The sequence below is a fragment of the Bradyrhizobium xenonodulans genome (assembly GCF_027594865.1).
GTDB classification, from domain to species: Bacteria; Pseudomonadota; Alphaproteobacteria; order Rhizobiales; family Xanthobacteraceae; genus Bradyrhizobium; species Bradyrhizobium xenonodulans.
On the sequence record NZ_CP089391.1, the window covers coordinates 6595914 to 6651160 of the forward strand.

Annotated in this window: 57 protein-coding genes (1 of these 57 only partly in view); 26 read left to right on the top strand and 31 right to left on the bottom strand. The window is 64.8% G+C overall.

Features of this window, described 5'->3' with window-relative positions; genetic code table 11:
• Positions 1-202: the 3' end of an AraC family transcriptional regulator gene (locus I3J27_RS31390; protein WP_270162731.1), read on the top strand. 836 nt of this gene lie to the left of the window's left edge; 202 of the gene's 1038 nt are visible here — the last part of the coding sequence; the start codon falls outside the window, past its left edge; its stop codon occupies positions 200-202.
• Positions 203-205: 3 nt separating this feature from the next.
• On the opposite strand, the gene I3J27_RS31395 is transcribed toward I3J27_RS31390, so the two are convergent.
• Positions 206-1417 carry an NnrS family protein gene (locus I3J27_RS31395; protein WP_270162732.1) on the bottom strand — a complete coding sequence of 404 codons (1212 nt, stop codon included), beginning with the start codon at positions 1415-1417 and terminating at the stop codon, positions 206-208.
• 141 nt (positions 1418-1558) lie between these two features.
• Here I3J27_RS31395 and I3J27_RS31400 point away from each other — a divergent pair, with 141 nt between their 5' ends.
• Positions 1559-2269, top strand: coding sequence for a Crp/Fnr family transcriptional regulator (locus tag I3J27_RS31400; protein WP_270162733.1), 711 nt, complete (start codon positions 1559-1561; stop codon positions 2267-2269).
• Positions 2270-2357: 88 nt separating this feature from the next.
• On the opposite strand, the gene I3J27_RS31405 is transcribed toward I3J27_RS31400, so the two are convergent.
• Positions 2358-2555 (bottom strand): DUF1858 domain-containing protein, encoded by a 198-nt coding sequence (locus I3J27_RS31405; RefSeq protein ID WP_270162734.1) that lies wholly within the window; start codon positions 2553-2555, stop codon positions 2358-2360.
• 291 nt (positions 2556-2846) lie between these two features.
• The gene (gene hemN / locus I3J27_RS31410) at positions 2847-4199 is read right to left on the bottom strand and encodes an oxygen-independent coproporphyrinogen III oxidase (RefSeq protein ID WP_270162735.1); all 1353 of its coding nucleotides are present in this window, start codon (positions 4197-4199) and stop codon (positions 2847-2849) included.
• Positions 4200-4359: 160 nt separating this feature from the next.
• Between hemN and I3J27_RS31415 the strand changes: the two genes are divergently transcribed.
• The gene (locus I3J27_RS31415; protein ID WP_270162736.1) at positions 4360-4566 is read left to right on the top strand and encodes a hypothetical protein; all 207 of its coding nucleotides are present in this window, start codon (positions 4360-4362) and stop codon (positions 4564-4566) included.
• Here the strand turns inward: I3J27_RS31415 and I3J27_RS31420 are convergent.
• Positions 4563-4739 carry a hypothetical protein gene (locus I3J27_RS31420; RefSeq protein WP_270162737.1) on the bottom strand — a complete coding sequence of 59 codons (177 nt, stop codon included), beginning with the start codon at positions 4737-4739 and terminating at the stop codon, positions 4563-4565. The genes I3J27_RS31415 and I3J27_RS31420 overlap by 4 nt on opposite strands.
• 64 nt (positions 4740-4803) lie before the next feature.
• On the opposite strand from I3J27_RS31420, the gene nirK reads away from it, so the two are divergent.
• Together nirK and I3J27_RS31430 are read left to right on the top strand one after the other, a co-directional pair.
• Positions 4804-5901 (top strand): copper-containing nitrite reductase, encoded by a 1098-nt coding sequence (nirK, locus tag I3J27_RS31425; RefSeq protein WP_270162738.1) that lies wholly within the window; start codon positions 4804-4806, stop codon positions 5899-5901.
• 53 nt (positions 5902-5954) lie between these two features.
• Positions 5955-6830: an SUMF1/EgtB/PvdO family nonheme iron enzyme gene (locus I3J27_RS31430; protein WP_270162739.1), complete on the top strand. Its 876-nt coding sequence runs from the start codon at positions 5955-5957 to the stop codon at positions 6828-6830.
• 33 nt (positions 6831-6863) lie between these two features.
• Here I3J27_RS31430 and I3J27_RS31435 read toward each other — a convergent pair whose 3' ends face one another.
• The 3 genes from I3J27_RS31435 to I3J27_RS31445 all read right to left on the bottom strand — a co-directional run bounded on the left by I3J27_RS31435 (position 6864) and on the right by I3J27_RS31445 (position 9708).
• Positions 6864-8042 (bottom strand): IS481 family transposase, encoded by a 1179-nt coding sequence (locus I3J27_RS31435; protein WP_270162740.1) that lies wholly within the window; start codon positions 8040-8042, stop codon positions 6864-6866.
• 292 nt (positions 8043-8334) lie between these two features.
• A complete protein-coding gene (locus I3J27_RS31440) occupies positions 8335-8985 on the bottom strand; it encodes a CoA transferase subunit B (RefSeq protein ID WP_129275247.1) in 651 nt (216 codons plus the stop codon).
• A 15-nt stretch (positions 8986-9000) separates the two neighbouring features.
• Positions 9001-9708 carry a CoA transferase subunit A gene (locus I3J27_RS31445; protein ID WP_270162741.1) on the bottom strand — a complete coding sequence of 236 codons (708 nt, stop codon included), beginning with the start codon at positions 9706-9708 and terminating at the stop codon, positions 9001-9003.
• Positions 9709-9996: 288 nt separating this feature from the next.
• Between I3J27_RS31445 and I3J27_RS31450 the strand changes: the two genes are divergently transcribed.
• The gene (locus I3J27_RS31450; RefSeq protein WP_270172923.1) at positions 9997-11925 is read left to right on the top strand and encodes an AsmA family protein; all 1929 of its coding nucleotides are present in this window, start codon (positions 9997-9999) and stop codon (positions 11923-11925) included.
• A 76-nt stretch (positions 11926-12001) separates the two neighbouring features.
• Here the strand turns inward: I3J27_RS31450 and dctA are convergent, their stop codons facing one another.
• Together dctA and I3J27_RS31460 are read right to left on the bottom strand one after the other, a co-directional pair.
• On the bottom strand, positions 12002-13387 hold the full coding sequence (gene dctA / locus I3J27_RS31455) for a C4-dicarboxylate transporter DctA (RefSeq protein ID WP_270162742.1): 1386 nt from the start codon (positions 13385-13387) through the stop codon (positions 12002-12004).
• A gap of 55 nt (positions 13388-13442) precedes the next feature.
• Positions 13443-14516 (bottom strand): 4-oxalomesaconate tautomerase, encoded by a 1074-nt coding sequence (locus I3J27_RS31460; RefSeq protein ID WP_270162743.1) that lies wholly within the window; start codon positions 14514-14516, stop codon positions 13443-13445.
• Between the two features lie 119 nt (positions 14517-14635).
• Between I3J27_RS31460 and I3J27_RS31465 the strand changes: the two genes are divergently transcribed.
• The 5 genes from I3J27_RS31465 (at position 14636) to I3J27_RS31485 (ending at position 20330) form a co-directional block, all read left to right on the top strand.
• The gene (locus I3J27_RS31465; RefSeq protein ID WP_270162744.1) at positions 14636-15616 is read left to right on the top strand and encodes a LysR family transcriptional regulator; all 981 of its coding nucleotides are present in this window, start codon (positions 14636-14638) and stop codon (positions 15614-15616) included.
• A 393-nt stretch (positions 15617-16009) separates the two neighbouring features.
• The gene (locus I3J27_RS31470) at positions 16010-17395 is read left to right on the top strand and encodes an ABC transporter substrate-binding protein (RefSeq protein WP_270162745.1); all 1386 of its coding nucleotides are present in this window, start codon (positions 16010-16012) and stop codon (positions 17393-17395) included.
• 97 nt (positions 17396-17492) lie between these two features.
• Complete coding sequence (locus I3J27_RS31475; protein ID WP_270162746.1) at positions 17493-18365, top strand: carbohydrate ABC transporter permease; 873 nt, start codon at positions 17493-17495, stop codon at positions 18363-18365.
• On the top strand, positions 18362-19228 hold the full coding sequence (locus I3J27_RS31480) for a carbohydrate ABC transporter permease (RefSeq protein ID WP_270162747.1): 867 nt from the start codon (positions 18362-18364) through the stop codon (positions 19226-19228). The genes I3J27_RS31475 and I3J27_RS31480 overlap by 4 nt, the downstream gene beginning before the upstream one ends.
• A 112-nt stretch (positions 19229-19340) precedes the next feature.
• The gene (locus I3J27_RS31485) at positions 19341-20330 is read left to right on the top strand and encodes a hypothetical protein (protein ID WP_270162748.1); all 990 of its coding nucleotides are present in this window, start codon (positions 19341-19343) and stop codon (positions 20328-20330) included.
• Here the strand turns inward: I3J27_RS31485 and I3J27_RS31490 are convergent, their stop codons facing one another.
• Genes I3J27_RS31490 through I3J27_RS31515 form a run of 6 tightly spaced genes read right to left on the bottom strand, consistent with a single transcriptional unit; the run spans position 20331 to position 27994 of the window.
• Positions 20331-20828 (bottom strand): DUF6622 family protein, encoded by a 498-nt coding sequence (locus I3J27_RS31490; protein WP_270162749.1) that lies wholly within the window; start codon positions 20826-20828, stop codon positions 20331-20333.
• A 13-nt stretch (positions 20829-20841) separates the two neighbouring features.
• Entirely contained in the window at positions 20842-21654 is an 813-nt protein-coding gene (locus I3J27_RS31495; RefSeq protein WP_270162750.1) for an ABC transporter permease, read from the bottom strand.
• Between the two features lie 4 nt (positions 21655-21658).
• On the bottom strand, positions 21659-22573 hold the full coding sequence (locus I3J27_RS31500) for an ABC transporter permease (protein WP_270162751.1): 915 nt from the start codon (positions 22571-22573) through the stop codon (positions 21659-21661).
• Positions 22570-23742: an ABC transporter ATP-binding protein gene (locus I3J27_RS31505; protein ID WP_270162752.1), complete on the bottom strand. Its 1173-nt coding sequence runs from the start codon at positions 23740-23742 to the stop codon at positions 22570-22572. The genes I3J27_RS31500 and I3J27_RS31505 overlap by 4 nt, the downstream gene beginning before the upstream one ends.
• Positions 23743-23794: 52 nt before the next feature.
• Positions 23795-25273, bottom strand: a complete 1479-nt coding sequence (locus tag I3J27_RS31510) for a glycerol-3-phosphate dehydrogenase (RefSeq protein WP_270162753.1) — start codon at positions 25271-25273, stop codon at positions 23795-23797.
• A 33-nt stretch (positions 25274-25306) separates the two neighbouring features.
• Entirely contained in the window at positions 25307-27994 is a 2688-nt protein-coding gene (locus tag I3J27_RS31515; protein WP_270162754.1) for a sensor domain-containing protein, read from the bottom strand.
• 202 nt (positions 27995-28196) lie between these two features.
• Between I3J27_RS31515 and I3J27_RS31520 the strand changes: the two genes are divergently transcribed.
• Positions 28197-29312 (top strand): NAD(P)/FAD-dependent oxidoreductase, encoded by a 1116-nt coding sequence (locus I3J27_RS31520; RefSeq protein WP_270162755.1) that lies wholly within the window; start codon positions 28197-28199, stop codon positions 29310-29312.
• 97 nt (positions 29313-29409) lie between these two features.
• Here the strand turns inward: I3J27_RS31520 and I3J27_RS31525 are convergent, their stop codons facing one another.
• Positions 29410-29589, bottom strand: a complete 180-nt coding sequence (locus tag I3J27_RS31525; RefSeq protein ID WP_211382250.1) for a YdcH family protein — start codon at positions 29587-29589, stop codon at positions 29410-29412.
• Between the two features lie 329 nt (positions 29590-29918).
• Here I3J27_RS31525 and I3J27_RS31530 point away from each other — a divergent pair, with 329 nt between their 5' ends.
• The 3 genes from I3J27_RS31530 (at position 29919) to I3J27_RS31540 (ending at position 30777) form a co-directional block, all read left to right on the top strand.
• The gene (locus tag I3J27_RS31530) at positions 29919-30125 is read left to right on the top strand and encodes a YdcH family protein (RefSeq protein WP_008546179.1); all 207 of its coding nucleotides are present in this window, start codon (positions 29919-29921) and stop codon (positions 30123-30125) included.
• A gap of 128 nt (positions 30126-30253) precedes the next feature.
• A complete protein-coding gene (locus tag I3J27_RS31535; protein WP_270162756.1) occupies positions 30254-30472 on the top strand; it encodes a hypothetical protein in 219 nt (72 codons plus the stop codon).
• A gap of 53 nt (positions 30473-30525) precedes the next feature.
• Positions 30526-30777, top strand: coding sequence for a hypothetical protein (locus I3J27_RS31540; RefSeq protein WP_270162757.1), 252 nt, complete (start codon positions 30526-30528; stop codon positions 30775-30777).
• 2 nt (positions 30778-30779) lie between these two features.
• Here the strand turns inward: I3J27_RS31540 and I3J27_RS31545 are convergent, their stop codons facing one another.
• Positions 30780-31406, bottom strand: a complete 627-nt coding sequence (locus I3J27_RS31545; RefSeq protein ID WP_270172924.1) for a GGDEF domain-containing protein — start codon at positions 31404-31406, stop codon at positions 30780-30782.
• Here I3J27_RS31545 and I3J27_RS31550 point away from each other — a divergent pair.
• The 3 genes from I3J27_RS31550 to I3J27_RS31560 all read left to right on the top strand — a co-directional run bounded on the left by I3J27_RS31550 (position 31339) and on the right by I3J27_RS31560 (position 33223).
• On the top strand, positions 31339-31542 hold the full coding sequence (locus tag I3J27_RS31550) for a hypothetical protein (protein WP_270173038.1): 204 nt from the start codon (positions 31339-31341) through the stop codon (positions 31540-31542). The two genes, I3J27_RS31545 and I3J27_RS31550, sit on opposite strands and share 68 nt — an antisense overlap.
• A 92-nt stretch (positions 31543-31634) precedes the next feature.
• A complete protein-coding gene (gene purE / locus I3J27_RS31555) occupies positions 31635-32123 on the top strand; it encodes a 5-(carboxyamino)imidazole ribonucleotide mutase (protein WP_270162758.1) in 489 nt (162 codons plus the stop codon).
• Complete coding sequence (locus tag I3J27_RS31560) at positions 32120-33223, top strand: 5-(carboxyamino)imidazole ribonucleotide synthase (protein ID WP_270162759.1); 1104 nt, start codon at positions 32120-32122, stop codon at positions 33221-33223. The genes purE and I3J27_RS31560 overlap by 4 nt, the downstream gene beginning before the upstream one ends.
• A 37-nt stretch (positions 33224-33260) precedes the next feature.
• Here the strand turns inward: I3J27_RS31560 and aqpZ are convergent, their stop codons facing one another.
• Positions 33261-33983, bottom strand: coding sequence for an aquaporin Z (aqpZ, locus tag I3J27_RS31565; protein ID WP_270162760.1), 723 nt, complete (start codon positions 33981-33983; stop codon positions 33261-33263).
• A gap of 262 nt (positions 33984-34245) precedes the next feature.
• Between aqpZ and rpsU the strand changes: the two genes are divergently transcribed.
• A complete protein-coding gene (gene rpsU / locus I3J27_RS31570) occupies positions 34246-34542 on the top strand; it encodes a 30S ribosomal protein S21 (RefSeq protein WP_014492442.1) in 297 nt (98 codons plus the stop codon).
• Between the two features lie 247 nt (positions 34543-34789).
• On the top strand, positions 34790-35443 hold the full coding sequence (locus tag I3J27_RS31575; protein WP_270162761.1) for a tetratricopeptide repeat protein: 654 nt from the start codon (positions 34790-34792) through the stop codon (positions 35441-35443).
• A gap of 25 nt (positions 35444-35468) precedes the next feature.
• Here the strand turns inward: I3J27_RS31575 and I3J27_RS31580 are convergent, their stop codons facing one another.
• The 9 genes from I3J27_RS31580 to I3J27_RS31620 form a co-directional block, all read right to left on the bottom strand.
• Entirely contained in the window at positions 35469-36416 is a 948-nt protein-coding gene (locus I3J27_RS31580) for a prolipoprotein diacylglyceryl transferase (protein ID WP_270162762.1), read from the bottom strand.
• Positions 36417-36507: 91 nt separating this feature from the next.
• Entirely contained in the window at positions 36508-36792 is a 285-nt protein-coding gene (locus tag I3J27_RS31585) for a cupin domain-containing protein (RefSeq protein ID WP_038954861.1), read from the bottom strand.
• 18 nt (positions 36793-36810) lie between these two features.
• Positions 36811-37908, bottom strand: coding sequence for a calcium:cation antiporter (locus tag I3J27_RS31590; RefSeq protein ID WP_270162763.1), 1098 nt, complete (start codon positions 37906-37908; stop codon positions 36811-36813).
• Between the two features lie 60 nt (positions 37909-37968).
• Entirely contained in the window at positions 37969-38769 is an 801-nt protein-coding gene (locus tag I3J27_RS31595; protein WP_270162764.1) for an alpha/beta hydrolase, read from the bottom strand.
• A gap of 73 nt (positions 38770-38842) precedes the next feature.
• Entirely contained in the window at positions 38843-40240 is a 1398-nt protein-coding gene (locus I3J27_RS31600; protein ID WP_270162765.1) for an NAD(P)(+) transhydrogenase (Re/Si-specific) subunit beta, read from the bottom strand.
• A gap of 39 nt (positions 40241-40279) precedes the next feature.
• Complete coding sequence (locus tag I3J27_RS31605; protein ID WP_247507166.1) at positions 40280-40597, bottom strand: proton-translocating transhydrogenase family protein; 318 nt, start codon at positions 40595-40597, stop codon at positions 40280-40282.
• A 12-nt stretch (positions 40598-40609) separates the two neighbouring features.
• The gene (locus tag I3J27_RS31610) at positions 40610-41737 is read right to left on the bottom strand and encodes a Re/Si-specific NAD(P)(+) transhydrogenase subunit alpha (protein WP_270162766.1); all 1128 of its coding nucleotides are present in this window, start codon (positions 41735-41737) and stop codon (positions 40610-40612) included.
• 139 nt (positions 41738-41876) lie between these two features.
• A complete protein-coding gene (locus tag I3J27_RS31615; protein ID WP_008136857.1) occupies positions 41877-42029 on the bottom strand; it encodes an aa3-type cytochrome c oxidase subunit IV in 153 nt (50 codons plus the stop codon).
• A 131-nt stretch (positions 42030-42160) separates the two neighbouring features.
• On the bottom strand, positions 42161-42853 hold the full coding sequence (locus I3J27_RS31620) for a TetR/AcrR family transcriptional regulator (RefSeq protein WP_270162767.1): 693 nt from the start codon (positions 42851-42853) through the stop codon (positions 42161-42163).
• An 87-nt stretch (positions 42854-42940) separates the two neighbouring features.
• Between I3J27_RS31620 and I3J27_RS31625 the strand changes: the two genes are divergently transcribed.
• The gene (locus I3J27_RS31625; RefSeq protein WP_270162768.1) at positions 42941-43723 is read left to right on the top strand and encodes a sterol desaturase family protein; all 783 of its coding nucleotides are present in this window, start codon (positions 42941-42943) and stop codon (positions 43721-43723) included.
• 22 nt (positions 43724-43745) lie between these two features.
• Here I3J27_RS31625 and I3J27_RS31630 read toward each other — a convergent pair whose 3' ends face one another.
• Positions 43746-45653, bottom strand: a complete 1908-nt coding sequence (locus I3J27_RS31630; protein WP_270162769.1) for a M3 family oligoendopeptidase — start codon at positions 45651-45653, stop codon at positions 43746-43748.
• A 127-nt stretch (positions 45654-45780) separates the two neighbouring features.
• Between I3J27_RS31630 and I3J27_RS31635 the strand changes: the two genes are divergently transcribed.
• The 3 genes from I3J27_RS31635 (at position 45781) to I3J27_RS31645 (ending at position 51700) form a co-directional block, all read left to right on the top strand.
• Positions 45781-47277, top strand: a complete 1497-nt coding sequence (locus I3J27_RS31635) for a sigma-54-dependent transcriptional regulator (protein WP_270162770.1) — start codon at positions 45781-45783, stop codon at positions 47275-47277.
• A 347-nt stretch (positions 47278-47624) separates the two neighbouring features.
• Positions 47625-49817, top strand: coding sequence for a L,D-transpeptidase family protein (locus I3J27_RS31640; RefSeq protein WP_270162771.1), 2193 nt, complete (start codon positions 47625-47627; stop codon positions 49815-49817).
• A 278-nt stretch (positions 49818-50095) separates the two neighbouring features.
• The gene (locus I3J27_RS31645) at positions 50096-51700 is read left to right on the top strand and encodes a peptidoglycan L,D-endopeptidase MepK (RefSeq protein ID WP_270162772.1); all 1605 of its coding nucleotides are present in this window, start codon (positions 50096-50098) and stop codon (positions 51698-51700) included.
• A 19-nt stretch (positions 51701-51719) separates the two neighbouring features.
• On the opposite strand, the gene I3J27_RS31650 is transcribed toward I3J27_RS31645, so the two are convergent.
• From I3J27_RS31650 to I3J27_RS31660, 3 genes are all read right to left on the bottom strand, one after another.
• Positions 51720-52145, bottom strand: a complete 426-nt coding sequence (locus I3J27_RS31650) for a DUF1801 domain-containing protein (RefSeq protein WP_270162773.1) — start codon at positions 52143-52145, stop codon at positions 51720-51722.
• Positions 52146-52247: 102 nt separating this feature from the next.
• Positions 52248-52520 (bottom strand): DUF2312 domain-containing protein, encoded by a 273-nt coding sequence (locus tag I3J27_RS31655; protein ID WP_097659825.1) that lies wholly within the window; start codon positions 52518-52520, stop codon positions 52248-52250.
• A gap of 211 nt (positions 52521-52731) precedes the next feature.
• On the bottom strand, positions 52732-53037 hold the full coding sequence (locus tag I3J27_RS31660; protein WP_270162774.1) for a DUF1244 domain-containing protein: 306 nt from the start codon (positions 53035-53037) through the stop codon (positions 52732-52734).
• A gap of 172 nt (positions 53038-53209) precedes the next feature.
• On the opposite strand from I3J27_RS31660, the gene I3J27_RS31665 reads away from it, so the two are divergent.
• Both I3J27_RS31665 and pyk read left to right on the top strand, forming a co-directional pair.
• Positions 53210-53809, top strand: coding sequence for a DUF1036 domain-containing protein (locus I3J27_RS31665; protein ID WP_270162775.1), 600 nt, complete (start codon positions 53210-53212; stop codon positions 53807-53809).
• The gene (gene pyk / locus I3J27_RS31670) at positions 53806-55242 is read left to right on the top strand and encodes a pyruvate kinase (protein ID WP_270162776.1); all 1437 of its coding nucleotides are present in this window, start codon (positions 53806-53808) and stop codon (positions 55240-55242) included. Before I3J27_RS31665 ends, pyk begins: the two co-directional genes overlap by 4 nt.
• Positions 55243-55247 lie beyond the last annotated feature (5 nt).

Below are 55247 nucleotides of genomic sequence, written 5' to 3' on the forward strand. Positions count from 1 at the left end.
GCAGCGCGCCGATCTCGCGACCCAGCTGGTCGAGGATCCCGGCCGCCCGCTGGCCGACATCGCCGTCCAGCTCGGCTTCTCCGCCCAGAGCGCCATGGCGCGCTGGTTCCGCGGCCGCTTCGGCTGCACCATCACGGAATGGCGCAAGGGCGTGCGCCCGCCGGCCAAGCCGGTCGAAATCCCGTCGGCCTCGGCCGCTTGAAGTTCAGCGTGCCGGAGCGGGCACGCCCATGATGGCGAGTGCACGCCGGCGGCTTCCCGCGAGCAGCGGGCCGAACGCAATCGCAAATCCGAGGAACGCGATGATCCAGCCGCAGGCCGCGATGTGCAGCAGCACATCGCTGTGCGCAGGCACGACCACCGCAGCGACACGCGCCAGCGCCGCAACGACGATCGCGACGTAGATCCCTTGTGTCGCGAGCGAAGCCGTCAGCGCCTGCCCGGTATGGCCGAGGCTGGCGCGCGTCATCACCGCGAGCGTCATGGTTCCGGCCGCGCCGGCCATCCAGGCGTGAATGCCTGCACTCGGCGGCAGTGCGCCGAAGACGGCCAGAGCATGCAGGATGAAACCGAGCGGCACGAAGGCGTACCCGACATGCAGGATCAGCAGCAGCAGCTCGCGCGTGGTGCGATCGCCGGCCCAGCGTGCAAGCCGGACCAGGTGCAACATGCCGACGAGCGCCACCATTACACCGGTGATCGCATTCAGCGGCGCCACGATCCATGCGACGAGCGCGAGCGCGCTGCATCCGATCACCGCGCCGTCGAACCGCCCGAACGGCACCGGCAGGCGGCCGGGATTGAACTTGACCAGCCAGTTGCGGGTGAAGCTGGGGATGATGCGGCCGCCGATCAGTGAGATCATCAGCACCACCACGCCGATTCCGACACGGATGCTGACATCGGCCGCGCCCTGATAATGCGCCTCGAGATGGAAGGCGACGTTGCCGGCGAGCAGCATCAGCACGAGCGCGACCACCGGCAGATTGCGCCAATTGCCGCCGGCGATGATCTCGCGGCTTGCGGCCGCGACGACCAGTGTCAGAAAGGCAGCATCGACGACCAGCGCGAACGCCCAGCCGATGTCGGCCGACAGGGTCACCGCGACCCGCCCCGCGAGCCAGACCACCACCAGCGCGCCCAGCGAGGTCCCCTGGATCGGCAGCCGCCCGGTCCAGTTCGGGATCGCCGTGAACAGGAACCCGGTGATCACCGCGGGCAGGAAGCCGTAGAGCATCTCGTGAACGTGCCAGTCGCGCGGCGCGAAGGCGGAGCTGACCGACAATTCGCCATAGAACATCGGCAGCCAGGCCAGGATCGACAGGCCTGCCTGGATCGCGGCGAGCAGGAAAAAGGGCCGGAAGCTGTTCGCAAACAGCGGCCAGCCCTCAAAATTACGGGATCGGGTGCCAGCCATGGGGGTCAACTCCTGTGAATTCGGTCCGTTGCTTGAAAGTCACTTGGAAAAATACTGCCGTCCGGCCGGCCGGTTTTGCGCTATCGCAAACTACCGGACGATTGCAGGTGCCATCACACTCCCGAGCGCCAAGGAGGCAGAATGGCCAAGGTCGACACATCGCTGGTTGCGCATCTGCCGCTGTTCGGGGGCGTCAAGCCCGAGGACCTCGAGGAGATCGTACGTGAGGCCCGCTCGGCGCGTTATCCCAAGAACACCGCCATTTTCGAACAGGGCGCCGATGCGCAATCCTTCTTCCTGCTGCTGCACGGCCATGTCCGCGCGGCCAAGACCACACCGACCGGCGAGCAGATCGTGGTGCGCTATGTCGCGCCCGGCGAGACGTTCGGGCTCGCGATGGCGATCGGAGCTGCGCATTATCCGGCGACCGCGATGGCGGTCGACGACAGCGTGGTGCTGATCTGGCCGACCTCGGCCTGGCCGCGGCTGGTCGAGCGGTTTCCCTCGCTTGCCGCCAACACGCTCCAGACCGTCGGCACGCGGCTTCAGGAAAGCCATACACGCATTCTGGAAATGTCGACCCAGCAGGTCGAGCAGCGCGTCGCGCATGCGCTGCTGCGGCTCGCCAAGCAGTCCGGCAAGAAGCTCGACCACGGCATCGAGATCGACTTCCCGATCAGCCGCCAGGACATCGCACAGATGACCGGCACGACGCTGCACACCGTCAGCCGCATCCTGAGCGGCTGGGAGAGCCAGGGCCTCGTCGAGAGCGGCCGTCAGCGCATCATCCTGCGCGATCCGCACAAGATCGTGGTGCTGGCAGAGCGGACGGCGGACGGCAGCCCGGCTTGAAATTAAGGGTGAGGGTGCTTCCGCTTACGGCGAAAGCCCGCCCTCGCCCGGAAGTTCGCGCGCGACCCGCGCGAACTCCAAACCCGCCTCACGCCGGCACGCATTCGCACAGCGCAGCAAGGAATTTGTCGCGGTCGATGCCGTGCTCGCGGCAGGCGTCGTCCACGGTGTGAAAGGTCGCGATCGGACAGCCGACGCAGGCCATCCTGAAGGCGAGGAACACGCGGATCGTGTGCGGCGCCGTACGCATGATGTCGTCGACCAGATCGTCGGATCGGAAGGGCATGGACAACTCCGTTCCGAAGTGACGATAGCGGAGCGGACCGGAGTTTCTTTGTTGAAGCGCAAGCTGGTGGTTGCTTCTCGCTCTTGCCGTTCTTACGGCGGGGCTATCGCGTTTGACCTTGGCGAGACCTGTGCAAGCACCTCGTCCTTCGAGACGACCGCTCCGCGGTCTCCTCAGGATGAGGCTGAGCGGCAGCTTTCCCCGCCGAAATAGCTGCCGCGCACTCCCGTCCTCATCCTGAGGGCCCGCCGAAGGCGGGCGTCTCGAAGGATGCGCCACGGGAGAGGTGAACTACACCGCCCTGCTGTGCAACTGCTTCGCTGGATTGAGATGCGCGTCGAACGCAGCGGCAACGCTGCGGACCAGGAAGCGCGAGTCGCTTGCGACCGCGAGGCGGTCGCCGTCGAGCCTCACCACGCCGTCCGAAATCAGCGGCTTCAGGCGCGCAGCCGACTTCAGCATCGCCTCCGGCTCTGCGCCATGGCGCGCGCAGATGTCGCCGAGATCGGCGCTGAACTCGCACATGATGCGCTCGATGATGTCGGCGCGCAGCCGGTCGTCATCGGTGAGCCCGTAGCCCTTGGCCGTCGCGAGGCGGCCGGACGTGATGCTTTGCGCATAGGCGCCGATCTGCACCTCGTTCTGGACGTAACCCTGCGGCAGATGTCCGATGGCGCTGGCGCCGAAGCCGATCAGGACCTCGCCTCTGTCGGTGGTGTAGCCCTGGAAATTACGCCGCAGCGTCCGGTCCTCGAAGGCAACGGCCATGGCGTCGCCGGGGCGCGCGAAATGATCGAGCCCGACCTGCACGTAGCCAGCCTCTTTCAGAGCATTAGCGATCGCGCAGGCCTGGTCGTGACGCGCAAGGCCATCAGGCAGATGCTTCTCGTTGATCATGCGCTGGTGCTTCTTGAAATCGGGCACATGCGCGTAGCCGAACACCGAGAACCGGTCGGGCCCGAGCTCGAGCGAACGCCGCACGGTGTCGATGCAGGACGCGATGGTCTGGTGCGGCAGGCCGTAGATCAAATCGAAGTTGATCCCCTTGATGCCGGCGCGCTGGAGCCTGTCGACGACGGACGCCGTCTGCTCGTAGCTCTGCACGCGGTTGATCGCGCGCTGCACGACCGGATCGAAGCTCTGCACCCCCAGGCTCGCACGATTGACGCCGGAGAGTCGCATCGTCTCCACCATCTCGGCGGTCAGCGTGCGCGGGTCGATCTCGACCGCAATCTCGGCCGAAGGCAGCACGAAGAACGCGTGACGCATTGCCGCCATCAGCTCGGCAAAGGCGTCCGGCGCCATGATCGTCGGCGTGCCGCCACCGAAATGGATGTGCTCGACCTTGATGCGTCGGCCGATGGTTTCAGCGACCTGCGCAATCTCACTGAGCAGGGTCCGCTGATAGGCGGCGATCAGCCCGTCGCGGCGAACGATCTGGGTATGGCAACCGCAATACCAGCACATCTCGCGGCAGAACGGCACGTGCAGATAGAGTGACGCGCTGGAGCCCGGGGGCAGCTCGGACAGCCACCTGGCGTAGGTGTCCGCGCCGATCGTCGCCGAGAAATGCGGTGCGGTCGGATAGCTCGTGTAGCGCGGCAGACGTTCTTCGCCATAACTCGCTGCGAGATCAGCCCTCATGTCTTACCCATTCGTAAATCGATACCGCGCAGTGGGGCGGCCCGTCCCGGATGGCACTGGATTACCCGCTTTTCGGGCGGTTCACCTTGCGCTTGCTCAAAGTCCCGGCGCCGGATCGGGGCCATGGTGACGTTTAATCAGTGCTCCCTGGAGATAGGCCATGACGTCGCTTGCGCTCGATCTCGTTCTCTGGCTCACCGGCGTTCGCGGCCATATCCCGCGCTTTGACGATTTCCGTCCTGTCCCCGCCGCGTCCCCGGTCGGCGCAGGTTATCTCGTGCGCGTATTGGTGATCATGGCCGCGGTCTTCGCCGCGCTGTCGCTCGCGGTCTGGGGCACGGTCTGGATTGCGATCCAGCTTCTCTAATCGACGACCATCCATTCCCAATCGAACGCAACTGAGTCCGTGAACGATTTGCCGCTCGTGCGGCTGATGCCGCGCGACGTCGCGTCCTTCGCATCGTCGACGCGCGCTTCGGCAAACCGCTTAAGGAATTTACCGGAGGCGAATCCGGCAAAAGCTTGTCGCAGCGCAAACACTCTTGCCGCAACAAGCGCACACTGCATCCGTCATCAAAACCATTTCAGATGAAGGATGCTTCCGATGTTCACCCGCAGAGCCGCATTGATCAGCGCCGCCGCGACTGCCTTGATGCTGGCGACTCCCGCCTTTGCTGCCGACGATCTCAAGCTGCCGCGCCAGAAGGTCGAGCTGGTCGCTCCGCCCTTCGTGCATGCGCACGAGCAGGCGACCAAGCAGGGCCCCAAGATCGTGGAGTTCAAGCTCACGATCGAGGAGAAGAAGGTCGTCATCGACGAGAAGGGCACCACCTTCCAGGCCATGACCTTCAACGGCTCGATGCCGGGTCCGCTGATGGTCGTGCATGAGGGCGACTATGTCGAAACCACGCTGGTCAATCCCGCGACCAACACCATGCCGCACAACATCGACTTCCATTCCGCGACCGGCGCGCTTGGTGGCGGCGCGCTCACGCTGATCAATCCCGGCGAGCAGGTCGTGCTGCGCTGGAAGGCGACCAAGACCGGCGTGTTCGTCTATCACTGCGCCCCGGGCGGCCCGATGATCCCCTGGCACGTCGTCTCCGGCATGAACGGCGCCGTGATGGTGCTGCCGCGTGACGGCCTCAACGACGGCAAGGGCCACGCGCTGAAATACGACAAGGTCTACTATATCGGCGAGCAGGACATGTACGTGCCGCGCGACGAGAAGGGCAAATTCAAGTCCTACGACTCGCCGGGCGAAGCCTTCACCGAGACCGAAGAGGTGATGAAGAAGCTGATCCCCTCCCATGTCGTCTTCAACGGCAAGGTCGGCGCGCTCACCGGCAAGAACGCGCTCACCGCCAATGTCGGCGAGAACGTGCTGATCGTGCATTCGCAGGCCAACCGCGACAGCCGTCCGCATCTGATCGGCGGCCATGGCGACTACGTCTGGGAGACCGGCAAGTTCTCCAACGCACCGGAGACGGGGCTCGAGACCTGGTTCATCCGCGGCGGCTCGGCGGGAGCTGCGCTGTACAAGTTCATGCAGCCCGGCATCTACGCCTACGTCACGCATAACCTGATCGAGGCCGCCGACCTCGGCGCCACCGCGCACTTCAAGGTCGAAGGCAAGTGGAACGACGATCTGATGATGCAGGTGAAGGCGCCTGCGGACATCCCGGCCGCCAACACCAACTAACGCGACGAGGGGCCTGTGGATCACCGGCCCCTTCTTCCTTTTGGGGGACGACGATGCTGATCGCATTCAAATTGAAGCTGCTGCTCGCCTGCGCGGCCGGGCTGGCGGGGCCGATCGCGATGGCGCCGCTGGTCTCGGACATCACGGTCCACGGCACGGCGTCGGAGCCTGCGCTCGTCAGAGTCGCGCCGGGCGGCCTGTCCTATCGCGAGGCCGGCGATTTCACGCGTGGCGGGCAGCAGGCGGAGGCGCCGCTGCGCACGCTGCGGTTCGAGAGGCCGTTGCGCGTCATGCGCAATCAGGTCTCCTCGTCGGACTATCAGCTTTGCGTGCAGGATGGCGGCTGCCGCGCGCTCGATCGCGGCGTGGCGGTCGCCTCCGATCGTCCCGCGGTACAGGTGAGCTGGTACGACGCCGAGGCCTATGCGGCCTGGCTGTCGCGCAAGACCGGCCACCATTATCGTTTGCCGAGCGACGAGGAATGGGCCTTCGCGGCGGGCTCCAGGTTCAAGGATGATGGCGTCACGGTGGACGCAGACGACCCTTCGAAGCGCTGGATCAGCCGCTACGAGCGCGAATCCGAGCGCGATCTCTCCGACACCACAGCCTATCCGTTCGGCAAGTTCGGCGCGAACGAGCACGGCATCGAAGATCTCGCCGGCAATGTCTGGGAGTGGACCTCGACCTGCTTCGTGCGCTCGCGTGTCGACGCCGCCGGCAATGCCGGCCGCCCGACCGTGAACTGCGGTGTGCGCGTCGCCGAAGGCGCGCACCGCGCCTACGTCACCGACTTCATCCGCGACGCCCGCGCCGGCGGCTGCGCGCAAGGCGTGCCGCCCGCCAATCTCGGCTTCCGCCTGGTGCGGGAGGAGACGTCCTGGGTCGCGAGCGTGTCGGCGCGGTGGGGCAAGGTGTGGATGAGGTCGTAGCTGAGCGTCCTGCTGTCATTGCCCGCGAAGTGTTCAGACCGGGGACATAGCTGACACCTGTTCGGACACATCACTGACAGGTTGGCCATTGGTCAAGTCGATTGATGCGACCTGCCAGCTGGCGAAGAAGATTCCGTAGCGACCGTCGCGGTCGAGCTGCCTGATGGCCAACTGCTCGCCGCAGAAGGCTTGAGGGACTTTCCACATCTGCCCTTTGAAGGCGATGTAGCTCCGGGTCGAGGAGGCGGTGCGAACGATCTCCCCGGCGTCGTATTGCACCTTCGGCACACGATCGGGCATGGCGCGAGAACTCGGCCGGTAGCGATCGGCGGGGATACCCATGCCGAGGCTTTCATGTGGCCGCTCCAGATTGTAGATCGTGCGCCAGTTGTCGAGGGCGCGCTGAACTTCCGCCAGGGTGCGGAACGTGTGCAGAGCGAACACTTCCGCTTTCAAGCTGCGATGGAAGCGTTCGTTCTTGCCTCGGCCCTGAGGATGGCGTGGCCTGGCGTGGATCACCCTGACGCCGAGCTTGAGCAGCCATACCTTCAGCGAGGTCCAGCGAGCGCCGGACGTGTCGCCCCAGGGAGATCCATTGTCGAGGTAAAAGGCCTCTGGCATCCCATAGCGTCGAAAAGTGTCGGTCAGGTGTTTCTGCACGTCTGGGCGCCGCTCGTTGGCGCATGCCTTCAGACACAGGGCATAGCGCGAGTGGTCATCGACCATGGTGAGCGGATGGCAACGCCTCCCGTCGGCAAGCGGCATGTGACCCTTGAAGTCCATCTGCCAAAGCTGATTGGGCGCATCCTTCTCGAACCGGTGGTCTGAAGGGCTTGGCGAAGCCTTCTCGCTCGGCTTGATCCGCTCATTCCGGCACAGGATCTGATGGACCGTCGAAGGCACAGGCACAGCCTGGCCGTCGCGCTTCAGGCAATGGGCAATCTTGCGCGCCCCCCAGGCTGGATGCTTGTCCCGCACAGCCAGGATTTGCGCCTCCACCGCAGGCTCGCTGCGCCTGGGCATGCTCTTCGGACGACGCGGCTGATCCGCCAGATCATGGTCGCCAGCCTGCCAACGCCGCAACCATTTATAGCCCACGTCAGGGCTGATTCCGAACCGCCGGCACAACTCTCGCCGGTTCGCTCCTTCCTGTAAGGCAAGCCGCACAAACTCGCGTCGCTGATCCATTACCGACACCTCGTTCCAGGGCATGGACGGCCTCCCAAATCGACCAATCCAGCCCATTGTGATGTGTCAGCTATGTCTCCGAACACCCGTCAGTGATCTGTCCGGTCTAAACAGAAGGCGGGCAATCCAGTATTCCGAGACGGCGGTGATTGAACCGAGAAGCCGCAGCGTACTGGATGCCCCGCCTGCGCGGGGCATGACAGCGCGAAATGTGGAAAGCGCACTGCGTTGAACAACGCGCCATCGGGCCAGCGACGTCACAAACGAAAACGGCCGAGACGACGCCCGGCCGTTCGCATTCATTACAATTGCTGTCTTACGTGTTCTTCAGCGCGACGCGGAATTCGGCTTCGGTCTTGGCCTTGACCTCGTCGAGCGAGACGCCGTCGGCGAGCTCGATCAGGGCCATGCCGCCGTCGCCGTGCTTGTCGATGGTGAACACGGCCAAATCGGTGACGACCATGTCGACCACGCGCTCGCCGGTCAGCGGCAGGTTGCACTTCTTGAGCAGCTTCGAGCCGTCCTTGGCCGAATGCTCCATCACCACGACGACGCGCTTGACGCCGGCGACGAGATCCATCGCGCCGCCCATGCCCTTGACCATCTTGCCGGGGATCATCCAGTTGGCGAGATCGCCGTTCTGGGCGACCTGCATGGCGCCGAGGATCGAAAGGTCCATGTGGCCGCCGCGGATCATGCCGAAGGAATCCGCGCTCGAGAAATACGAGGTCGAGGGCAATTCGCTCACGGTCTGCTTGCCGGCATTGATGAGGTCGGCGTCTTCCTCGCCCTCATAGGGAAACGGTCCCATGCCGAGCATGCCGTTCTCGCTCTGCAGGCTGACATCCACGCCGTCGGGGATGAAGTTCGAGACCAGCGTCGGGATGCCGATGCCGAGATTGACGTAGTAGCCGTCACGCAGTTCCTTTGCGGCGCGCGCAGCCATCTGTTCACGGGTCCAGGCCATGTGGCTCTCCTGATCTTAAGCGGCGTTGCGCGGGCGGGTGTTGCGGAATTCGATGCGCTTCTTGGCCGTACCGACCTCGACGATGCGCTTCACGAAGATGCCGGGCGTGTGGATGTGGTCGGGATTGAGTTCACCGGCCGGAACCAGATGCTCGACCTCGGCCACCGTGATCTTGGCGGCGGTCGCCATCATCGGGTTAAAGTTGCGCGCGGTCTTGCGGTAGATGAGGTTGCCGGCGGTGTCGCCCTTCCAGGCGTGCACGATGGCGAGGTCGGCGAACAGGCCGCGCTCCATCAGGTATTTCTCGCCGTCGAACTCCTTCACTTCCTTGCCTTCGGCGATCAGCGTGCCGACGCCGGTCTTGGTGTAGAAGGCTGGGATACCGGCGCCGCCGGCGCGGATGCGCTCGGCCAGCGTGCCCTGCGGATTGAATTCGAGTTCCAGCTCGCCGGCGAGGAATTGCTGAGCGAACAGCTTGTTCTCGCCGACATAGGACGAGATCATCTTCTTGATCTGGCGGGTTTCCAGCAGGCGGCTGAGGCCGATGCCGTCGACGCCGGCATTGTTGGAGACGACCGTCAGGCCCTTGACGCCGGACTCGCGGATCGCGTCCGACAGCGCCTCGGCGATGCCGCAGAGGCCGAAGCCGCCCGACATGATCATCATGTTGTCTTTCAGAATGCCGTCGAGAGCCGACTTGGCGTCGGGATAGACCTTGTTCATGCAAATGACCTTCGACTGAACCTTCGGCTTGCGGGCGTCGCGCCTTATTGGCGGCGATTATTAGGCGAAATCCTCCAAAGCCGTCAATGATACGGGGTTCTCCGTTCCGTCCCTGGGTGATAGAAGCTGCCCACGCCGTGGGCAGAACCGCCCGCGGCCTTGAAAGCGACAAGAAAACCCATCAAGTTGCGGCACTTAACATCATAGGGCTTGGGCGTGGGGCGCGCAGGTTTCCCGGCCCGCCCTTCCGGCTCCAACGACCAACCCGATCAGGACACGCCATTGACCATGGCCCAAGGAATGAAGCGCCTCGGGACGCCGATCGCGGCGCTGCTCGGCGTCGTGCTGATCGCCCTGATCGCGACCTCCTGGCTCATCAACCGCGACGCGTTGCGCAGGGCGGTGGAAGCACAGATCCGTGACGTCACCGGGCTCGAACTCAATGTCGCAGGCAGCATCGACATCTCCGTGCTGCCGGCGAGCTACATCTCCTTCCATGACGTCGGCCTGAAGGGCGGCGGCACCAGCGACCCTGCGCTCCATGTCGACGTGCTGACCGCCAATCTGCGGCTGCTGCCGCTGCTGCTGCAACGGTTCGAGATCGCCGACCTGACGCTGCTGCGGCCGCGCATCCATGTCAGCCTGAAGCCGGATGGCGAGAGCAACTGGACGCCCTTCATCCAGACCATCGCCCGCACGATGAAGCCCGGCGCGGACAATCAGGTCTCGTTCTCCGAAATCCGGATCCAGGACGGCGTGCTCGACTACGAGGACGCCGCCACGCACGCCACCGAGAAGTTCGAGGACATCGACCTGTCGCTGGCCTGGCCCTCGATCTCGCGCTCCTTCGCCGCCACCGGACAGTTCGACTGGCGCGGCGAGCGCGTCGACGGCACGATCAGCTTCGCCGATTTCGTCGCCGCTCTCTCCGGCGACCGCTCGGGGTTGAAGGCACGGATCGCCAGCGCCCCGCTCAAACTCGCCTTCGACGGCAGCGTCGCCAACCGCACCAGCCCGATGATGGAAGGCACGCTCACCATCGACAGCCCGTCGCTGCGCAATGCGCTGCGCTGGGCCGGCCAGCCGCAGCCCGGCAGCGGCGGCTTCGGCCGCTTCGCGCTGAAGGCGCGCGCCAACGTCGTCGGCCCCTCGATCGCGTTGACCAACGTCAATGTCGAACTCGACGGCAATGCCGCCGAAGGCGTGATGACCTACGCCAATAACGGCCGGCAGACGCTGCAAGCGACGCTCGCCGCCGACGCGCTCGACTTCACACCTTATATCTCGACCTTCCGCCTGCTCGCCAGCGGCGCACGCGACTGGAACAGGCAGCTGTTCGATCTCAACGGGCTCTCGACCACCGACCTGGACATGCGCCTGTCGGCAGCCAAGCTGACGGTCGGGCCGACGAAGCTCGGCCGCACCGCGATCGGCGCCAATTTGCGCAACGGCACGCTGGCGCTTTCGGTCGGCGAGGCCCAGGTCTATGGCGGCATCGCCAAGGGCTCGTTCGGGATCGCGCGCTCCGACACCGTCGCCGACATCAAGGCGCAATTCCAGTTCACCGATGTCGATCTTCAGGCCTGCGCCTCCGAACTGTTCGGCCTCAACAAGCTCTCGGGGCGCGGCAACATCAACGTCTCGCTCCTCGCCTCCGGCTCGAGCCCGTTCGGCCTCGTGCAGTCGCTCGACGGCACCGCCACCGTGACCGGACATGACGGCGCGATCGCGGGCTTCAATGCCGAGCAGCTCCTGAAGCGGCTGGAGCGGCGGCCGCTGTCTGGTGGCGGCAATTTCCGCAACGGCTCGACCCCTTACAACAACCTCACCATCGCGGTGAAATTCTCCGACGGGGTCGCCACCGCCGAGGACATCCGCGTCGAAGGGCCGGCGGCGAAGATCACGCTGACCGGCACCGCCTCGGTGCCGACGCGCGAATACGACATGAAGGGCGTCGCCAGCCTCAACACCACGTCCGGCTTCGAACTGCCCTTCGTGGTGCAGGGTCCCTGGGACGATCCGCTGATCTTCCCCGATCCGGAAAGCCTGATCCGCCGCTCGCCGGCCTCGGCGCCGCTGCTCGACATGTTGAAGGACCGCAAGGGAGGCGATGCCGTGCGCTCCGCGATCGAGCGCATCACCGGCAGCGGAAAGCGCCCCGCGCCGGCAGAATCGCCGACAGCGGAGAACGCCAAGGAAGGCGCGAAGTCCAACTAGAGCGATCGACGCCCCTCTCTTGGGGGTGGCTGCCTGCGCACCACGGGCTCGACTTGCCAGACTCAATACCGCGACGTCAGGCGGCCGATTGCGTCGTCGAAATCCAACTCTTGTCCTCCCGCACCGCTGTTGCGGCCGCGATCTTCGTGCCGGTCGCGACCGCGACAGTGCCGCTCTGTCCCAGTTCACGGGCCAATACCTCACGGTCACAGGCGTCCTCCCACAGCGAAACGGTGATGGCTGCAACACAGTTGCTGATCATACTGGTCAGCGCCCGCGCCTCCGACATGAAGCGGTCGATGCCGACAAGCAGCGCCACGCCAGTCACGGGCAAATCCGGCATGACGGAGAGGGTCGCGACAAGCGCGACGAAGCCGCTGCCAGTGACACCCGCCGCCCCTTTGGACGTCAGCAGCATCAGTCCGAGCATCGCCGCGATCTGTCCCCATGACAGGTGAATGTCGCAGGCTTGCGCGATAAAGATGGACGCCAGGGTGAGGTAGATGGCGCTGCCGTCCAGATTGAAAGAGTAGCCCATCGGCAACACGAGCCCCGAAACGCCTTTCCGGCATCCAAGTTGCTCCAGTTTGCGCAGCGCGCCGGGCAGCGCCGGCTCCGACGATGACGTGCCGAGCACGATCAGCAGCTCTTCCTTGAAGTAGCGGATGGTCTTCCACAGGCTGAAGCCGTTCAGTCGCGCCAGCGCCCCAAGCACGACGACCACGAAAACGGAGCAGGCGATATAGAATGTCAGGATCAGCAGTCCGAGCGAGCCAATCGAACGGATGCCATAGCGGCCCACCGTGAACGCCATGGCGCCAAAGGCGCCGAGCGGGGCAAGCTTCATGACGAAACCGAAGGCCACAAACAGCACATGAGAGAACGAGGTGACGGCCTTGGTCACCATCACACCGTCGTCACCGGCGCGGCTCAGCCCAAAGGCGATGAGGATGGAGACCAGCAGGACCGGCAGCACTTCGCCATCGGCAAACGCGCCAAAGAAGGAATGCGGGATGATGTGCAGCATGAAGTCGGCAAATCCGCTCGCAGCTGCCTGCTTCGCGAATTTCGCGGCCACCGACGGATCGAGCGTATTGACGGACACATGCATGCCGACGCCCGGCTGGATCAGCGATACTGCAATCAGTCCAGCCAGCAGTGCGAGCACGGTCAGCAGGTAGAACAGCGCCATGGATTTCACCAGCGTGCGGCCGACTTCGCGCGAATCGCTGATGCTGTTGATGCCGCTGACGATGGTGCAGAACACGATCGGCGCGATCATCATCTTGACCAGCTTGACGAAGCCGTCACCAAAAGGCTTCAGCGCGGCGCCAAATTCAGGCCACAGATGGCCGGTGAGGACACCCAGCATGAGGCCAATCAGCACCTGGACGTAGAGAATCCGGTAAAACGGCTTTCGCACCTCACTGTTCGCGGGCTCAACCAGCGCTTGCTTGTGCATTCTCGTTTCTCCCATGGCTCTGATTTTTTCTTGATGGCTTCGAAGGCGGCGGGCTTCAGGCCGCCAGGACCGACTGAGGCACGTGCGATCGACGGGCGAAAACATGGCCCTCGAAAATCCGCCGGGCCGTCCGCTGCACCCGGGCAACCGGGCCGGGCTCCAGGCGAACCACAAGCTGGCCGGAGGGATGGGCGAGCGTGATCGACACCGGCGGCGCCAGCGGTCCGACCATCTCTGCGGCGATCGTTCCGGGCGTGACACAGGCCGTCGCGATCGCGACGGCGCCGGTCACCGCCAGCGCGCTATGGCAGTCGTGCGGCATGAAGTAGCGGGTGTTCAATGCCGCCTCGCCCGCGGGCGCAATCAGAACCGGCTTCGGGATCACCATTGCCGCAGAATTCGGAAAGCCCATCCGGCGTCCGGCCTGGATGCGCAGATGCTCGAGACGCGCGCGGAAGCCGCTGTCGGCGAAGTCCGAGGGCACCTCACGGCCGCTCCAGCCCAGATCCGCCGCGCGGACCAGCATGACCGGCATAGCCGCGTCGATGCAGGTGACGTCGATCCCTTCGATCCGGTCGACCGGTCGTCCCGTGGGCAGGAGGCGACCGGTGCGTGCGCCGGCCGCGTTGGGGAACGACAGTTCGATCGGCGCGGCCGTTCCTGGTACACCGTCGATCCGTGCCTCGCCCTCGTAGGTCACCCGCCCTCCGGGTGTGGCAACGGTCGCATCAATCAGCTTGCCGGTGTTGACATTGTGGATGCGCACATGGGTGCGATCTGCGGCAGCGGTGACCAGCCCGGCTTCGATCGCGAACGGCCCCACCGCCGCCAGCATATTTCCGCAGTTCGGCGAGGTATCGACGATGCCTTCACGGACCCGCACCTGGGCAAACAGATAGTCAACGTCGGCGCCGGGCACCGATCCCGGTCCAACGATTGCGACCTTGTTGATCACGGCATTGCCGCCGCCGATCCCATCGATTCCAAGATCGTGCCCACCTCCCATCACGGACAGCAGGACCGCATCGCGCAATCTGGCGTCGGCTGGAAGATCGCGGGCCAGGAAGAATGGTCCGCGCGAAGTGCCCCCACGCATGACCACACAGGGAATGGCAATCTGATCGTTCATGGAGTTGTTCCGTTCGGCGACATCTTCGCTCGAACCTGAGCATCCTCGGTCTGAACTCTTTTGTGAAATGCAAATATCTGAGGTATTATTCCGGATATCGATATAATGGAGCTCGCCCAATGAATGCGGAACTGCTCGACCTCAAAGCGTTCATCACCGTCGCGGAGACAGGAAGCTTCGTTCGGACGGCCAAGGCGCTGAACCTGTCCCAGCCGGCGCTCAGCCGGCGCATCCAGAAGCTGGAAGAAAGCCTCGGTGCCCCGTTGCTCGAACGGTCGACGCGCCACGTCAATCTCACCATGACGGGCCGCGACTTCCTGCCGAAAGTGCGCCGCCTGATCGACGAGTTCGAGACCTCGGTGCTCGCCATCCATGATATCGGCGCGCGAAGTTCAGGTTTGGTGTCGGTGGCTGCGGTCCCGACGGCGGTGTTCTATTTCCTGCCGCGTGCGATCGGCCGATTCGCCGAAGCGTATCCGCGCATTCGCATCCGGATACTGGACATCGGTGCCAATGAGGGTTTGGAAGCCGTCGCGCGCGGAGAAGTCGATTTCGGCATCAATTTCATCGGTGCTTCGCATGCCGAAATTGAATTCGAGAAACTGGTCGAAGATCCTTTCGTCCTGGCCTGCCGTCATGACCATCCGTTGGCATCGCGCAAACAGGTGAGTTGGTCGGAGATCGTGCCGCACCGGATCATCACCGTCGGTCGCAACAGCGGCAATCGCGCATTGATCGACAATGCGCTGGCGCGACACGGCCTGCAGTTGAACTGGTCCTATGAAGTCGCTCACCTCTCCGGTTCGCTTGGCCTGGTCGAAGCGGGGCTGGGCATCGCCGTGCTACCGAGGCTCGCAACGCCAGCCGCCGGCCATCCGATCATTCACACCGTTCGGTTGATCGAGCCGGAAGTGTCGCGGACGATCGGAATCGTGCGCAGGCGCGGGGCGACATTATCCCCTCACGCCAGCCAATTTCTCAAGATGCTGCTCGAGGCATGGCGTTCCCCTTCCCGGACGAGCGTCCAGGGCAAGCCGCGGTCCCGATCCGCTCAGGCAAGTTCGAATGCCGTTTCGATAGGCCTGAAGGCGAAACGCTGACGGCTCGCCCGCGTCGCGGTCCAAGGCCATTCCCACGTCGAACCGGAGTTCCTGGGCCAACCCGCGTCGTCAGAGACTTTTGGCTCCTGCAGCCGGAGCAGCGTTGCGGGCCGGTTGCGTTGCATTCAGTCCTCATACTGCTTACAACGACCGGATCTTTCGCGAGCGGCGAGCAGGGATGTGACGTTGCGCATGGGTCAGGCGAAGAGCGCGCAACCCGAATTGATGGCCGCGAATTGATACAGCGATTGGATCGATGCACGCATTAAGCATCTCCTCCGGCCCGAGACCCCACGACCTAGGTCTGACAAGATGCCGCTAGATCGGCTGACGGGCATGCGCTAGTGTTTTATACGACCGGTTAAAAACACCGGCCGTTTAAGGGAGAAAAACGTGAAATCCAAGGTTATTGGCGCAGTTTCACTCGCGGTCGCTGCGGCTGGGCTGTTTGCAGCCGCTGCACCCGCATTTGCGCAGCAGAAGACGATTACGGTCTGGTGGGGCAAGGGCTTCTACCGCTCCGAAGACGACGCGCTGATCGAGACGATCAAGAAGTTCGAAGCCAAGACCGGCATCAAGGTCGAATTGTCGCAATACGCGATCCAGGACATGATTCCGAAGACGGTCGCCGCGCTCGACGCCGGCACCGTGCCCGATGTCGCCTATTCCGATTCCTATGACGTGCAGGCGCAGGGCAAGTGGGCCTATGAAGGCAAGCTCGAGGACCTCACGGACGTCATGGAGCCGATCAAGGGCCGGTTCGTGCAGAACACGCTGGATGCCTCGATCCTCTATAACGACGTCAGCAAGAAGAAGGCCTATTACGGCTTCCCGCTGAAGCAGCAGAGCATGCACGTCCAGATCTGGAACGACATGCTGGAGAAGGCCGGCTTCAAGTTGAGCGACATCCCGACCGACTGGGCGGGCTACTGGACGTTCTGGTGCGACAAGGTGCAGCCGGGGATCCGCAAGGCGACCAACCAGCGCATCTATGCCGTCGGCCAGCCGATGGGCGTGGAATCCACCGACGCCTTCCAGTCGTTCTACACCTTCATGGACGCCTACCACGTCAAGCTGGTCGACGACGACGGCAAGCTCACGGTCGACGATCCCACGGTTCGCGAGAACCTGATCAAGGCGATGAAGGACTACACCGACACCTACATCAAGGGCTGCACGCCGCCGTCCTCGACGACCTGGAAGGATCCGGACAACAACGTCGCCTTCCACAACAAGACCATCGTGATGACCCACAATTTCACGATCTCGATCGCGGCGAAGTGGTACGAGGACTCGCAGAACCAGGCACTCACGCCGGAACAGCGCGAGGCCGGCAAGAAGGCCTATGAGCAGGACATCGTCACGGCGTCCTTCCCCAAGGCGCCCGATGGTTCGACCATCCGCTACCGCTCCGACGTCAAGACCGGGCTGGTCTTCACAGCGGCCAAGAACAAGGCCGAGGCCAAGCAGTTCATCAGCTTCCTGCTCCAGGAAGAGAACGTCCGCCCCTATATCGAGGGCGCGCTCGGCCGCTGGTTCCCGGTGACCAAGGAAAGCCAGGCGAGCCCGTTCTGGCAGGCTGACAAGCACCGCAAGGCCGTCTACGCCCAGTTCACCGGCGGTACCGCCGCGTTCGACTTCACCAAGAACTGGAAGTTCACGATCCTGAACAACGAGAACGTCTGGGCCAAGGCGATGAACCGGGTCGTCAGCGAGAAGGTCCCGGTCGACAAGGCCGTCGACGAGCTGATCGCCCGCATCAAGCAGGTTGCAGGCTAAGTTCGCTTTCTCCCTCTCCCCGCTGGCGCGGGGAGAGGCGAAACGCTAATACCGGCCGCCTCGTGCGGCCGGAAGTCCTTTCAAAGAGTCCCAAAGAATGGCGATCACGCTCTCTGGCGATCAGTCGATCCCCGCCCCACCCCTGTCGTCGCGGCTGACCCCGGCGCAGGTCTGGGGCATCGTGCTGCTTGCGCCCTATCTGCTCGTCTTCCTCGCCTTCGTCGTCTACCCCGTCTGCTACGGGCTGTGGCTGGCGCGGGCCCCGTCGAACTATGTCGCGCTCTACAACGATCCGATCTTCGCGCGCGCCGCGGTCAACACGCTGATCTTCCTGGTCATCGGCATCAACATCAAGATGCTGATCGCGCTGTTCCTGTCCGGCTTCTTCGCCCAGCAGCGCCCCTGGATCAAATGGCTCTCGGTGATCTTCATCCTGCCCTGGGCGGTGCCGTCGATTCCGACCATCCTGTCGGTGCGCTTCATGCTCAATCCCGAATGGGGCGTGATCAACCACATCATCTTCTCCCTCACCGGCGATGACGGCCCGAACTGGCTGAACGACCCGACCGTGGCGTTGAGCATGGCGATCGGCGTGCACATCTGGAAGTCGCTGCCGTTCTGGACCCTGATCCTGATCACCGGACGTCTTGCGATCGCGCATGATCTGTTCGAGGCCGCCGAGGTCGACGGCGCGAGCTGGTGGCAGAAATTCCGCTACATCACCTGGCCGTCGATGCAGACGCTCTACATCACCTGCACGCTGCTCTCGATGATCTGGACGCTGGGCGACTTCAACAGCGTCTATCTGCTCACCGGCGGTGGCCCGGCCGATCTCACGCATGTGCTGTCGACGCTCGGTATCCGCTATCTCCGGCTCGACCAGCTCTCGCTCGCGATGGCCTCCATCGTCTGCGCGATGCCGTTCGTCCTGCCGCTCGTGTATTTCATGATGAAACGGTTGTCGCGATGAAGCTTCCCGGCGTAAGCGAATTTTCCTGGCGCGACGTCGCGACCGAAGCGCGGCTCCTGCTGATCGGCATTCCCGTCTTCCTGTGGACGATGATTCCGATCTACCACATGTTCCTGTTCGCGATCTCCCCGAAGGAAGACGCGTTCTCGGGCAAGCTGTGGCCGGACCATCCGACGCTGCATAACTTCGAAATCGTGTTCAAGCAGCAGCATTATTTCCTGCGCGACTTCTACGTGCAGTTCTGGAATTCGCTGGTGATCGCGGCGTCCGTCGGCGTGCTGACGCTGGTCATCGCCACTGCCGCGGCGTTCTCGATCTCGCGGCTCAAGGTGCCGGGCGGACGCGTGGTGCTGAACCTCGCGCTGTTCACCTATTTCATCCCCGCGGCGTTCCTCGCCGTGCCGATGTACCGCACCATGGGCAATTACGGTCTGCTCAACAATCACTGGTCGCTGATCCTGGCGATGGTGACGATCGCCAGCCCCTACGCGATCTGGGTGCTGAAGCAGGCTTCCGACAAGCTGCCGGTCGAGCTGGACGAAGCAGCCGTCATGGACGGCGCGACGACGCTCCAGATCTTCCGCCTGGTCTATCTGCCGCTGATGATGCCCTCGCTGGTCGCGATCGGCACCTATGCGGTGCTGCTGGCGTGGAACGAATATCTCTACGCGTTCCTGCTGCTCTCGAACGACCGCGAGATCACCCTCCCCGTCGCGCTCGGCAACTTCCTCGCGGCCGATGACTCGCCGTGGGAGCTGCTGATGACCACCGGCTTCATCTACGCGCTGCCGCCGGCCGCGGTCTACTACGCCTTCCGCCGCTACATGGTGGGCGGGCTGACGGCGGGCGCGGTGAAGTCCTGACGCAACAGGACGCATCGGGTCGCCGCAAGCGGGGCGTTCGAGCGACAACCTGGACAATTGCGGGTTGTCCGCGCCTGCTCTAACCTCGCAGCCCTGTCACGGGCTCATCACCATGCGCGGCAACGACGCGATCCACCTCGGCCTGATGCTGCTGGCGCTCGCGGCGGCCTATCTGGTGCCGTTCGAGTTGTTGCTGCTGGCCTATGTCGTGCTCGGCCCGGCACACTACTTCACCGAGATCTCGTGGCTGCACGATCGCAGCTATTACCTGCCCCACCGCGGGATCGCGGCGGTCCTCGCGATCATCGCCGTGATCGCGGCATTGATCGACAACGCTTCGTGGTTCGGCTTTGCGATGTGGGGCGCACTGCTCGTCTGCGCCATGCTGGCGGCCACCACCTCCGCGATCGAAAGCATGCTGCTGTTCATGGTGGCGATCGCTCTGTCCGCGATCATGTATTCCAGCGGATCGTCGCTCGCGGTCATCGGCATTCTGATCCCGACGCTGATCCACGTCTCGCTGTTCACACTGATCTTCATGGTGCTCGGCGCATACCGATCCGGCAGCCGCGTGCAGGCTGCGCTGGTGGTCGTCTATCTGCTTGCGGTCGCCACGATCCTGTTGCTGCCGCCAACGGCCGAAATCCGGATCTCGAGCTTTGCCCGGGTCGGGCAGGACTATTTCGGCAATGTCGGTCCGGCGCTGGGCCGGCTGTTCGGAGTCCCCGGCCTCGTCCTCGACACCAGGCTGACGAGCCTGCTCGCTTTCGTCTATACCTACCATTACCTCAACTGGTTCATCAAAGCCGACGTGATCCGCTGGACTGAGGTGCCCAAGGCGCGGCTGGCGGCGATGGCCGCTGCAAGCGCCGCCTCCACCGCGCTGTACTTCTACGATTATGCGTTCGGCTTCACCTTCCTGCTGGCGCTGAGCCTGATCCACATCCTGCTCGAATTTCCGCTCAACAGCCTCGCGCTGCGGCAGCTGGGCGCCGCGATGCAAGGCGCCGTTCGCGCGCGGTACGTCGGCCCCGTCGCCTCTGCGACGCGGTCGCGTTCTACCGGCACCAAGGCCGCGAAGCGCGCAACCCGGTCACGCTGATCATCTCTCCGCGCTCTTGCGTCGATACGCGACCAGCAGGGCGATCGTCGAGCCGATGAAGTAGCCGGCGGTCGCGCCCGAGATAGCGCGGCCGACGACGATCGCCAGCGCACGGTCGCCCGCATCGATCGCCGAGATCACGCCGACCGCATATTGCGAGGCGAAGACAATCAGGTTGCGGACAAGACCAAATGGACTGCCCGGACGGATGATCTGCCCGGTCGTGTGATCGACGTCGAACGGGCGCGGCGTCAGCACGCCAAGAGGCAGCAGCACCAGCGCGGCCGCGATCCATGCGACCAGCGGCCAAACGCTGTCTTGGTGGCCGAAGCCGAGCCGCGACACCCCCCAGGCGATGAATACGACCGGCACGATCAGCGCGCGCCAGATTGGCGTCCTGCGCGGACGCATCGCCTGAACGCCCTGCCACAACAGAAAGGCGAGCAGCATCCAGACCCAGACCGGCGTATGGATCAGGATCTGCCAGGCGAATGTCATGATTGCTCCTCGCCTACAGCGGTGCCGCGCTCTCGCCCTGCGAACTCGACAGTTTCGAAGCCAGCGAAGCGATGACGATGACGACCGCGATCAGGCCGATCACCAGCGTGCAGATCGCGTTGATCTCGGGCTTCACGCCAAGCCGCACCTCCGAATAGATCCGGATCGGCAGCGTCGCCGAGCCTGGACCGGTGGTGAAGCTCGCGATCACGAGATCGTCGAGCGACAGCGTGAAGGCCAGCATCCAGCCCGCCACGATCGCGGGCGCGATCAGCGGCAGCGTCACGGCGACGAACGCACGCACCGGATTGCAGCCGAGGTCCATTGCCGCCTCCTCCAGCGAGCGGTCGAGCGAGCCGAGGCGGGACTGCACGACGACAGCGACGAAGCACATCGTCAGCGTGGTATGGGCGATCGTCACCGTCCAGAAGCCGCGCTCGGCGTTCAGCGCGACGAACAACAGCAGCAGCGACAGGCCGGTGATCACCTCGGGCATCACCAGCGGCGCATAGAGCATGCCGGAGAACAGCGTGCGGCCGTGGAACCGCTCGCCGCGCGACAGTGCGACTGCGGCGAGCGTGCCGAGCAGCGTGGCGATGGTCGCGGAGGAGACCGCAACCCGCAAGCTCATCCAGGCCGCCTCGATCATGGCGCGATCATTGAAGAACTCGTGATACCAGCGCAGCGACCAGCCACCCCATACCGTCACCAGCCGCGAGGCGTTGAAGGAATAGATGACGAGGATGAGGATCGGCAGATAGAGGAACGCCAGCCCCAGCGCGAGCGAGGCGATATTGAAGCGGGACAGGCGGGAGACCTTGCGCATGGCGTCACCGCCCCTGTTCCAGTTGCCGCTTCTGCAACCGCTCGTACAGCAGCAGCGGCACCAGCAGCACCACCAGCAGCACGATGGCTGCGGCGGAGGCGACCGGCCAGTCCTTGTTGGTGAAGAATTCGAGCCACAGGGTCTGGCCGATCATCAGCGAATTGGAGCCGGCCAGAAGGTCCGGGATCACGAACTCGCCGACGATGGGGATGAAGCACAGCAGCACGCCGGCGCCGACACCGGGCAGCGACAGCGGAAAGGTGACGAGCCAGAACACCTGCCAGGGCGGCGCGCCGAGATCGCTGGCTGCCTCCTCCAGCACCGGCTCCATTTTCGCCAGCGTGGCGTAGAGCGGCAGGATCATGAACGGCAAATAGGAATAGACGATGCCGATATACATCGCGGTGTCGGTGGAGAGCCACACTACGGGCTGGCTGACCAGATGCAGCGCCAGCAGGATCTGGTTGAGCAGGCCGTCATGCTGGAGGATGTTGATCCAGGCATAGATGCGGATCAGGAACGAGGTCCAGAACGGCACGATCACCAGCACCATCGCCGCCGCCTGCCAACGCTTCGGCAGCCGCGCCATGCCGTAAGCGACGGGATAGCCGATCAACAACAGCAGTGACGTCGCGGTGAGAGCAACGGTCAGGCTGCGCACATAGGCGAACACGTAGATGTCGTCGGAGCCGAGCAGCTTGAAATTGTCGATCGACAGCGCCGCGAAGGCTGTCTTCAGCGCCTCCCATCCCGCGGTCAGATCGAACACCGGCTCATAGGGCGGCTGCGCGATCGCGGTCTGCGACAGGCTGATCTTCAGCACGAAGGCGAACGGCACCAGGAAGAACAGCACCATCCAGACATAGGGGACGATCGCGGCCAAGTGGGCCGGGCGTGTGAAGATGCGGCGCGCGCTCATGACGGCAGCACCACGCAGTCGTCCGGCGTGAACCAGGCGACGACATGCTGGTTCAGGCTGAAGGCATCGACGTCGAGGCGCGCGCTGTTGGCAACGGACGCCTCAATGATCCCGCCCGTATCGAGCCTCACCTTGTAGGTGGTGGTGCCGCCGAGATAGCAGATGTCCTCGATCACGCCGTCCAGGACGTTGATCGCCGTTTCACGACCGGCCTCGGTTACGGGACCGCGGCGCGACAGCTTGACCTTTTCGGGGCGGATCGCGACCGCAAATTTGCCGGCGCCGACCGGCTCGCGCGGCTCGGCCACCACCAGCGCACCCGCATCACGCGTGCCGACGACCAGACGGTGACCGTCGCGTAATTTGGACTCGCCGTCGAACAGATTGACGTCGCCGACGAACTCCGCGATCCAGCGCGAGCGCGGCGCCTCGTAGAGCTCGCGCGGAGGCGCGACCTGGGCGAGCTTGCCCGCCTTCATCACGCCGATCCGGCTCGCCATCGTCATGGCTTCTTCCTGGTCGTGGGTGACGATGATGAAGGTCATGCCGAGCCGGCGCTGGAGCTCCATCAGCTCGCCTTGCGTGTTTTCGCGCAACTTCTTGTCGAGCGCTGCGAGCGGCTCGTCGAGCAGGAGAAGCTGCGGTCGGCGCGCCAATGCGCGCGCCAGTGCCACGCGCTGGCGCTGGCCGCCCGAGAGCTGGTCCGGCTTGCGCTTCTCCAGCCCTTCGAGCTTCACCAGCGCGACCATCTCAGCCACGCGGGTGGCAATCTCGGCGCGGGCCATGCCGGCACGCTTCAGGCCGAAGGCGATGTTGTCGCGCACGGAGAGATGCGGAAACAGCGCGTAGTTCTGGAACATCATGTTGATCGGGCGCTCATGCGGCAGCGCCTGCGCGATATCCTTATCCCCGAGCAGGATGCGTCCCTCGTCCGGTGCCTCGAACCCGGCAAGCATGCGCAGCAGCGTGGTCTTGCCGCAACCGGAGGGGCCGAGCAGCGCAAAGAACTCGCCGGCCTTGACGTCGAGCGACACGCCGTCGACGGCGCGGAACGTCCCGAACGTCTTGGCGACGTTCTCGATGCGCAGCAGCGGCTGCCCCGCTGCAGGAAACGCATCTCCGCCGGCCGCATCCGCCGGACCGTCTATCCTGGGCAACTCGTTCGTCATGGTCCCTGCCAACCCCGATTCCGCCGCACGCTAGCTGCCGATCGGTCTTTGCTCAACCGGTTCGGAGCGAATCGTTCACGCCCGCCATGAACGCGGCCAGCGGGTCGCGGTCGGCCGCAGGCATGGTCAGGCCGAGCTTGGAGCGGCGCCACAGAATGTCCTCGGGAAAACGCGCCCATTCGTGTGTCATGAGATAGCGCACCTCGGCGCCAGTCAGCTCGGGGCCGAAGGTTGGGCCGAGGTCCTCGCGGGTCTTCGCTTCTCCCAGCACGGCCGCCAATCGCGAACCATAGGCCGCAATCAGGCGCTGGGCCTGCGGCTCCGAGAGAAAGCGCCAGCGGTCACGGGCGAGGTCGACCTCGTGATCGAAACGATCCCAGGCAAAATCTCCGCCGGGCAGCGCGGCGCCGGCGGTCCAGGGCCGCGACATCGGATAGAACGGCGTCAGCCGCGTCACGGCCCGCTCCGCGCGCAGGCGCGAGGTGGTGACGTCGCCGCCGAACATCGTGATCAGCGGCGCCTTGCGCCGGCGCGCGTGGAACAGCGTGGTCCCGTCACGCCGCCGCGCGGACGCTGGCGTCAAATTGACGCCGGAGACCGCGCGCACCACGTCGGTCGGCGCCACGCGCTCGCGGAAATAGCGGCTGGCCGCTTCGCAGAGATAGCTGACGTCGGCCCCCGACATCGCCACGATGGCGGGATCGCCGGTGAAATCATGCGTGACCGTGCCGATCAGCGTGAATTCGTGCGCAAACGGACTTGCGAAGATCAGCCGTCCATCGCTGTTCTGAAAGACATAGACGTTATCGGAGTCGAACAGCCTGGGCACGATGATCTGGCTCATCTGCATCGCCACCAGTGCGGGCTGCGGCTGCCGCAGCACGGTCTCCGCGACGGTCGAGGTCCAGCCGCCGGTGGCATTGGCGAGCGACCGGGCCGTGATCGTGCGGCGAATGCCGCGATCGACCACCGCGAGGCGCCAGGTGTCGGTTCGATCGGCACGGACACAGCGAGCCCCGGTCCGGATCGCAGCGCCACGTTCTGCAGCATCCAGCGCCGTGAGCACCACCAGGCGGGAATCGTCGACGACGCAGTCCGCATATTCGAAGGCCGTGCCGAATGGCCGCTTCAGCGCGTTGCCGACCGGATGATGTGTGATGTCGAGGGTCGCCGCTCCAGGCAGGCCGCTCCGGCCGGTGAGGCTGTCGTAGAGAAACAGGCCGGCGCGCAGCAGCCAGGGCGGGCGCTCCTCGGAATGGGCCGGGATCACGAAACGCATCGGCCGGACCAGATGCGGCGCGATAGCAAGCCAGGTCCGGCGCTCGGCCAGCGCCCGGCGCACCCGCCGGAACCCACGGCGCTCCAGCACTGACAGATCACCATGGATCAGTCGCGGCGTCGCCGAGGAGGCGGCGCCGCCGAGATCGCTCTGCTCGAACAGGATGACACGCAGGCCGCGGCCGGCCGCATCGCGGGCGAGGCTGACACCGTTCAGGCCGCCGCCGATGATCGCAAGATCGTAATCCGCCATGAAACCGTCGAGAGAGCGAGGTGAGCCCCCTCACTAGCCGGTCTTGAGCGCAAGCTCCATGGTCTCGGCGCGGCCGATGAGGCCGGCATATTTCCCGATCGGCAGCGGCTTGCCGAGCAGGTAGCCCTGCACGCCGTCGCAGCCCTCCTTGGCAAGGAAGGCGAGCTGATCGAGGGTCTCGACGCCCTCGGCGATGATCGACATTTCGAGGCCGTGGCCGAGATCGATCACGGCGCGCACGATCGCCGCCGATTGCGGATTGCGGCCGAGATTGATGATGAAGGCGCGATCGATCTTGATCTTGTCGAACGGGAACGCCTGGAGATAGCTCAGCGAGGAATAGCCGCTACCGAAATCGTCCATCGAGATGCGCACGCCGAGCGCCTTCAGCCGACGCAGCAGCGCCAGGCCGCGATCAAAGTCCTCGATCAGCACGCCCTCGGTGATCTCGAGCTCGAGCCGGCCGGGCGCAAGGCCGGTCTCGATCAGGATGGCATGAACCAACCCGACGACGTCGCCGTGCATGAATTGCGCCGGCGACAGATTGACAGCGACCTGGAGCGGTTTCGGCCAGGACGCCGCCTCGCGGCAGGCCTCGCGCAGGATCCACTCGCCCATCTCGACGATCAGGCCGCTCTCTTCCGCGATCGGGATGAACTCGGCCGGCGAGACCTGGCCGCGCACCGGGTGCTGCCAGCGCGCCAACGCCTCGAAACCGATGATGTCGCTCTCGGCGACGCTGTGACCCGCCATGCCCTGCGGCTGGAAGGCGAGCGAGAGCTCGCCGTTCTTGATCGCCATCGAGAGGTCCTGATGCAGCACGCGGCGGTCGCGGATCTGCTGGTCCATCTCGGGCTGGTAGAGGCTGATCGTGCCACGCGACTTCTGCTTGGCGCGGAACAGCGCCGCGCCGGCATTGGCGAGCAGCGAGGCGGCATCGGTGCCATTGTGCGGGAAAACCGACATGCCGGTGGTGACGCCGGCGCGGACCGCCCGGCCGTCGATCTGGAATTCGTGCGCGACGGCCTCGCCGATCTGCTGCGCCAGCGCGAGACCCGCCTGCGGCTGCTTGCCGTCGATGATGAGGCCGAACTCGTCGCCGGACAGGCGCGCGACCACGCCGCCGCGCGCGGAGTCCTGGAGCCGCTTGGCCACCTCGATCAGGAGCTTGTCGCCGAGCGCATGACCGAAGACGTCGTTGACCTCCTTGAGGCCGTCGAGATCGATGCAGAGCACGGCGAACTCCTCGCTGGTGCCTTCGCAAGCCTCGATCATCTGGGTCAGCGCCTGAAGGAAGGCGGCGCGGTTCGGCAGGTCGGTGAGACCGTCGTGATAGGCCATGTGCGCCATGCGCGACTCGGTCTGCCGGCGGTCCGTGACGTCCTCGTGTGTCTTGATCAGATATTGCGGCTCGCCGGCATCGCTGAGCACCGTCGCGCGGCGGGTCAGGAACAGCCGCAGGCCGTCCTTGGTGGAGATCGGATGCTCCTCGGTGATCATGCCGCGTTTCTTGATCGCGGCCTCGTCGCGCGCGATGATCAGCTTGGCTTCCTTGGGATTGAAGATGTCGGACGCGGTCAGGCCCGTGGCATCCTCGCGCCGGCGGTTGAGGATCGTCTCCGCGCTGCGATTGGCGAGCAGATAGCGGCCGTCCTTGACCTGCTCCACGATCAACGCGACCGGAATGTTGTCGACCACGAGTTCGAGGAATTTCTTGGTGCTTTCCAGCTCCTTCGACAGCGAGCGGCGGTCGGTGATGTCCTCGAACACGAGCATCAGGAATTCGGGCTTGTTGCTCTCGTTGCGGACCACGATGCGGATCGAGGCCACCATGCGCCGCTCACCGGCGCGGTCGACCTCGAATTCGTTGCGGAACTGGCCGTCCGGCGAATTGAGCGCCGCCCGGTCGGTCGCCTCGATGCTGGCCGCCGAGACGGGCGCAAACAGCTCGCGCGCATTCTTGCCGACGGCGTGGTCGCGCGAGAAGCCCCAGAAGCGCTCATAGGCCGTGTTGGCGAAGATGTAGCGGCCGTCCTCGATGTTCTTCGCGGCCACGCAGGCCGGGACGTTGTCCAGCACCGTTTCCAGGAACTGCTTGGTGGAGGCGAGCTGTCGCGACAGCCTGCGCTGCTCGCTGACGTCGAGATGCGTGGCGACCGAGCCGCCGTTCGGCAGCACGAAATATTTCACCAGGATGGCCCGTCCGTCCGGCAGCTCGGTGATCAGGCCGTTGGTGCTGGCCGCCTTCTCGTAGAACTCGTCGTCGGAGACGTCGCCCAGGACCCCGCGCTTGCGTCGCAGCTCGAGGAGCTCATAGCCATTCATGTTGGCCCAGACATCCGAGCGCGTCAGGCCGTAGATCTCGAGATAGCGGTCGTTGCAGAAGATGACGCGGCGTTGCGCATCCGTCATCACCACGCCCTGGTTGAGGTTGTTCATGGCGGAGGAGACGAAGGCGTTGCGCCGCAACTGCAAACGCTTGGCGCGGCGCAGCGAGGAATGGATCCACAGCGCGATCGCAGCGAGGAACGCGCAGATGACGACGCCCGCGATCAGGGCTTCCCAGATCACGTTGGGATCAAGCTGGCCGAGATAGCTCGGCGGGGCAAGGCTGTCCGAGAGGGCAAAGGCGCGCGCGGGCGCGACCGCGCTGCCCAGGCACACGACGGCCTGCACAGCAATCGGAAGCGTGCTGCCCACGTGCCAGTTCTTCTCAGCCATCAGCCACCCGCGATTTCAACGTCGGATTGTCTGGCCTCGTGGGTTTGGATCGGGTAAACGCCTGTACGCGCAACGGAAAAATGTGACGTCAAATACGGCAATTGCCCTGACATGATAAATGCTTCCTTAACGGAAATCGGCCCCGCGCCGTCGTTCTCGGGCCTGACGCCACCGGCACTTTTAGCGGACACTTTGCACAACCATGGATAGGGTCGACTGCGTCGTCATCGGAGCCGGCGTGGTCGGGCTCGCGGTGGCTCGAAAGCTCGCCCAGGCCGGGCGCGAGGTGATCGTGCTCGAGGAAGCCGAGGCCATCGGCACCATCACCTCTTCGCGCAACAGCGAGGTGATCCATGCCGGAATCTATTACCGCGCCGGGAGCTGGATGGCGCGCATGTGCGTCGAGGGCAAGCACGCGCTGTACCACTATTGCGGCGAGCGCGGCATCCCGCACAAGAATTGCGGCAAGCTGATCGTCGCGACCAGCGCGAAAGAGACCGAGAAGCTGCAATCGATCAAGGCGCATGCCGAGGCCAACGGCGTGCTCGACATGCAGCTGCTCACGGGCGCGGCTGCGCGCGCGCTGGAGCCGGCGCTCGCCTGCGACGCCGCGCTGCTCTCGCCCTCGACCGGGATCATCGACAGCCACGCCTACATGCTCTCGCTGCGCGGCGAGGCCGAGGCCGCGGGCGCGGCCTTTGCGTTTCACACCCCGCTGATCCGCGCCAAGGCGGCGGGCGGTGTGATCGAGGTCGAGGCCGGCGGCGACGCGCCGATGACGCTGCAATGCGACCTGCTCGTCAACGCCGCGGGGCTCTCGGCAACGAAGGTGGCGCGCCACATCGACGGCATGCCGATCGACCGGATTCCGCCGGCCTATCTCGCCAAGGGAAACTATTTCAGCTGCAACGCCAGGGCGCCGTTCTCGCGCCTGATCTATCCCGTGCCCGAGCCGGGCGGGTTAGGGGTGCATCTGACGCTGGACATGGCAGGTCAGGCGCGCTTCGGCCCCGACGTCGAGTGGATCGAGACCATCAATTACGAGGTCGACCCGTCACGCGCCGAGCGCTTCTATCCGGCGATCCGCAAATACTGGCCGACGCTGCCCGACGGTGCGCTGATGCCGAGCTATTCGGGCATTCGCCCGAAGATCGTGCCGCCGGCGGTGGCCACGCAGGATTTCCTGATGCAGGGCCCGCGCGATCACGGCGTCGAAGGTCTGGTCAACCTGTTCGGCATCGAATCGCCGGGGCTGACGTCATCGCTCGCGATCGCCGATCACGTCGCAGAACTCGCAGGTCTAAGTCCCGCGCAATGATGATCGCACGGGCGCACACCTTCGAGCAGGGATGAGCGCGATAGCTCTCACCCCTGCCTGAAAGGGTACGTTCAACTCTACGCTGTTACGGGGGCTACTAGTGGAGCGTGTCGCCGTGTCGCAAACGCTCGATCTGGTCCTTGACCAGCAACTTCCGTCGCTTCAACTCAACAATTTGCAGGTCGTCTGTTGAAAGGTGCACGAGAGCCTCGTGCAATTCATTTTCGAGAAGTTTGTGCTTCCGTTCCAATTCAACCAGATGTGCCTGAATTGTCATTCGAAACCTCCTCGGTAGGGTTGAACCTTAGGATTCGATCCGGACGAGGAAGTCTACATCACCGATTCGTTCTGTCGATGGGTATCCGTCGTCGCAGCGTCATTTTTGAAAATTCATATGTAACGAAGCGTGAGTAAGGGAACCACGCAGGAAAAATCCATGATATCAATGTGCTTGCGCAACGCTGCTGCGAATCGTCGAAATATCTCGCGAGAGTTCGGTGAGCGGCGGCCCGAGATCGCTTGCGATCAGGCCGCGCAAGGACGATAATTTCCACAGGGCATCCACAGCCTTAACCTCACGCCTATCGGTTTTCGGCCACCGCAAACATGACCAATGAAGACGAGCGTGAGCTCGAAGCCGAGCTCACCCGGTTGCAGCAGGAACACCGAGATCTCGATGCCGCGATCGATGCACTGCATCAGTCGCCAGCCCCCGACCTATTGCGGTTGCAGCGGTTGAAGAAGCGCAAGCTGTTGTTGCGCGACCGTATCGCGTTCATCGAAGATCAGATCACGCCCGACATCATCGCCTGATCGGCAAAGGCGCTGTTCGCGGCGGCTCGTCGCATGTGGGAATCCGCTTGACTCCAAAAGAACAAAATAGGAACATCCGGGCACCTCATCGCCCCCAGAAATGCCCATGCAGCCCAAGGACAATGCAGATGCCGGCAACCGCCCTTCTCGACAACAGCCATTATGAACAGGCCTGCGATCAGGCGATCGCGATGTGCGACGGCAATCTGCGCAGCACCATCAAGGCGCTGATCATGGCCAACGAATATCTGGAAGCCGAACTGGAAGAATTGCAGGCGGCGATTTCAGCCGGCTGCATTCCGGAGACCTCGCGCAGCAAGATGCGGAGCAAGAGCAGCGCCGCCTGAATTCCAAAGCGCGATGAGATCGCGCTTTGTTTTTTGAGCACTGGAGCAACGCCATGTCGGATGTGACCTATTACGTTGCAATGCCCTTCCTGATCGATGCTGACGGATCGCCCGTCGCGGGCGCCGCGGAAGAATGCCAGAGCTCGACGGCCGCGTTGCGGCGCGCCGAGGCCTTGTCGCGCGGCGTGGGCCATATCGGCGCGGTCGCATTCAGCCGCAGCGGCGATCCCATGACCGGCGAATTCGGCGACGCGACGCTGCTGCGCAAGTTCGGCAACGTGCCGGAAGACCTCGCCACTCTGTAAGATCAGCTGCTGACAAGCCTGATCCGCGGCTCGTGCCGCCGGTGCGCCTTGCGCACGTACATGGCGGCGTCAGCCTCCTCCAGCGCGCGGCGTGCATCGGACTGCGCCCCGAGCAGCGCGACGCCGGCGGAAGCACCTGCGGTCACGCGCTGACCGCGAAAGGTGAACGACAGATCGTCGATCGCCTGTTCGAAGATCGCAGCTTTCGCCTTGGCATCGGTCTCGCTGAGATTCCAGAGCAGCAGCGCGAACTCGTCGCCACCGAGCCGGCCGACCACGTCGGAGGCACGGATCTGCCGCGTCAGCGCGCCGGCAATCGCCTTGAGCACCTCGTCGCCGGCGGCATGGCCGAAGGAATCGTTGATCGGTTTCAGGCGATCGACGTCGAGTACGATCAGCGCGCCGCTGGCGCGGTAGCGCTTCATGTAGGCGATGGCGCGCGCGAGCTCGCGCTCGAAGCCGCGCCGGTTCGGAATCTCGAGCAGGAAATCGGTGTCGGCCGCAGCTTCCAGTTCCGCAATCCGCCGCTCCGCCGCCTTGAGCCTGCTCCGCAAGCCGCGGATGGTCACCCTGCTGTCGCCGGCGGTCGACGCTCCGCGCGGCCGAGGCCCGGCCGGGCGCTTGGCCAACCGCTTGAGGGCGGCTTTGGATCGGCTGGCGCTGGCCTTCCGGCCCTTTTTGGCCTTCGCAGCGCTCGCCTTTTTTGGTTTCTTCATGGGCATCCTGCTCAATGAAGGCTTGCGGGGATTCACCAAGACAGGATAGTGCATTCCCTTCTCCTTGCCATCGCCTTGCGAGCCACCGGCCGGAACCGTTAATCTGGCCTATCTTTCTGTTTTCCGAGCACAATTGACGTCATGACCGCGCCGATCGCCATCATCATGGGAAGCCAGTCGGACTGGGAGACGATGCGGCACGCCGCCGATACGCTTGCCGCGCTCGGCGTTGCCGCCGATACCCGTATCGTTTCGGCCCACCGCACCCCCGACCGGCTGTTTGCCTTCGCCAAGGGCGCCAAGGCGGCCGGCCACAAGGTCATCATCGCCGGTGCCGGCGGTGCGGCCCATCTTCCCGGCATGGCGGCGGCGCTGACGGAGCTGCCGGTGTTCGGTGTTCCCGTCGAATCCAGGACCCTCAAAGGCATCGATTCGCTCTATTCGATCGTGCAGATGCCCGCGGGCATCCCGGTCGGCACCCTCGCCATCGGCAAGGCCGGCGCGATCAACGCGGCGCTGCTTGCAGCGTCCGTCTTGGCGCTGTCCGACCCGGCTTTGTCGGATCGCCTCGCCGCCTGGCGCAAGGCACAGACCGAGGCGGTTGCCGAGCGCCCGGAGGACAAGGCGTGACTGACGCAAAGCAGGTGAAGCTGAAGCCCGGCGACACCATCGGAATCCTCGGCGGCGGACAATTGGGGCGGATGCTGGCGATGGCTGCGGCGCGGCTCGGCCTGCGCTGCCAGGTGTTCTCGCCCGATCCGGATTCGCCGGCCTTCGACGTCGTGCTCAACGCGACCTGCGCCGAATACGCCGACGTCGAGGCGCTCGAGCTGTTCGCAAGCGACGTCGACGTCATCACCTACGAATTCGAGAACGTACCGTCGGCCGCCGCGATGGTGCTGGATGCGCGCCGCCCGGTGCTGCCCAACCGCAAGATCCTCGAGACGACGCAAGACCGGCTCGCCGAGAAGGATTTTGTCACAAGGCTCGGCATCGGCACGGCGGCTTACGCGGACGTCACCTCAGTGGCGTCGTTACGCGAAGCCATCGTGAGGATCGGCCTTCCGGCCGTGCTGAAGACCCGCCGCTTCGGCTATGACGGCAAGGGCCAGGCCATCATCCGCGAGGGCGACGACATCGCGAAAGTGTGGACCAGCCTCGCCACCAAATCGGCGATCCTGGAAGCCTTCATCCCCTACGAGCGCGAGATCTCCGTGATCGCCGCACGCTCGGCATCGGGCCAGGTCGAGTGCTTCGACGTCACCGAGAACGAGCACCGCGACCACATTCTCAAGATCTCACGGGCGCCCGCGCCGATCCCGGACGCACTTGCCGAAGAAGCGCGCAGCATCGCCGGCAAGATCGCCAGCGCGCTCGACTATGTTGGCGTGCTCGCGGTCGAGATGTTCGTGCTCGCCAATGGCTCGGGGCCGAAAGTGCTGGTCAACGAGATTGCCCCGCGCGTGCATAATTCCGGCCACTGGACGCTCGACGGTGCGTCGGTCTCGCAGTTCGAGCAGCACATCCGCGCCATCGCCGGCTGGCCGCTCGGCAAGCCCGTGCGTCACGGCGACATCGTCACCATGACCAACCTGATCGGCGAGGAGATCAACGATTACGAAAAGTGGCTGACCGTCCCGGGCGCGACCATTCACATTTACGGCAAGGGCGCACCGCGCCCCGGCCGCAAGATGGGCCACGTCACCGAGGTCCAGCCGAAAGGCAAGTAGCGGGACCGCGGCGCATGCTGCGATCCCGCCTTTTCGATCAAGCCGTCTTCGCGCCCGCGACGACGCCTGAGGGCTCCTCGCTGAGCCAGCGATAGACCACCCCGCCCAGTGCGCCGCCGATCAGCGGCGCGACCCAGAACAGCCAGAGCTGCGACAGAGCCCAGCCGCCGACGAACAGCGCGGGACCGGTGCTGCGCGCCGGGTTCACCGACGTGTTGGTGACGGGGATGCTGACGAGATGGATCATCACCAGCGCGAGCCCGATCGCGAGCGGCGCGAAGCCCGCCGGCGCGCGGCCGTGGGTCGCGCCCATGATGATGAACAAGAACATCATGGTCATCACCACCTCGGTGACGAAGCAGACGGCCATGCTGTACTGGCCGGGCGAATGCGCATCATAGCCGTTCGACGCAAAACCCTTGGTGACGTCGAAACCGGGCGCGCCGCTGGCAATGACATAGAGCAGCCACGCAGCAAAGATCGCCCCGCCCACCTGGGCAATCACGTAGGGCAGGATCTGTCCGGCCGGAAAGCGCCCGCCGGCAGCAAGACCGACCGTGACGGCCGGATTGAGGTGGCAGCCGGAGATGTGGCCGATCGCATAGGCCATGGTGACGACGCTTAAGCCGAACGCCAGGGACACGCCGACCAGACCGATTCCGACCTGGGGGAAGCCGGCTGCAATGACCGCGCTACCGCAGCCCGCAAATGTGAGCCAGAATGTGCCGATGGCCTCGGCAGCGTATTTTTTCATATCCATGTGTCGTCCCCTCATTTCCAGGATTCCGGAACAAAGCTCCGGCCGCGGCCCCCTCAATGGCGTCAAATCTCCCAAATCAGGGCCACATGGAGGTATTTTCGCCGCATTTAATGGCCGAACTTGGCCCGAAAACCTGCTTGGCAGGTGGACATTGCAGGTTTTGTCTGATACATCCGCGCCCTCAAGGTTAAGGGCTTGCGCGTTTCGCCATCCCCTTAGACTTACCAGAATTCAAATCCGATCCACCTGAAGAGGATGCCGCGTGCAGGTTCTCGTCCGCGATAACAATGTCGATCAAGCCCTGAAGGCGCTGAAGAAGAAGATGCAGCGCGAGGGAATTTTCCGCGAGATGAAGCTCCGCGGTCATTACGAGAAGCCCTCCGAGAAGAAGGCCCGTGAAAAGGCCGAAGCCGTGCGCCGCGCGCGCAAGCTGGCCCGCAAGAAGCTGCAGCGCGAAGGCCTGCTGCCGATGAAGCCGAAGCCGGTGTTCGGCGCCGGCCCCGGCGGTGATCGTGGCGGTCGTAGCGGCCCGGGTGCAGGTCCGCGCGGACCGCGCTGATTTGCCGGACTTGTAAGATCTCAGTTTTCGATGACGCGGGCCCCTGGCCCGCGTTATTGTTTTGTGAGCGGTGCCTTTCTGGGACGGGGCACTACCGATGCGGCCCTAAAGCGCGATGAGATTGCGTTGAAAAATCATCGCGCTTTAGTTTGTTGTTCGAGCATGATCTTTTCGGAAAACCGCTGCACACTGTTCGCTAACGCGGTCCTTCGGATCCAGATCATGCTCTAGCGCGAGCGAACCGTAGATGGCCATCCCTTTCTCCGTGCGCGGCTTGGCGCGGCTACGCCGGATCTGGCGTCAGCCGCTCGCGCTCTGCTTGATGGGCGTCGCGCTGTGCGGTTGCTCCTTCGACCTTGGCTCCCTGATGCCGGAGAAGGACAAGCCGCAGGAGGCACCCAAGGCGGCTGCCGCCACGGAAAGCGCCGTCAGCGCCGACAATGTCTCTGAGGCCCAGGTCCATACGGCCAAAGGCCAAACCCTGGCGAAGTCGGGAGAGACGGCCGGCGCGCTGGACGAGTTCAATCGTGCCATAGCGCTCGATCCCTACAACGCGCAGGCTCTGTATGGCCGCGCCCTGATCTATCAGGGCAGCAACGAGCACAACTTCGCCATCGCCGATTTCAGCGCCGCCAACGGGCTCAACCCGCAAAAGGTCGAGCCGCTGCTCGGCCGCGCCACCAGCTATCTCGCCATCGGCAAGGTCAAGGAAGCCGCGGCCGATCTCGATGAGGCCTCCGAGGCCGACCCGCACAACGCCCAGGTGTGGACCGCGCGGGGCCAGGCTTATGAGCGGCTGGGCGACAGGGCCAAGGCGGCCGCGTCCTACAACAAGGCCGTCGCGCTGCGTCCACGTGACGATGCCGCCCGCAGCGGCCTCGCCCGTGTCGGCGGCGGCTGACAGTCCTGGCAGCGCAGGCGCCGTCTTAATCGGGGGTGGAGTTCTTCGGCAGCACGGAGTGGAACATCGACTTCATGCCCGACAGCATCTCGTCGGCGACATTGGTCTTCTTCGGCCGCGGCAGGGTGGCGCCGGCATCGGCGCGCAGATCGAGCGGCGGCGCAATCATCGGGACCGGGATATCAGCCGGCGGCGTCATCCGGTTCGGATCGTCGTTGCCGACCGAGGCGGTGTAGGACGGCGACGAACCGCTATTGCCATAGGCCTCAGGTGCAGGCGTCGACACCGTGATCGGCGGCGGCAATGGGCGGACCATGGACGGCTCCGCCGAGATAACACGCGGGGCCTCCGGGCTGCGGGCGGCTTCCCGCACCGCGGGCTCCGAGGTCTTCTCGGCCGGCTTGGTCTCGCCAGACTTGAATTCGGTGGATTTGGACTCGGCGGCCTTGGCTTCGGCAGATCTGCCCTCAGGCGACTTGCGCAGGCGCTCGATGGCGGCGCGGGCAAGATCATTGGCATCAGGGGTCGCGGCAGCCGGCGCCGAATTGGCTTCAACCACCGGAGCGGTGGCTGCCGGGGTCGACTTGGCGGCCGCCTTCTCGCGCGCCGCGGGGCGCCCATGCGAAGCGGTCTCGGCCGGAGCAACATCCGCAGCCTTGGTATCCGCAGCCTTGGTCTCGGACTTGTCGGCGGGCTTCTCGGCCGCGGCCTTCTCCGTCACGCTCTTCTCGGAGACGCCCTTCTCAGAGACGCCCTTCTCAGAAACGCCCTTGGCCTTGACGCCGGGCGCGGGCAGGTTGGCGGTGTCCGTCGGCTTGGCGTCCTTGCCGGCCTCGGCAGGCGCAACGACAGCTGCGGGGGTATCCGCCGCCGGCTTGGCGTTGATGTAGTGGTTAACGATGTACGCCCCGATGATCGTCGCGAGCACCGAGGGGAAAATATCCATCGAGATTTTAGCGAGGTATTTCAGCATTTCTCGGCCACTCCCCGCGCGTCAGATGCGGGAACTTTGGGGCATTGTAAGGGATCAACTGCGACGGATCGATGGCAAACGTAACGCTGCCTTACGGCTTCAGCTCGATCTCAAGGAACACGATCTCGGTTGAGGTTTCGTTAAGTACGTCGTGTTGGACGCCGGCCTTGCGAAAGTAGGATTTTCCGGCCGCAAGCTGCGCCTTGGAACGCTCGCCACCGGGCGCCACGATGGTCATCTCGCCGGCGACGACGGGCACGATGACATAGTCCATGCCGTGGGTGTGATGCCCGGTCGCGCTGCCCGGGGCAAGCCGCCACTCGGTCACCCGGACCTGTTCGTTGTCGATCTGGACCTCGGACTTGGCGGCAAGCATCGGAACCTCTTTGGGGAATCAGGGCACGAAAACCATGAACACATAGACGGCAAATACCACCATATGGACCAGCCCGAACAGGACATTGGTCCTGCCGGTGCCGAAGGTCAGCATGCTCAGCAAGAATGTCAGGAACAGCAGCGCGGTGTTCGCCGGGTTCAGGCCCAGCACCAGCGGCTGGTCGAGCGCATAGGTGGCCAGTCCGACCGCCGGTATGGTCAGGCCGATGGTTGCGAGCGAGGAACCGAGCGCCAGGTTGATGCTCTTCTGGAGATCGTTCTTGCGAGCCGCGGCGATCGCCGAGACGCCCTCCGGCATCAGGATCAGGAGCGCGACCAGCAGGCCAGCAAAGGCCGGCGGCGCGCCGATCCTGGCGGCGACGGCATCGACCACGAGGGAGAACTTCTTGGCGAGCAGGACCACCGCCAGTAGCGAGACCAGCAGCAGCGCGATGCTGAGTGCCAGCATCCCGCCCGACAAATGCGCCTCCCCGCCCTCGCCGTCCGCCCGCTCGTGGACGAAGTAATCCTTGTGTAGGACGGTCTGGGTGTAGAGGAACACGCCGTAGAGCACGATCGTTGCGAGATCGACGAAGCCGAGCTGGATCGCCGAATAGATCGGGCCCGGCGTCGTCAGCGTGTAATTGGGCATGATCAGCGTGATCGTTGCCATTGCAGTCAGCACGCTGAGATAGACGTTGGCGCCGGAGACCTGAAAGCCCTGCTCGCGATAGCGCATGCCGCCGATGAACACGCAAAGACCGACGAGGCCGTTGCAGACGATCATCACGACCGCGAACACGGTGTCGCGCGCGAGCTCCGGCGCCGGCTTGTCGCCGAGCATGATCGTGGTGATCAGCGCCACTTCGATGATGGTCACCGCCAGCGTCAGCAGCAGCGTGCCGTAGGGCTCGCCGATGCGCTCGGCGATCACCTCGGAATGGTGAACGGCCGCGAACACGGTCCCGAACAGGATCACCAGGAGCACGATCGCGAACAGGCCGCCGCCGGCCGACAGGGTGAAGCCATAGCCGGTCGCGGTCACGATCAGGAACAGCAGCACTGCCAGAGCGGGGAAGATCCATGACGACCGCGGCATCGGTCCGTGTGCGCTCATGCAGGCGATTCCTTCAAGTGACGGACCGATTATGCGCGAGAAGATCGCGGCCGTCAGCCCTCAGGAGCCATTGATGAATTGCCGCGCCGTCTCCAGAGCCCCGAAATCATCGAGATTTTCGTGCCCGCCGCCTGCAAACCGGACCAGCTTCTTCGGCTCGCGCGCGAGGGCAAACAAGCGCTCGCCGAAAGCAACGGGGATCGCGGGGTCGCTCGTACCGTGCATGATCAGCAGCGGCACCGTGACGCCCGCGATCCGCTCGTCGGAGTGAAATCGATCCCGCATCAGCAGGCGAACCGGAACGAAGCGAAAGAGCGAGGCTGCAACGTCAACCGTCGACGTGTAGGGAGCTTCCAGGATCAATTTTCCGACCGGATGCCCGGATGCGACGGCGACGGCAACGCCGGTCCCAAGCGAGAAACCCCAGGCGACGATACGCCGTGCATCGTAGCGTTCCGTCGCAAAGGCGTAGGCCGCAGCCGCGTCCTGCAACAGGCCCTGCTCGCTGGGCGCGCCCGTCGAGCCGGCATAGCCGCGATAGGACAGCGCGACGAGGCCGGTGCCGTCGGCCGTGATGCCCTTGAAGCGGCTGACGCGCCCTGCAAGGAAGTCGCCGTTGCCTGGAAAGAACAGGACCACGGCATGACCGGGCTTTGCCGGGACATGCCAGACGATGACCTTCTCGCCATCGAATGTCGTGAGAACGTGCTCCTCAGCCTCGGGAAATCCCGCGGCGGCGGGCGCCCTGCGCTCGACCGTGGGTATCGGAAACAGCATGTCGCGCTGCTTCACATAGAGCAGGAGCAGACCGGCGAGATAACCGGACGCAAGGACGATGGCGATCCATTTCAGGACTGTCATCGCTGCGCCGCCGCTCCGGAATTCAGCCGCACGCCAACGCGTCGCCGGCGTGCCATCCGATGCGACCCTCGCGCTACATCGCCTTGACGATGTTCTCGGTGACCTTCTTGGCGTCGCCGAGCAGCATCATGGTGTTGTCGCGATAGAACAGCGGATTGTCGATGCCGGCATAGCCGGACGCGAGCGAGCGCTTGATGAACATCACCGTGCCGGCCTTCCAGACCTGGAGCACGGGCATGCCGTAGATCGGCGAGGTCTTGTCCTCTTCGGCCGCCGGGTTGGTGACGTCGTTGGCGCCGATCACGAAGGCGATGTCGGCCTGCGCGAATTCGGAGTTGATGTCCTCGAGCTCGAACACCTCGTCATAGGGCACGTTGGCTTCGGCCAGCAGCACGTTCATGTGGCCTGGCATGCGGCCGGCGACCGGGTGAATGGCGTACTTCACCTCGACGCCTTCCTTCTTGAGAATGTCGCCCATTTCGCGCAGCGCGTGCTGGGCCTGCGCCACCGCCATGCCGTAGCCGGGCACGATGATGACCTTCTGGGCATTCTTCATGATGAAGGCGGCATCGTCGGCCGAGCCGAGCTTGGCGGGCTTCTGCTCGCCCGAGCCGCCGCCGGCCGCGGCGGTCTCGCCGCCGAAGCCGCCGAGGATGACCGAGATGAAGGACCGGTTCATCGCGTGGCACATGATGTAGGACAGGATCGCGCCCGACGAGCCGACCAGTGCGCCGGTGATGATCAGCGCGGAGTTGCCGAGCGTGAAGCCGATACCGGCCGCGGCCCAGCCGGAGTAGGAGTTCAGCATCGAGATCACGACCGGCATGTCGGCGCCGCCGATCGGGATGATCATGAGCACGCCGAGCGCCAGGGCGAGGATGACGATCAGCCAGAAGTCGAGCGCGCTGCCCGTCATCACCAGCCCGACGATGAAGACGACGAGCGCGATTGCCAGCGCGATGTTGATGACATGGCGGAACGGCAGGATGATCGGCGCACCGCTCATCCGCGCGGACAGCTTCAGGAACGCGATCACCGAGCCGGTGAAGGTCAGCGCGCCGATGGCGACACCGAGCGACATCTCGACCAGGCTCTGCGGATGGATGTTGCCGGGCGTGCCGATGTCGAAGGCCTCGGGCGCGTAGAACGCACCGGCAGCGACCAGCACCGCGGCCATGCCGACCAGCGAGTGGAAGGCGGCGACCAGTTCGGGCATCGAGGTCATCGGCACGCGGCGGGCGATCACCGCGCCGATCGCACCGCCAATGGCGATACCTGATATCACCAGGATCCAGGCGACGCCGTCCGCCGGCGGATGGCTGGCCAGCGTGGTCGCGACCGCGATCCCCATGCCGATCATGCCGAACAGATTGCCCTGGCGCGACGTCGCCGGGCTCGACAGCCCGCGCAGCGACAGGATGAACAGCACCCCCGCCACGAGATACAAAAATGCAGAGAGATTGGCGTTCATCTCAGGTCCCCATCTGTCCCTTCAGCCCGAGGTGGCCGCTTACTTCGACTTCTTCTTGTACATCGCCAGCATGCGCTGGGTGACAAGGAAGCCGCCAAAGATGTTTACGCAGGCGAAGATGAGCGCGATGAAGCCGAAGCCGCGCGCCCAGCCCGAGCCGCTCGAAACCATGCCGACGCCGACCGCGAGCAGCGCGCCGACCACGATCACCGAGGAGATCGCGTTGGTCACGCTCATCAGCGGCGTGTGCAGCGCCGGCGTCACCGACCACACCACGAAATAGCCGACGAAGACGGCGAGGACGAAGATCGACAGCCGGAAGACGAAGGGGTCGACGACCTGTGCAACATGCTCCATGGCGATCTCTCCTTATGCCTTCGGCTGGAAGTTCGGGTGGATCACGGCGCCGTCCTTGGTCAGCGCGGTCGCCTTGACGAGTTCATCGTCCCAGTTCACGGCGAGCTTCTTCTCATTCTTGTCGACCATGGTCTCGATGAAGGAGAACAGATTGCGTGCGTACAGGCTCGAGGCCGAGGCCGCGACGCGGCCGGCGACATTGGTGTAGCCGACGATCTTGATGCCATCGAGGTCGACGACTTCGCCGGCTTTGGCGCCCTCGACATTGCCGCCGCGCTCGACGGCGAGATCGACCAGCACCGAACCCGGCTTCATCGACTTGACCATCTCGCCAGAGACGAGCTTCGGCGCCGGCCGGCCCGGGATCAGCGCGGTCGTGATCACGATATCCTGCTTCTTGATGTGCTCGGCGGTGAGCGCGGCCTGCTTGGCCTGGTACTCTTTCGACATTTCCTTGGCGTAGCCGCCGGCGGTCTGCGCGTTCTTGAACTCCTCGTCCTCGACGGCGAGGAACTTCGCACCGAGCGATTCGACCTGCTCTTTCGTCGCGGGCCGCACGTCGGTCGCAGTGACGATGGCGCCGAGACGGCGCGCGGTCGCGATCGCCTGGAGACCGGCGACGCCGACGCCCATCACGAAAACTTTCGCGGCGGGCACGGTGCCGGCTGCGGTCATCATCATCGGGAAGGCGCGGCCGAAGGCCTCGGCACCCTCAATCACGGCGCGGTAGCCGGCAAGGTTCGCCTGCGAGGACAGCACGTCCATCACCTGCGCACGGGTGATGCGCGGCATCAGCTCCATCGCGAAGGCGGAGACGCCGGCATCGGCGATCGTCTTCAGCGCTGCTTCGTTGCCGTAAGGATCCATGATGGCGATGACGAGCGCGCCACGCTTGTACTGCGCGAGCTCGGACGCCTCGGGGCGCTTCACCTTGATGATGATGTCCGCATCCTTCAGCGCGTCGGCGCTCACGGTGGCGCCCACGGCGGTGAATTCGGAATCCGGCAGGCCCGACTTGAGGCCGGCGCCCGGCTCGACCGCGATCTCGGCGCCCAGCGCCTTGAATTTCTTCACCGTATCGGGCGAAGCGGCGACACGCGGCTCCGACGGATCGATTTCCTTGGCAACGGCGATCTTCATAGGTCCTCCGGCGGCGCGAAACAGCGCGCACGCAAAACTAAGCGTTACTCCCGCGGCGTTCGATTACCGGTTTTGGCACCGGCTTGGATGCAAATATTCTGGGCAGCTGCTGCCGCTGGCGTGTGCAGCCGCCGACAGATCAGGTCAGGAAGATCGCCATCAGGATCACGATGAGCGCGACCGAGGCCGTGCCGTACTTCACCAGCTTGATGAAGCCCTCATAGGTCTGCTCGTGGGCAACGTAGTCGTTGCCGTCGGCGGTGGTGTACGCCACTTCGCTATGGTCAGCCATGTATTGTCCCCAGTCGAAAGTCGAATTCTTGGGCTGGGATACCGCAAACTTTCGGGCAGGGCAACGGCAGGCAGGCACGGTTTTGCCGCAAATCAGGTCATTTGGAATTCCGATTGCCGCGAATGGGGGAATCACGGCGAGCGCGAGCGTTCGATCCCGCTGAGCAGGATTTCGAGACCTGTCTCGAACGTGGCCTGAAAATGCGCCGACCGGAAAAAGGGCGCGGCCGCGGCAAGGTGCTTGAAGCTGGCGACGATGGTCTCATTGGAGACGGGCTCGGGCGACGAAGGCCCGCTGGCGTAGCCCGCCGTCTCATCCAGGGCCGCCCCCGTGAGGTAGTAGCCGAGCTCGCGAAAATAGATCGCTGCCTCGCGGTCGGAGAAGCCGGCGTCACGCAGGATGCCGATGATTCCGTCGATATAGGCGACCCCGGCCTGCGTGTTGAGGCGATGCACTGCGAAGAACGGGAAGAACGCGGGGTGCTTCAGCGCCATGGCGCGGAAGCCGTGCGCGGCCCGGCGCAGGCGCTCGCGCCAGTCCCATTGCGGCTCCATCGCAACCTGTGCCTCCGCGAGCATCAGGTCGACCAGTGCGTCCATCAAATGCGCCTTGCTCGGGAAGTGGTGATAGATGCTCATGGCCTCGCAGCCGAGTTCCTCGCCCAGTCTGCGCGTCGAGAACCTGGCCAGACCATCGCGATCGACCAGCGTCATCGCGGCGGCCGCAATCCGCTCGCGGGACAGCCCTCTGCCCGTGTCGCCAGCGGCCCGGCGCTTGCGCTGTGAAGGGGCGGCTTTCCGGCTCGCCCTGGCTTTTCTGGTCATGACATCCGAATCGATCCCGCTTGCAACCTTACACCGGAAGGCTGTATCGTGAAGTCTGACTTACACTGTAAGGTTGGAGCTGAGGCGATGTCCGCAATTGACCTGTTCGGCCTGCTGGTGCCGGTCACCTATCTGGCGATGCTGGGAATCGAGCGCCTGATTCCGGCGCGGCATTTTCCTGACATTCCCTATTGGCGGCTCAGGGGCTTCTGCTTCCTGACGGTGCAGGGCCTGTTGGCCACGTTGACCCCGCTACTGCTTCCGGAAGCGTGGCTGGAGCGGCACCGGTTGATGGACCTCACCGGCCTCGGCGTCGCTGGCGGCGCGGCGCTGGGCTATGCCGTGCTGTCACTGGTCAATTACGGATGGCATCGCAGCGCGCACACATTCCCCCTGATGTGGCGGCTGTTCCACCAGATCCATCACAGTCCCCAGCGCATGGACATGTCGGGCGCGGCGCTCTTCCATCCGCTCGAGACGATCGCGTTCTTCATGATCGCATCGGTGATCACGACGCTGGTGCTCGGGCTCGATCCGGTCGCAGCCGCCGCGACCGGCTACATCGCCGCCTTCTACGGCTATTTCCAGCACATGAATGTCCGCACGCCGCAATGGCTCGGCTACATCATCCAGCGGCCGGAGGCGCACTGCGTCCACCATCAGCGTGACGTGCACGCCTTCAACTATGGCGACCTGCCGATCTGGGACATGCTGTTCGGCACCTTCCGCAATCCGGCAAGCTTCGAGGGCGCGGTCGGGTTCGAGCAGCCCGCGACCGACCGTTTCGGCGCGATGCTGGGCTTCGTCGACGTGAATGAGCCCGTGGCCGGGCAGAACAGCCTCGGTCGCGGCCCCACCTCGACCGGCTAAGGCGAAGCGTCGACCCGCCCGCTCAGCCCATCGCCTCCAGCTCGTCGATCATCCCGGCGATGACCGAGAGACCGCCGTCCCAGAATCTGGGATCCTTGGCATCGAGCCCGAACGGCCGCAGCAGCTCGGAATAGTGCTTGGTGCCACCGGCGGCGAGCATGTCGAGATAGCGTTCGGCAAAGCCCTGGGCCGCGTTCTCATAGACGGCGTAGAGCGAGTTCACGAGGCAATCGCCGAACGCGTAAGCATAGACGTAGAACGGCGAATGGATGAAGTGCGGGATGTACATCCAGTAGCTCTCGTAGCCCGCCTTGATCTCGATCGCCGGCCCCAGGCTCTCGCCCTGCACCGAGAGCCAGATCTCGCCGAGCCGCGTCGCGGTGAGCTCGCCGTTCTTGCGCTCGGTGTGGACCGCGCGCTCGAACGAATAGAACGCGATCTGGCGCACCACAGTGTTGATCATGTCCTCGACCTTGCCGGCGAGCAGCGCCTGACGCTGCTTTGCGCTCTTGGTCTGCGCCAGCAGGCGCCGGAAGGTCAGCATCTCGCCGAACACGCTCGCGGTCTCGGCCAGCGTCAGCGGCGTCGGCGCCATCAGCGCTCCATTTTTGGCCGCCAGCACCTGGTGCACGCCGTGGCCGAGCTCGTGCGCGAGCGTCATCACGTCGCGCGGCTTGCCCTGGTAGTTCATCAGCACATAAGGGTGCGCCGACGGCGTGGTCGGATGCGAGAACGCGCCCGGCGCCTTGCCCGGACGCACCGGCGCGTCGATCCAGCGGTCGGTGAAGAAACGCTCGGCGATATCGGCCATTTTGGGCGAGAAGCCGCGATAGGCCGTCAGCACCATGGTCCTCGCATCGGGCCAGCCGATGACGTCAGTCGCCGCAAAGGGCAGCGGCGCGTTGCGGTCCCAATAGGCCAGACGCTTCTTGCCGAACCACTTCGCCTTCAGCGCGTAGTAGCGGTGCGACAGCTTTGGATAGGCCGCACGCACCGAGGCGACCAGCGCATCCACCACCTCGCGCTCGACGCGGTTGTTCAGATGGCGGGAGTCCGCGACATCCTGAAAACCGCGCCAGCGGTCGGAGATGTCCTTGTCCTTGGCGAGCGTGTTGGTGATCAGCGCGAAGGTGCGCTCATTGGCCTTGAAGGTTTTCGCCAGCGCTTCAGCCGCGGTCTTGCGCTTGGCGCCGTCGCGGTCCTGCAGCAGATTGAGCGTCGGCTCGATCGCGAGCTCTTTTGCGCCGACCTTGAACCGCAGGCTCGAAATGGTCTGGTCGAACAGCCGGTTGAAGGCGGAATAGCCGGTCTGCGCCTTCTCCAGGAAAAGCTGCTCGAGCTTGTCGTCGAGCTGGTACGGCTTCTCCTTGCGCAAATCCTCGATCCAGGGGCGGTAATGCGCGAGCTCGGGAGCCTGCATCGCGCGGTTCAAAATATCGTCATCGATCCGGTTGAGCTCGAGCGCGAAGAACAGGAGATGCGTGGACGCCGCCGTCAGCCGCTCGGAAACGTCGCCGTAAAACTTTGAAATCGCAGGGTCCACGCTGTCTCCGGCATGGACCAGACCGGCATAGGAGCCGAGACGGCCGGCGAGATCGTCGATCGCCTCATAGCGTCGCACGGCTCCCGCGAGCCATTTTCCGCCATCTTCGTTTGCTGTTCCTGTCGCGAGCTTGCCCTTGTAGTCCGTCTCGAACGCGACGCAATCGGCATCCATCTTGTCGAGATCGCGCGCCACTTCCGGCGAATCGATCCCGGAATAGAGGTCGGCGAGGTTCCACTCGGGAAGCTTGCCGGTCTTGCTCGCAGGTTTGGAGGACTTTGCCTTGACGACGGATTTCTTGGCGGCGGATTTTTTGGCAGCCGATTTGTTGGTCGCGGGCTTGCGGAGAGCGGTCTTCTTAAGTGCAGGCTTGGAGCGCGAATTCATTGTGTGGGAAACCTGTGTTCAACAAGCGCGACGGCGGGCGGGGGCATCAAGGTTTAAGAGTGCGTTAATCGGCTTCGGCCAGAGTGCCCCGATTCGAGACAGATAGTAGTAGCGTGCGGGGAACACCATGGCTGCCAGTATTTTGATCGCCGACGACGACGCTGTAGCCCGCCGGCTGGTCGAGAACATGGTGCAGAAATGCGGCTATGAGACGATCCTCGTGGACTCCGGCGACGCCGCGATCGCCACCCTCACCGCCCCCGACGCACCGGCGATCGACGCCGTCATTCTCGATCTCGTCATGCCGGGCCTCGACGGCATGGGCGTGCTGGCGAAAATCCGCGAAGCCGGCCTCAGCGTCCCCGTCATCGTGCAGACCGCCCATGGCGGCATCGACAACGTCATCTCGGCGATGCGCGCGGGCGCGGCCGATTTCGTCGTCAAGCCGGTCGGCGTGGAGCGGCTCCAGGTCTGCCTTCGCAACGCGCTCAACGCCTCCGCGCTCAAGGGCGAATTGCAGCGCATCCGTCACAGCCGCGAGGGCCGGCTGACCTTCTCCGACATCATCACGCGCTCCGAAGCGATGGCCGGCGTGATGCGCGCCGCACAGAAGGCGGCGGGCTCCTCGATCCCCGTCCTGATCGAGGGCGAGTCCGGCGTCGGCAAGGAGATGTTCGCCCGCGCCATCCATGGCAGCGGCGAGCGCAAGGCCAAGCCGTTCGTTGCGGTCAATTGCGGCGCGATCCCCGACAACCTCGTCGAGTCCATCCTGTTCGGTCACGAGAAAGGCGCCTTCACCGGCGCCACCGAGCGGCACACCGGCAAGTTCGTCGAGGCCCATGGCGGCACGCTGTTTCTGGACGAGGTCAGCGAACTGCCGCTGACGGCGCAGGTCAAGCTGCTGCGCGCGCTTCAGGAAGGCGCGGTCGAGGCCGTCGGCGGGCGGAAGCCGTTGAAGGTCGATGTCCGCATCATCTCCGCAACCAATCGCAGGCTGCTGGAGCGGGTGAAGCAGGGGCACTTCCGGGAAGACCTGTTCTACCGCCTGCACGTGCTGCCGCTGACGATCCCCTCGCTGCGGGCCCGGCGCGAGGACATCCCGCACTTGCTGCGGCATTTCCTGGCGCGCTTTGCCGCCGAGGAGAACCGCCCGATCACCGGCATCAGCGGCGATGCCGTGGCGCACCTCGCCCAGCTCGAATGGCCCGGCAACATCCGCCAGCTTGAAAACGCGATCTACCGCGCGGTGGTGATGAGTGACGGCGACCAGCTTGGCCTTGCCGACTTCCCCCTGCTCACCTCGCAGCCCCATCACGCGACAGACATCCCGACCGCGCCGCTGATGCTCGAGCCGATCGCCGCGCCCTCCGTGGTGTCGGGTGGTGAAATACCGATCGCACCGCTCCCCCTGGCGGGGTCCCTCTCCATGCTGACCCCGACCGGCGACGTCCGCCCGCTGGAGGACATGGAGAACGAGATCATCCGTTTCGCGATCTCGCATTACCGCGGACAGATGTCCGAGGTTGCCCGCCGCCTCAAAATCGGCCGCTCCACCCTCTACCGCAAACTCGACGAAGCCGGGGTTCCCGGACATGGCGGCAAAAGCGGTGAGGAGACGCATTGAGCCTCGTGCGAACGGAGGTTCTCGCGGCGCTGCGATGAGGCCGCAAGCCCTTCGCATCACGGCAAAATTTGGCCGCGACATGAACCGTGACTTGGAAGTGACAGACACAGGGAAAAGCGCGAGGCAGAGGCGCACAATCCGTTGCAAACAGGCTTCCTTGAAGTCAGTTTGTCGTGAGTTGTCCCGGGTAGCGCTGGCTGCAAAATCGGGGCCTGTATATCGTCTCGCGTAAGAATCGTTGCGTGCGGGCGTGCAACTTTCGAGAGGCCGGCGCGATCTAGCCGAAGCTCAATAGGCGATAACAAAGCTGTTCCACGAGGGACAGTTCACCCGAGGGGTGCGACACAATGCGTGACTGTTTGAACCACCGTGCAGGCTTTGACCGTGTCTTGATGACGGTCGCGGCGACCTTCCTCACGGTATCGGCCAGCTCAGCCCTGGCGCAGGATCAGACCCGCAGCAGCGCTGCCGAGCTCGCGATCGAAGCCGCGATCCCGCGCCCCGAGCCCGCAAACGTCCCGCCCCCGACCGCGTCCGACATCAAGCCCGACACCACCGCCACGGTGCAGGACTCCGCCAAGGAGCCGACGAAGGAACCGGTGAAGGCCGAAGCGGCACCGGCCGCCGACAAGGTCGAGACCAAGCCGTCCGACGTCGCCACGACGCCCGCCACCGACGCGCCGAAGAACGAAACCGCAAAGACCGAGCCTGCGAAGACGGAACCTGCCAAGGCCGACACTGCGACCGCAACGCCGGCTGCGCCTGCGGCTCCCGCAGCAGCAGCTCCGGCCGCCGAGCCCGTGAAGGCCGCGAGCAACGTTCCCGCCGCCGACCAGCCGGTCGCCGACAGACTGAAAGACATCATCGGCGCCAAGACCTCGCGCCATTTCGACCGCAAGAACGAGCGTGCGGCGATCGAGAAATTCTACGGCGCACGCGATTTCGCGCCGGTCTGGACGCAAGCCGGCGGCCTGACCAATGCTGCCAAGGGCGTGATCGCGCGGCTGAAGGATGCGGCCTCCGACGGTCTCAACCCGGCTGACTATCCGGTGCCGGACTTCGCCGCCGCCACGACACCCGATGCGCTCGCCGACGCCGAGTTGAAGCTCACCGCGAGCATGTTCGACTATGCGCGCCAGGCCCAGAGCGGCCGCATGCACTGGTCGCAGGTCAGCGGCGACATCCTCTATCCCGAGCACCCGACCGATCCGAGCGAGGTGCTTGCCAAGGTCACGACCGCGGCCGACGCGTCCGCGGCGCTCGACAGCTACAACCCGCCGCAGAAGCTCTACAAGGAGCTGAAGGCCAAGCTCGCGGAGCTGCGCGGCCAGGGCAACGGCCCGGTGATCGAGATCGCCGATGGTCCGGCACTGAAATACACCCCGGCCGGCAAGAAGCAGGCTGAAATCGTCGTGGAAGATCCGCGCGTGCCGCAGCTGCGCGCCAAGCTCGGCCTCGCCGAGAATGCCAGCGACACCCGCTACGACGCTGCGGTCGCCGAAGCCGTGCGCAAATTCCAGAGCGGCGCCGAGATGAAGGCAACAGGCATCCTCGACGACAAGACGGTCAAGGCAATCAACACGCCGAAGCGCGACAAGCAGATCGACGTGGTGCTGGTGAACATGGAGCGCTGGCGCTGGCTGCCGCGCGACCTCGGCACGCCCTCGCTGGGCGATGCCTATGTCATCCTCAACATTCCCGACTACACGCTGAAGGTGATGCAGCGCGGCCAGCCGGTCTGGACCACCCGCGTCGTCACCGGCAAGCCGGGCACGCATGCGACCCCGCTGCTCACCGAGACGATGAAGTACATCACGGTCAACCCGACCTGGAACGTGCCGCCGTCGATCGTCTACAACGAGTATCTGCCGGCGCTTCAGCAGGACCCGACCGTGCTCCAGCGCATGGGCCTCAAGCTCGAACAGAACCGCGACGGCTCGGTGCACATCTCGCAGCCGCCCGGTGAGGCCAATGCGCTCGGCCGCATCCGCTTCAACTTCCCGAACAAGTTCCTGGTCTATCAGCACGACACGCCGGACAAGAACCTGTTCGCCCGCGAAGATCGCGCTTTCAGCCATGGCTGCATGCGGGTGCAGAACCCGGATCAGTACGCGAGCGTGCTGCTCAACATCGCGCTGCCGAACGAGAAGTACACGCCGGAGCGCGTGCGCAGCATGTACGGCAAGAGCGAGATCGACCTGAAATTCCCGACCCCGATCCCGGTCAACATCACCTATCAGACCGCGTTCGTGGACGATGGCGGCAAGCTGCAATTCCGCAAGGACGTCTATGGCCGCGACGCGACCATGATCAACATCCTGAAGAACAGCCGCGGCAAGGACCTCGAGAACGTGGTCGCGCACACCCAGCCGAGCTATTCGCGCCCGGCAACGACGCTGCCCTCGGGCGTGGCGGTGGCCAACAATGGCGGCTCGTCCGGCCTGAACTTCTTCGAGCGGCTGTTCGGCGGCGGTGCCCCGACCCCGCCACCGGCCCCGGTCGGCCGCCGGCCGCAGCAGCAGCGGGTGTTCACCCGCTGAGCCTGGCTCGGCTCCAGCGCCTCGTTGCGTGAAATTCTGCAATGAAATCAGCGACCCCGTCCCCAGGATGCGGTCGCTTAACGTTAACCATTCTCCGCCCGGCCTCAGGGAGCGGGCGTTTTTTTGCCACACTCAGGCGTTTAGGATTGCAGCCTGACTTGGTTTGGGGGCGGGAAGGTCAACCTCGAATTAACCTTCTCGCTTTAATAAAGCGTTCATCCTCTTTCGCGCGCTAACGGGGTTGGCGGGAGAGTCCATTTTGAACGCTCGTCGACTGGGTGGGCTCATACGTGCTGACTGGTCTTGCACGCCAATTTGCTGTGCTGTCGTTGTCCCATGCGGGAGTGAAGGCCGGATCCCGGATCGGCCTTGCTGCCGTATTGCTGCTTGCTGCCGCAGGCTCGGTCCATAACGCCGCCGCGCTGAACGAGACCAAGACGCTCTCCTTCCACCACACCCATTCCGGCGAAGACCTCACCGTCACCTTCAAGCGCGATGGCCGCTACGACGAAGCCGCGCTGAAGCAGCTCAACCACTTCCTGCGCGACTGGCGCACCCAGGACGAGACGGTCATGGACCGTCACCTCTTCGACATCCTCTGGGAAGTCTATCGCGACGTCGACGGCAAGCAGCCGATCCAGATCATCTCCTCCTACCGCTCCCCCGCCACCAACGCCATGCTCCGCCGCCGCTCCTCGGGTGTGGCGCGCTTCAGCCAGCACATGCTGGGACATGCGATGGACTTCTACATTCCGGGCGTGCCGCTGGAGCAGATCCGCTTCGCCGGCCTTCGCCTCCAGCGCGGCGGCGTCGGCTTTTATCCGACCTCCGGCTCGCCCTTCGTGCATCTGGACACCGGCAGCATCCGGCACTGGCCGCGCATGACGCATGACCAGCTCGCCCGCGTGTTCCCGGACGGCCGCACCGTCCACGTCCCGACCGACGGCACGCCGCTGAAGGGCTATGAGCTCGCCAGGGCCGACATCGAGCGCCGCGGCAATGGCGACGATGCCGGCAGCAGCAAGCCGAATTTCTTCGCCGCTTTGTTCAAGAGCAAGTCGTCGGCTCCGGCCGCCATGAGCAGCGACGAGGATGACGAGGGTGCCCCGGCCGCGAAGCCGACCGTGGTTGCCGCTGCAGTCAAGCCGGCCGATCCGGTGCCCACGCCGCGCGCCAAGCCGCAAATGGCCGCACTCCAGCTCGCTTCGGCCGATGCGCAGATCGTTGCGCCGCCCAAGCCGAAGCCCGCGCCCGTGGCGGACAAGCCGGCTGCCGGCAAGCCGGAGACCCCGGCCGACATCATCAACGCCCGCGGCTTCTGGGATACCCCGGCCACGCCGCAGCAGGCGACACCGGCCCAAGTGGCCGCGCTGAAGGCCCGTCAGGCGCTCGCCGCCGCCACCGATCCGCAAGCCACCGCGAGTGTCTCCAGCGCGGCCTATCAGGCGCTGGCCTATGCGCCGGCTTCCGCCTCCCCGGTCGATCGCGCCAACGTCGTCGCCGCTTCCGCACCGATCCCGCGCTCCGCCCGTCCGGCCGCCTCCCGCAGTGTCGCTCAGGCGACCGAGATCAACACGGTGGTCGGCAAGAGCATCGACGGCAGGATCGCAACCGCGACCCGCCTCTCCGCGGCCAAGGGCGAGAGCATCTGGCTCAAGATCGTCATGCTGTCGCCGAGCGCCAGCCGCGCGATGTCGGTAACGCTGATGGGCGAGCTCGATACCGCCGCGCTGCGCGGCTATTTCGTCAAGCCGCAGGCCGTGATCGCCATGGGCTTTGCCGACGATCCGATGCAAGGCCTGTCCTGCGACAGTTTCTCGGGCAGCGCGACCGCGAAGCTCGAGATGACGTCGTTCGTCATGCGGACGGCCTCGCTGCGCTGAGGCGGGTAGCAGGTCCGCCTTATCTCTTCTTCCTGCCCCGCCGATCCAGATGATACGTCAGCGCCAGCGACAGGCAGACCGATAGCTCCTGTTTCGGCAACTCGCCCGCTACCGGCAACAGCAACGCCCGCGTCTGCCGATATTCGAACTGATCAGGGAAGCGCTCGCGGAACGCGTCGACCAGCGTCGTCTTGCAGTTGAAGAGGATGGCGGCGTGCTCGGAGTCCTTCAGGCGCCCGAGCCGGATCGTGGAGCCGCTGCCGGTCTCATCGGTCAGATAAGCGGGCTCGCCCCATTTCAGCGTCTCGGTGAGCTTGCCAACATCGTCGTGCGCCGCAGCGCTGGCGAAGATCAGGTCTCGCACCTGAAGCAGCCGCTTGCCGATCGGCGCGGGGAGAGCGTCGAACGCACGGCTCACCTCGCGCGGCAGCTTCGGCGCAGTCACGGCGGTCTCCGTTCACAGACGAAGTGTAACGCGCCCGACTTGTAACCCGGATTTCGCTTTCGCTCCATCCGGGCTCGGCAGTGGTGCTCGAGGCGACGCGCCTCAGAGCATGCCCAGCGCCTGCATGTAGGTCTCGAGGATCGTCTCGGCCTCGGCGCGCTCGTTGGGGTCCTGCTTGCGCAGGCGCACGATGGTGCGCAGCGCCTTGACGTCGTAGCCGTTGCCCTTGCTCTCGGCATAGACGTCGCGGATGTCGTCGGAGATCGCCTTCTTCTCTTCTTCCAGCCGCTCGATGCGCTCGATGATGGATTTGAGCTGGTCCTTGGCAAATTTCGTCGCGGGCTCGTCGTCGCGGACGGCGGCGGTGGTGGCCATCTTGGTACTCCAAATGGAACTGGCAAAACGAGGTGACGCCGGCATCCCTCACCGCGCGTGCTGGCAGAACCCTTAGGGTTGGCGCCCGTTGCGTTCAAGCAAGCATCGCGCTCGTCCACAGCGCGCCCACACCTTCCTGCGGCAGCTCGAAGAAAGCTGTTGTGTGATGCGACTCAGGGGCGCCGCGCCGGCAGGTCGCCGACGAGCCTGCTCAGTGCCCGTGGGGATGAACCTTCTTCATCCCCTCGATCTGCTCGGGCGTGGCCGTGCCCTGGTATTTCGACTTCCAGGTCTCGTAGGGCATGCCGTAGACGGCTTCCCGGCTCTCGTCCTTGCTTAAGCTCACGCCTTGGGCGTCGGCGGCGTCCTTGAGCCAGTTCGACAGGCAGTTGCGGCAGAAGCCGGCCAGATTCATCAGGTCGATGTTCTGGACGTCCGTCCGCGTCTTCAGATGATCGACCAGGCGCCTGAAAGCGGCGGCCTCGAGCTCCGTTCTGGTTTTGTCGTCGATTGCCATGGCTGGATCCCTGAATTGGCTCGGACCTTGTTAGGGTCACCCTTACGGGATCAGGTGGGGCCTGTCACAGATTTTGCCATATCGCGGCGCAAACGGCCCCCTAGGCCAAACCGCGGCCCAGTTCCCCGGCCCTACGCCAAATCGTCAATCATCTGGTATACGTTCCGCGACAATGATCGCCGAATCTCCCCGCTCCTCCCTTCGCCTGCTCGCCCGGTTGGTCCCGGTGCTGGTGGTTGGCCTGCTGTGCCTCTGGGCCAGCCCGGCCTCCGCCGATTTCCGGCTTTGCAACAACACATCGAGCCGGGTCGGCATTGCGCTGGGCTACAAGGACGCCGAGGGCTGGACCACCGAGGGCTGGTGGAACATCTCGTCCCGCTCCTGCGAGACCCTGCTGCGGGGAACGCTGGTCGCCCGTTACTATTACATCTACGCGATCGACTACGACCGCGGTGGCGAATGGTCGGGCCAGGCCTTCATGTGCTCGCGCGACAAGGAATTCACCATCCGCGGCACCGAGGATTGTCTGGCGCGCGGCTATGACCGGACCGGCTATTTCGAGGTCGACACCGGCGAGCAGCGGGCCTGGACGGTGCAGCTCACCGATGCCAACGAGCAGCCGTCACAGCAGCAACGCGTACCCGGCCTGCCGGGCCCGGTGGGGCCTGGTGGCGGCGTCCCGGGTTTGCCCAATAATCCGCCCGGTGGTACGCCGCCCGCCGGTCCTGGTCTCCCGCCAGCCCCTCCACCACCGTCTGGAAGTAAGCCATGAGGCGTCTTCGCCGTATCAAGATTCTCGCGACCCTGGGACCTGCCTCTTCGGATCTCGCGATGATCCGCCGCCTGTTCGAGGCCGGCGCCGACCTGTTCCGCATCAACATGAGCCACACCCCGCACGACAAGATGCGGGAGCTGGTGGCGACGATCCGCAACGTCGAAAGCAGCTACGGCCGGCCGATCGGCATTCTGGTCGACCTCCAGGGCCCCAAGCTCAGGCTTGGCGCCTTCGCCGAAGGCGCGGTGCAGCTCCAGAACGGCCAGACCTTCACGCTCGATTCCGACAAGACGCCGGGCGATGCCACGCGCGTCAATCTTCCGCATCCGGAGATTCTGGCTGCGCTCAGGCCCGGCCATTCGCTGCTGCTCGACGACGGCAAGGTGCGGCTGATCGCCGAGGAGACCTCGAAGGAGCATGCGGTGACGCGTGTCGTGGTCGGCGGGAAGATGAGCGACCGCAAGGGCGTCAGCCTGCCCGACACCGATTTGCCGGTCTCGGCGATGACGCCGAAGGACCGTGCCGACCTCGAGGCCGCGCTGGTCACCGGCGTCGACTGGATCGCGCTGTCCTTCGTGCAGCGCGCCGACGACGTGCTCGAGGCCAAGAAGATGATCCGCGGCCGCGCCGCAGTGATGGCCAAGATCGAGAAGCCGCAGGCGATCGATCGCCTCGCCGACATCCTCGAAGCCTCCGACGCGCTGATGGTGGCGCGCGGCGACCTCGGCGTCGAATTGCCGCTGGAGCGCGTACCGAGCCTCCAGAAGCAGATGACGCGCATGGCGCGCCGCGCCGGCAAGCCGGTGGTGATCGCGACCCAGATGCTGGAATCGATGATCCAGTCGCCAGTGCCGACCCGGGCCGAAGTCTCGGACGTCGCCACCGCCGTCTATGAAGGCGCCGACGCCATCATGCTGTCGGCGGAATCGGCGGCCGGCAAATTCCCTGTCGAGGCGGTCTCGACCATGAACCGTATCGGCGAGGAGGTCGAGCGCGACCCGACCTATCGCTCCGTGGTCATGGCCCAGCGGCCGGCGCCGGAAGCCACCGCCGGAGACGCCATTGCCGACGCCGCGCGGCAGATCGCCGAGACGCTCGACCTGCCTGCGCTGATCTGCTGGACCTCGTCGGGCTCGACCGCCGTGCGCGTCGCCCGCGAGCGGCCGAAGCCACCGATCGTGGCGATCACGCCGAACATCACCGCCGGCCGCCGGCTCGCCGTCGTCTGGGGCGTGCATTGCGTGGTGGCGGACGATGCCCGCGACCAGGACGACATGGTCGGCCGCGCCGGCCAGATCGCGTTCCGGGACGGCTTCGTCCGCGCCGGCCAGCGCGTGATCATCGTCGCCGGCGTGCCGCTCGGCATTCCCGGCACCACCAACATGGTGCGCATCGCCTCGGTCGGACCCGAGGGCGACGCGATTATTTGAGCCGC

Bases quoted from the DNA above. Each gene is read 5' to 3' on its own strand.
- I3J27_RS31625 (WP_270162768.1), top strand. From the start codon at position 42,941: ATGTCCGCAATTGACCTGTTCGGCCTGCTGGTGCCGGTCACCTATCTG.
- I3J27_RS31615 (WP_008136857.1), bottom strand. From the start codon at position 42,029: ATGGCTGACCATAGCGAAGTGGCGTACACCACCGCCGACGGCAACGAC.
- I3J27_RS31585 (WP_038954861.1), bottom strand. From the start codon at position 36,792: ATGCTTGCCGCCAAGTCCGAGGTCCAGATCGACAACGAACAGGTCCGG.
- I3J27_RS31445 (WP_270162741.1), bottom strand. From the start codon at position 9,708: ATGAACAAGGTCTATCCCGACGCCAAGTCGGCTCTCGACGGCATTCTG.
- I3J27_RS31490 (WP_270162749.1), bottom strand. From the start codon at position 20,828: ATGACATTCGCCTGGCAGATCCTGATCCATACGCCGGTCTGGGTCTGG.
- I3J27_RS31430 (WP_270162739.1), top strand. From the start codon at position 5,955: ATGCTGATCGCATTCAAATTGAAGCTGCTGCTCGCCTGCGCGGCCGGG.
- nirK (WP_270162738.1), top strand. From the start codon at position 4,804: ATGTTCACCCGCAGAGCCGCATTGATCAGCGCCGCCGCGACTGCCTTG.
- I3J27_RS31575 (WP_270162761.1), top strand. From the start codon at position 34,790: ATGGCCATCCCTTTCTCCGTGCGCGGCTTGGCGCGGCTACGCCGGATC.
- I3J27_RS31660 (WP_270162774.1), bottom strand. From the start codon at position 53,037: ATGGCAATCGACGACAAAACCAGAACGGAGCTCGAGGCCGCCGCTTTC.
- I3J27_RS31630 (WP_270162769.1), bottom strand. From the start codon at position 45,653: ATGAATTCGCGCTCCAAGCCTGCACTTAAGAAGACCGCTCTCCGCAAG.
- I3J27_RS31495 (WP_270162750.1), bottom strand. From the start codon at position 21,654: ATGCGCAAGGTCTCCCGCCTGTCCCGCTTCAATATCGCCTCGCTCGCG.
- I3J27_RS31440 (WP_129275247.1), bottom strand. From the start codon at position 8,985: ATGGCCTGGACCCGTGAACAGATGGCTGCGCGCGCCGCAAAGGAACTG.
- I3J27_RS31540 (WP_270162757.1), top strand. From the start codon at position 30,526: ATGTCGGATGTGACCTATTACGTTGCAATGCCCTTCCTGATCGATGCT.
- I3J27_RS31485 (WP_270162748.1), top strand. From the start codon at position 19,341: ATGCGCGGCAACGACGCGATCCACCTCGGCCTGATGCTGCTGGCGCTC.
- purE (WP_270162758.1), top strand. From the start codon at position 31,635: ATGACCGCGCCGATCGCCATCATCATGGGAAGCCAGTCGGACTGGGAG.
- I3J27_RS31405 (WP_270162734.1), bottom strand. From the start codon at position 2,555: ATGCCCTTCCGATCCGACGATCTGGTCGACGACATCATGCGTACGGCG.
- dctA (WP_270162742.1), bottom strand. From the start codon at position 13,387: ATGCACAAGCAAGCGCTGGTTGAGCCCGCGAACAGTGAGGTGCGAAAG.
- I3J27_RS31525 (WP_211382250.1), bottom strand. From the start codon at position 29,589: ATGACAATTCAGGCACATCTGGTTGAATTGGAACGGAAGCACAAACTT.
- I3J27_RS31535 (WP_270162756.1), top strand. From the start codon at position 30,254: ATGCCGGCAACCGCCCTTCTCGACAACAGCCATTATGAACAGGCCTGC.
- I3J27_RS31505 (WP_270162752.1), bottom strand. From the start codon at position 23,742: ATGACGAACGAGTTGCCCAGGATAGACGGTCCGGCGGATGCGGCCGGC.
- I3J27_RS31600 (WP_270162765.1), bottom strand. From the start codon at position 40,240: ATGAACGCCAATCTCTCTGCATTTTTGTATCTCGTGGCGGGGGTGCTG.
- I3J27_RS31400 (WP_270162733.1), top strand. From the start codon at position 1,559: ATGGCCAAGGTCGACACATCGCTGGTTGCGCATCTGCCGCTGTTCGGG.
- I3J27_RS31460 (WP_270162743.1), bottom strand. From the start codon at position 14,516: ATGAACGATCAGATTGCCATTCCCTGTGTGGTCATGCGTGGGGGCACT.
- I3J27_RS31450 (WP_270172923.1), top strand. From the start codon at position 9,997: ATGGCCCAAGGAATGAAGCGCCTCGGGACGCCGATCGCGGCGCTGCTC.
- I3J27_RS31515 (WP_270162754.1), bottom strand. From the start codon at position 27,994: ATGGCTGAGAAGAACTGGCACGTGGGCAGCACGCTTCCGATTGCTGTG.
- I3J27_RS31635 (WP_270162770.1), top strand. From the start codon at position 45,781: ATGGCTGCCAGTATTTTGATCGCCGACGACGACGCTGTAGCCCGCCGG.
- I3J27_RS31640 (WP_270162771.1), top strand. From the start codon at position 47,625: ATGCGTGACTGTTTGAACCACCGTGCAGGCTTTGACCGTGTCTTGATG.
- I3J27_RS31610 (WP_270162766.1), bottom strand. From the start codon at position 41,737: ATGAAGATCGCCGTTGCCAAGGAAATCGATCCGTCGGAGCCGCGTGTC.
- I3J27_RS31580 (WP_270162762.1), bottom strand. From the start codon at position 36,416: ATGCTGAAATACCTCGCTAAAATCTCGATGGATATTTTCCCCTCGGTG.
- I3J27_RS31465 (WP_270162744.1), top strand. From the start codon at position 14,636: ATGAATGCGGAACTGCTCGACCTCAAAGCGTTCATCACCGTCGCGGAG.
- I3J27_RS31620 (WP_270162767.1), bottom strand. From the start codon at position 42,853: ATGACCAGAAAAGCCAGGGCGAGCCGGAAAGCCGCCCCTTCACAGCGC.
- I3J27_RS31395 (WP_270162732.1), bottom strand. From the start codon at position 1,417: ATGGCTGGCACCCGATCCCGTAATTTTGAGGGCTGGCCGCTGTTTGCG.
- I3J27_RS31480 (WP_270162747.1), top strand. From the start codon at position 18,362: ATGAAGCTTCCCGGCGTAAGCGAATTTTCCTGGCGCGACGTCGCGACC.
- I3J27_RS31475 (WP_270162746.1), top strand. From the start codon at position 17,493: ATGGCGATCACGCTCTCTGGCGATCAGTCGATCCCCGCCCCACCCCTG.
- I3J27_RS31510 (WP_270162753.1), bottom strand. From the start codon at position 25,273: ATGGCGGATTACGATCTTGCGATCATCGGCGGCGGCCTGAACGGTGTC.
- I3J27_RS31415 (WP_270162736.1), top strand. From the start codon at position 4,360: ATGACGTCGCTTGCGCTCGATCTCGTTCTCTGGCTCACCGGCGTTCGC.
- I3J27_RS31435 (WP_270162740.1), bottom strand. From the start codon at position 8,042: ATGCCCTGGAACGAGGTGTCGGTAATGGATCAGCGACGCGAGTTTGTG.
- aqpZ (WP_270162760.1), bottom strand. From the start codon at position 33,983: ATGGATATGAAAAAATACGCTGCCGAGGCCATCGGCACATTCTGGCTC.
- I3J27_RS31500 (WP_270162751.1), bottom strand. From the start codon at position 22,573: ATGAGCGCGCGCCGCATCTTCACACGCCCGGCCCACTTGGCCGCGATC.
- I3J27_RS31590 (WP_270162763.1), bottom strand. From the start codon at position 37,908: ATGAGCGCACACGGACCGATGCCGCGGTCGTCATGGATCTTCCCCGCT.
- I3J27_RS31550 (WP_270173038.1), top strand. From the start codon at position 31,339: ATGGTCACCCTGCTGTCGCCGGCGGTCGACGCTCCGCGCGGCCGAGGC.
- I3J27_RS31605 (WP_247507166.1), bottom strand. From the start codon at position 40,597: ATGGAGCATGTTGCACAGGTCGTCGACCCCTTCGTCTTCCGGCTGTCG.
- I3J27_RS31595 (WP_270162764.1), bottom strand. From the start codon at position 38,769: ATGACAGTCCTGAAATGGATCGCCATCGTCCTTGCGTCCGGTTATCTC.
- pyk (WP_270162776.1), top strand. From the start codon at position 53,806: ATGAGGCGTCTTCGCCGTATCAAGATTCTCGCGACCCTGGGACCTGCC.
- hemN (WP_270162735.1), bottom strand. From the start codon at position 4,199: ATGAGGGCTGATCTCGCAGCGAGTTATGGCGAAGAACGTCTGCCGCGC.
- I3J27_RS31520 (WP_270162755.1), top strand. From the start codon at position 28,197: ATGGATAGGGTCGACTGCGTCGTCATCGGAGCCGGCGTGGTCGGGCTC.
- I3J27_RS31530 (WP_008546179.1), top strand. From the start codon at position 29,919: ATGACCAATGAAGACGAGCGTGAGCTCGAAGCCGAGCTCACCCGGTTG.
- I3J27_RS31655 (WP_097659825.1), bottom strand. From the start codon at position 52,520: ATGGCCACCACCGCCGCCGTCCGCGACGACGAGCCCGCGACGAAATTT.
- I3J27_RS31665 (WP_270162775.1), top strand. From the start codon at position 53,210: ATGATCGCCGAATCTCCCCGCTCCTCCCTTCGCCTGCTCGCCCGGTTG.